This window comes from Buchnera aphidicola (Floraphis choui) (assembly GCA_039830045.1).
GTDB lineage: Bacteria > Pseudomonadota > Gammaproteobacteria > Enterobacterales > Enterobacteriaceae > Buchnera_B > Buchnera_B aphidicola_AX.
In genome coordinates, this window is the sequence record CP140044.1 from 1 (window position 1) to 57,671 (window position 57,671).

Here is a 57,671-nt window from a genome sequence, read left to right on the forward strand (position 1 = left end):
ATGCTATCCAAAAAAAACTTTAACGTTATAGTAGTCGGCGGAGGTCACGCAGGAACTGAAGCAGCACTAGCTGCTTCTAGAATGGGAAGTCTAACTTTATTAATTACTCAAAAAATAAATACTATTGGAACTCTATCCTGTAATCCTGCTATCGGAGGTATTGGAAAAAGTCAATTAGTAAAAGAAATTGATGCTTTAGGTGGAATTATGGCAAAAGTTACTGATCAATCAGGTATTCAATTTAGAATTTTAAATTCTAAAAAAGGCCCTGCTGTTCGTTCTACTAGAGCACAAGCTGATAGAAAAATTTATAGCAAAAATATTAAAAAATTTCTTCAGTCTCAAAAGAAACTGTTAATATTAGAAGGAGAAGTAAAAGATCTTATTATTGACCAATATAAAATAAAAGGAATTTTAATGCATGATGAAACACAATTTTTTTCTCAATCAGTTGTTTTAACTCTCGGAACATTTTTAGGAGGAAAAATTTACATCGGTTTAAATAGTTTTAGTGGAGGAAGAATAGGAGACAATGCTTCTATTAACTTGGCAAATCGATTACGAGAGTTGCCTATAAATGTATCAAGACTAAAAACAGGAACACCTCCTAGATTAGATTGTAGAACCATCAATTTTAAAATTTTAAAACCACAATATAGCGATAATCCTTTACCAAAATTTTCGTTTATGAAAGATATGTTACAACATCCTAAACAAGTTCCTTGTCACATTACATATACAAATGAAATTACCCATTCAATTATAAAAGAAAATCTTCAAAATAGTTCAATATATTCAGGAATTTTACAAGGAATAGGTCCACGTTACTGCCCTTCTATTGAAGATAAAATTGTTCGATTTTCCGATAAATCAAAACATCAAATTTTTTTAGAACCAGGAAGTTTATCTGATATTGAAATATATCCTAACGGTATTTCAACAAGTTTACCTGAAAATATTCAAAAAAAAATTATAAAATCAATAAAAGGATTAGAAAATTCTAAAATTATTCGTCCTGGATATGCTATTGAATACGATTATTTTGATCCTAGACATTTAAAATTAACTTTAGAAAGTAAATTTATTTCAGGCTTATTTCTAGCTGGTCAAATTAACGGTACTACAGGTTATGAAGAAGCTGCTTCACAAGGGTTATTAGCTGGATTAAATGCATCTTTATATGCATCAAATAAAGAACCATGGTTTCCTAAACGCAATGAAGCTTATTTAGGAGTGCTAATAGATGATTTATGTACTAAAGGAACAAAAGAACCCTATCGTATGTTCACTGCTAGAGCTGAATATCGATTAACACTTAGAGAAGATAATGCAGATTTACGTTTAACAGAAATAGGGAGAAAATTAGGATTAATAAGTGAAAAAAGATGGAAACGCTATAACCAAAAATTAGAAAATATTGAAAATGAATCAAAACGTTTAGATGACTTAGTAATCAATCCTGTTTCAAAAAATACTCATCAATTAAATAAATTTCTAAAAATAAAATTAAATGTACAATTAAGTGCAAAAGAACTATTAAAACGTCCAGAAATAACTTATAAATATTTAATGTCTTTAGAACAATTTGGTCCAGGAATAAAAGATATAGAAGCTTCTCAACAAATAGAAATCCAAGCAAAATATCAAGGATATATAGATCGACAAAAAAAAGAAATTATACAATTCATAAATAAAGAAAATATCAAATTAATTGCAATAAAAGATTATTGTGAAATAAAAGGATTATCAAATGAAGTAACTTCAAAATTAAATTATTATCGACCTCATTCCATTGGACAAGCTTCTAGAATTTCTGGGATTACACCAGCTGCTATTTCAATTTTATTAATTTATTTAAAAAAACAAAATGTATAATAATTTTAAAAATCTTCTTTAAAATTTTTATTACTAGTAATAAATTAATTAAGTTTAATAAATTTATATCTTCAATTTAATAGTATTTATATATCTAATTTCTATTAACTTAATATCGATGTTTCAGTTATAATTAATATATATCTCTAAATGCAAATTACTAAGAATTAGGCATTTTATCACTTTAGATATTAATTCAATTGTATTATAAAATATTTAATGTCTATATAATTTATAAAGGTAATCTTCAAAATGGTTGTAGAAAAAGAACTTAATTTATCACAATATATTAATCATCATTTACACCATTTACAATTAAATTTATGTACTTTAAAAATATCTAACGTTAACGAACATTTTACTAATTTTTGGACTATTAACATTGATTCAATGTTTTTTTCTACCATTTTAGGGCTAATGTTTTTATTTTTTTTCTTCAAAGTCGCACAAAAATGTACTAGTGGCATTCCCAATAAATCACAAGCTACAATCGAAATAATTGTCAATTTTGTAAATAAAAGTGTAAACGACGTTTGTAATAATACTAATCCATTACTTGCTCCATTATCATTAACTATTTTCTCTTGGATTTTTTTAATGAACTTGATGGATCTTTTACCTATTGATTATATACCTTTCATTTTCAAATTTTTATTCGGGTTTTCCACCATGAGAACCGTTCCAACTGCTGATATTAATATTACTATTTCAATGGCATTAACTATTTTTGTTTTAATGATATATTATAGTATTAAAATTAAAGGTATAAAAAATTTTTTAAAAAGCTTTTTTATTCAACCGTTCCAACATCCAACCTTTTTCATTTTTAATGTCCTATTGGAAATTATAGGATTATTGTCCAAACCTATTTCTTTAGGACTACGTTTATTTGGCAATATGTATGCTGGAGAAATGATTTTTATTTTAATTTCAGGTTTATTACCATGGTGGATGCAATGGTTTTTAAGCCTTCCTTGGGCTATTTTCCACATTTTAATTATTTTACTACAATCTTTTATATTTATGACATTAACAATAGTATATGTATCTATGGCTACCCAAGATCACTAAAATAATACTCAAAATATTCATAAAGGAAAATTAATATGCAAAATATAAACCCAGATATGTTGTATATATCAGTAGCTATCATGATAGGACTAGCAGCAATAGGTGCTGCCATTGGAATTGGTATACTCGGTAGTAAATTTTTAGAGGGAGCTGCGAGACAACCAGATTTAATACCTTTATTGCGTACTCAATTTTTTGTAATTATGGGGTTAGTCGATGCTATTCCTATGATCGCTGTAGGATTAGGTTTATATATGTTATTTGCAATTACATAGTTTTTAGAACATTCATATTAACTAATCTATTTTAAAATTTATATATAGATCTTTACGTTATTTACTGAAGTGACGTAAAGATATAACTCTTTTTAAAGGTAAAATACTATGAATCTCAATGCAACTATTATAGGTCAGGCTATCTCGTTTTTTTTATTTACTTTTTTTTGTATGAAATATATTTGGCCTCCTATTATGTTTGCTATAAAAAATAGACAAAAAGAAATATCAGATTCTTTATTATATATTAAAAACAGTAAAAAAAAATTAGATTCCTACCGAAATAAAATAGATGATGAAATAAATATTATAAGAAATAAAACTAAAACAATGATTGATCAAGCAAAAAAAAAGAAAATTATAATTTTAAATGAAGCACACGTTCAAGCACAAAAGGAAAGGGAAAAAATTCTAGAAAAAACCCAATTTGATGTAAAAATTGCATATCAACAATTACGACATAAATTAATTAAAGAAATTAGTCAAATAGCTATTAATATTTCTGAAAAAATAATAGAACACAAAATCAATAATGAAAAAACACAAAATATTATTGATAGCTTAATTAAAAAACTATAAGGAAATGTAATTTATGATAAAATTTAGAAGTATAGCTCATCCATATGCTCAAGCAATTTATGATTTTTCTATATCTCGCCATTCGTTTGATTCTTGGAAAAATATGTTAGAATATATGGTAAAAATTTCTAATCACGAAGAAGTTAGAAAAATAATCTCAAGTATGTCTTTTTTTCAACAATTAGCTAACTTTTTTATTTCTATTTGTAAAGATGAAATAGATGAATATGGAAAAAATTTTATTAAAATTTTAGTACAAAATAAACGTTTAATTTTATTAGAAAGCATATATTTGGAATTTATAGAAATATGTAATACTAATAATAATATTAAAAACGTTACAATTATTTCTGCTCATAATTTACACTCAAAACAACTAAACTATATCAATATAATATTAAAAAAACGTTTATCTAAAAAAATAAACATAAAATGTAAAATTGACAAAAATTTAATTGATGGATTTATTATTAAATTTGACGATACAGTTATTGATTTATCTATTCAATTTCAACTAAAAAATTTATTATATTTTTTACAAAATTAAGAAGAAAATATGCAATTAAATTCTAATGAAATAAGTGAATTAATAAAAAAAAGAATTATTCAATATAATATTACTAGTAATACTTATAATGAAGGAACAATTACTTCAGTTAGTGATGGAATTATACGTATTTATGGTTTATCAAACGTCATGCAAGGAGAAATGATTTTATTACCCAATGATCGATACGCTATAGCATTGAATTTAGAAAAAGATTCCGTGGGTGGAGTAGTGATGGGTGAATATAGACATATCTCTGAAGGATCTAAAGTTCAATGTACTGGACGTGTATTTGAAGTCCCAGTAGGTCTTAACTTTTTAGGACGTGTAGTAAATGCTTTAGGAGTGCCTATTGATGGTAAAGGATCAATTAAAGAAACAAAATTTTTACCTATAGAATCTTCTGCTCCAGATGTTATTAGTAGAGAAAAAATAAATCAACCATTACAAACAGGTTATAAATCAATTGATTCAATGATTCCTATAGGACGCGGTCAACGCGAACTAATTATTGGAGATCGTCAAACTGGAAAAACAGCTTTAGCTATCGATACAATAATTAATCAAAAATCATTTAATGTAAAGTGTATTTATGTTGCTATTGGACAAAAATTTTCAACAATTTCTTATGTTGTTAAAAAATTAGAAGAAAATAATGCGCTAAAATATACAATTGTCGTTGTTGCATCTGCTTCTGAAGTTGCTTCTTTACAATATTTAGTACCATATTCTGGATGTGCTATGGGAGAATATTTTAGAGACTGTGGAGAAGATGCTTTAATTGTTTATGATGATTTATCTAAACACGCAGTAGCATATAGACAAATTTCTTTATTATTAAGACGCCCTCCGGGAAGAGAAGCATTTCCTGGTGATATATTTTATCTTCATTCTCGATTATTAGAAAGATCATGCAAAGTGAATGCTGATTATCTCAATGAAATTATGAAAAAAAAAATTGATAATAGAACAGGTTCACTAACAGCATTACCTATTATTGAAACTCAAGGTGGAGATGTATCTTCTTTTATACCTACTAATGTCATTTCTATTACTGATGGACAAATATTTTTGGAATCAAATTTATTTAATTCTGGAATTCGTCCAGCTATTAATCCTGGAATTTCAGTATCTCGAGTAGGTAGTTCTGCTCAAAATAAAATTATTCAATACGTTTCTTCTGGAATTCGTACAACATTAGCTCAATATCAAGAATTAGCTGCTTTTTCACAATTTTCATCTGATTTAGATGAAAATACTCGAAATCAACTGATTCACGGAAAAAAATTAATTGAAATTTTGAAACAAAAACAATATCAACCTATGTCAATTGCAGAACAAGCATTAATTCTCTTTTCAGTTAATCAAGGTTTTATAAATGATATTACTATAGAAAAAATAATAAATTTTGAAGAATCATTAATTTCTTTTGCTAATGAACAATTTTCTAAATTTATGAAAGAAATTAACATTCACGGAAATTTTAATAAAGAAATTAAAAATCAATTAATTACTATAATCAATACTTTTAAATCAACTCAATATTGGTAATTTACAAAAAATTTTATAAGTTTAAGAGAAAAGTTTATGTCTAAAATTAAAAATATTCAAGACAAAATTAATTGCATAAAAAATACACAAAAAATTACTAAAGCAATGGAGATGGTTTCCATTTCAAAAATGAAAAAGGCAGAAGTTAAAATGAATTCTGGACGTCCATATTTAGAAGTTATTAAAAAAATTATAAATAATATTACATGCAATAATACTAAATACCAGCATTCATATTTAGAAAAGAGATCAGAGAAAGCTATTGGAATTATTATTATTTCAACAGATCAAGGATTATGTGGACATTTAAATACAATATTATTTAAAAAAATTATAAAATTTATTAAAAATTATAAAACAAAAAATATTATAAATAATTTATATATTATTGGATCAAAAGGATTTTCATTTTTCCAACCTTATTCTAAAAATATAGTATATCATAAAAAAGATACAAAGAATAACTATGAATTTTTTAATTATTTAAAATTTATTAATATATTATTAAATGATTATAATACAAAAAAAATTGATACATTGTTTCTTTTTTATAATCAATTTAAGAATACTTTTATTCAAACTCCACTAACTGTAAAATTATTGCCATTATCATATAAAAAAATATACCAAAATCATAATCATTGGGATTATATTTATGAAGCTAGTTCACAACTTTTATTAAATGAATTATTGAATAAATATATAGGATTTCAAATATATCAAGCTATTTTAGAAAATTATACATGTGAGCAAACTGCTCGGATGATGGCAATGAAGCAAGCTACAGATAATAGTAGAGATTTAATTAAAGATTTACAAATTATTTATAATAAAGCACGTCAAGATAATATTACACAAGAATTAACTGAAATTATTTCAGGCGCTGCTGCAGTCTCATTAAATTAATTAGATAATCAGGGGTATATCTTCATATGGCCATTGGAAATATCGTCCAAATTATTGGTGCAGTTATTGACGTTGAATTTCCTTATAATGCAATACCAAAAATATATAATGCACTATCTGTTCAGAATAAAAATAAAACTTTAATTTTAGAAGTACAACAACAATTAGGATCAGGAATAGTTAGAACGATTGCAATGGGATCATCCGATGGATTAAAAAGACATTTACCAGTATTAGACTTACAACATGGCATAAAAGTTCCTGTAGGAGCATCTACATTAGGTCGTATTATAAATGTATTAGGTGAACCTATAGATATGAAAGGTCCTTTAAGAAGCATAGACGAAAACGACATAGAACATTGGGAAATTCATCGAATAGCTCCTGGATATGAAGAACAATCAAATTCTTATACAATTTTAGAAACAGGAATTAAAGTAATTGATTTAATTTGTCCTTTTTCAAAGGGAGGAAAAGTTGGTTTATTTGGAGGAGCTGGAGTTGGTAAAACAGTAAATATGATGGAGTTAATTAGAAATATTGCTATAAAACATAAAGGTTATTCAGTTTTTACTGGTGTAGGAGAAAGAATAAGAGAAGGAAATGATTTCTATCGTGAAATGAAAGATTCCAATGTATTAGAAAAAGTTTCTTTAGTTTATGGTCAAATGAATGAACCTCCTGGAAATAGGTTACGTGTAGCTTTTACTGGATTAACTATAGCAGAAAAATTCAGAGATGAAGGAAAAGATGTTTTATTGTTTATTGATAATATATATCGTTATACTTTAGCTGGAACAGAAGTATCAGCACTATTAGGACGTATTCCATCTGCGGTAGGATACCAACCTACATTATCTGAAGAAATGGGATTACTTCAAGAAAGAATAACTTCGACGAAATTAGGATCCATTACTTCTATACAAGCTGTATATGTTCCTGCTGATGATCTAACGGATCCTTCTCCAGCCACTACTTTTGCGCATTTAGATTCAACTATAACACTTAGTCGCCAAATAGCATCATTAGGAATATACCCCTCTATTGATCCTCTCAATTCTACTAGTCGGCAATTAGACCCCCAAGTTGTAGGTCAAGAACATTATGATGTTGCTGTTAATGTTCAATCAGTTTTGCAAAAATACCAAGAACTAAAAGATATTATTACTATATTAGGTATGGATGAATTATCTGAAACTGATAAGTTATTAGTATCACGAGCTAGAAAAATTCAAAAATTTTTATCTCAGCCTTTTTTTGTTGCAGAAATTTTTACAGGTTTTCCAGGAAAATATGTAACTTTAAAAGATACAATTTGTGGATTTAAAGATATTCTTAGTGGTAAATTAGATGATTACCCAGAACAAGCATTTTATATGATAGGTTCCATTGACGAAGTTGTAAAAAAATCGAAAAAATTATAAAATTGGATTGTATGAATTATGATTTGTCACTTAAATATAGTTAGTCCTAAAAATTTTATTTATTTTAAATCAATTAAAAAAATTCGAGTATCAGGAAGTAAAGGAGAACTAGGAATTTATCCAGGTCATTTACAATTATTATCATTTATTAAATCAGGAATTTTATATTGTTTAGATAAGAATAACAAAAAAAATTATATTTATTTATCAGAAGGAATTATAGAAATACAACCTATGACAATCAATATTTTAACTGACATTTTTTTAAAAATTGAAAATTTAAATGAACAATTCATTACACAAATTATAAATGATATAACAGAAGAAATAAAAAAAAGTTTTATAACAGAAAAAGAAAAATTACTAAAAAAATTGTCTTATGAATTAAAAAAATATATTTAAATTAAATAAAATTTTAAAATAAATTTATTTAATAATGTATATATTTATATAGTTTCGCGGCAGAGAATACAAATAATATAATTGTTCCTGTCGCATACGTTATATTATAAAAATAAAATTTAAATTTAAATATCAATATTTTTTGCTTTCAATGCGTGAAATTCTATAAATGATTTTCTAGGCTCAACAGCATCCCCCATAAGAGTATTAAATAATTTATCAGTAACATTTGCATCATGAATAATAACATTAAGCATTCTTCTCGTATCAGGATTCATTGTTGTTTTCCATAATTGTTCTGGATTCATTTCTCCTAATCCTTTATATCTTTGAATGAATACATTTTTTAAGGAATCATTAATTAATAATTTTAAGGTTTTTCCAAAATTTTTAATAGAATAAAATTTATTATTTCGTTCTATAAATGTATTATTACTTATTAAGTTTTGTAATTTTTTTCCTAAATAACAAATTTTTTGATATTCATAACTATTTAAAAATTCTTTGGTAAAAATATAATTTTTGTTTTCTCTATTTTTAGAATGAATAATAAACAATTCAAAATTTTTTGTAGCTGAATTATAAATAACATCAAAAGAATAGTTAGAATCATTATTGACTTTATAATTCAAATTCTCTACAAAAGTTTTACCCCAGACTTTCAAATAATTTTCATCATTTAATTGATCTAATTTAGGATGATAAAGTAATTCATCAAGAATAATTAATGAAAAATTATACTTTGTTTGATAAAAAATGTCTTGAATATTTCTATATTGTAATATTATTTTTTTTAGTTCTTTAGGAGAATTAGTGATAACATTAATATTATTATTATTTTTTAACATTATACCTTCTAATGCTAATTTGATTTTGTATTTTTCCATGGCCTTATTATCTTTAATATATTTTTCTTTTTTTCCTTTTGTAATTTTATATAATGGAGGTTGAGCAATATATAAATGTCCACGTTTAATAATTTCAGGCATATATCTATAAAAAAATGTTAGTAATAAAGTTCTAATATGGGATCCATCAATATCAGCATCTGTCATAATAATAATTCGATGATATCGCAATTTTTCTGGATTATATTCGTTTTCTCCTATTCCACAACCTAATGCTGTTATAAGTGCAGTCACTTCTTGAGAAGACAACATTTTTTCAAATTTTGCTTTTTCTACATTAAGAATTTTCCCTTTAAGAGGGAGTATTGCTTGATTTTTTCGATTTCTTGCTTGTTTTGCAGATCCCCCTGCAGAATCTCCCTCTACTAAATAAATTTCTGAAAATATAGGATCTTTTTCTTGGCAATCAGATAGTTTTCCAGGCAACATTGACAAATCTGAAAATCCTTTTTTTCTAGTAATTTCTCTTGCACGTTTTGCTGCATGCCTTATTCGAGAAGACTCTAGAATTTTTGCAATAATATTTTTAGCATCATAAGGATTCTCTAAAAGAAAATTTATTAAATATTCATTAACTAACGATTCTATTGCTGATTTTGCTTCTGATGAAACTAATTTGTTTTTAGTTTGAGAGGAAAATTTTGGATCACTAATTTTAATTGATATAATAGCTATTAATCCTTCTCTTGAATCTTCTCCTATAACATTTATTTTGTTTTTCTTTATATATTTTTCTTTATCTATATAGTTATTTATTGTTCTAGTTAATGCAGATCGAAATCCTGCTAAATGTGTACCTCCATCTTGTTGAGGAATATTATTAGTAAAACAATGTATATTTTCTTTAAATCCTTCATTCCATTGCATAGCAATTTCTACTCCAATATTATCTCTTTTAGAAGAAAAATGAAATATTTTAGAATGAATTGATTTATTTTTCCCACTTAAAAATTTAATAAATTCTTGCAATCCTCCTTGATGATGATAATTTTCACTAACATTCTTAGTAGTATCATATAAATATATTGATACTTGAGGATTTAAAAAAGAAAGTTCTTGCAATCTTTTAGATAAAATGTCAAAATTAAATTTAATAATGTTAGTAAAAATATTTAAATTTGGCCAAAATCGTACTTTTGTACCTTGTAATTTTGTTTTTCCTATGATAGATAATGGATTTTCAGGATTTCCATTATGATATATTTGTTGATATATATTTTTATTTCGATAAATATTTAATTCTAATTTTTTTGATAACGCATTAACTACTGATATACCAACTCCATGTAACCCTCCGGAAATTTCATATGAATCGTTATCAAATTTTCCTCCAGCGTGTAGGACAGTCATAATTACTTCTGCTGCAGAAACACCTTCTTCATTATGAATGTCTGTAGGAATTCCTCTTCCATCATCTTGAATAGAAACAGAATTATCAGTATGTATAGTAACTATGATTTTTTTACAAAATCCAGCCAGTGCTTCATCTATAGAATTATCTACTACTTCAAAAACCATATGATGTAATCCTGTTCCATCATTCGTGTTTCCTATATACATTCCTGGACGTTTTCGAACAGCATCTAAACCCTTTAAAATTTTAATATTTAATGAACTATAAGAATTTGACATCATCGTTCCTAATAACTTTTAAATCATATATATTTTAAAATAACATATATTAAATTCAATTATTTTATTACAAAAATATTTGTTATAGATAATATATATTTACGTAAACTTCATATTTATTAACAATAATTATCTGATTTTCGAATTATATTTTATATAATATTACAGAGAATAAGGCAATAATTTAAATATAAAACATTTAGTTTTACATTTTTAGTGGCATTAGTATATATATTAATTTATAATTTTGATGATTGTATTGAATTTGTATACTAGAATGAGAATCATTTAACGACAAACATACCTCGTTATTTTCTAAAACGTTTAAAATATCTAACATATAATATGCATTAATAGATACTTCGATATTAGTATTAATATAAATTACTTCTAATAATTCACAAGCTTTTTCATCATGTTGATTACTAGTTGTCATTTTTAATTGATTTTTATTATTTTTTATCAATACTCCTCGAAATGCTTCATTAGATAAAATTACTATTCGTGATAATGCTTCTTTGAAAAGAAATGTATTAATAATAATTTTTCTATTAGAATTTTTTAATATAATAGATGAATATTGTGGAAAATCTTCCTCGATTATTTTACTAGTAAAAACAGTATTATTTATATGTACTTGAAAATGATTATTATTCATTTTTATAAAAATTAATGTTAATGAATCATTTAGCAATCGTAATAATTCAATTACTCCTTTTCTTGGTATTATTATGGAATAATATTTACATGAATGTTTTAGTGGTGTTTTACATATTGCTATGCGATAACCATCAGTAGCTACTATATATAAATGTTGATTTCTTATTTCTAACAGTAACCCATTAAAACAATTACGCAAATCCTGGACAGCCATGGAAAATTGAGTAGAAAAAATTATTACTTTAAATATATTTTGTAAAATAGAAAAACTGATTTGATGTGTCATTGTTTGAAATCTAGGAAAGTTAAATGCAGGTAACGTTGCTAATGAATAAAAACTATTTTCCGAAAAGATTTTCAATTTATTTTGTTTCAACAATATAGTTATATCAGAATTATTAGGTAATTTTCGACATATAGCTAATATTTTTTTTCCTGATACTGTTATATTTCCTGGTATACAAGAAAAAATTTTAGATGTTTTTGTTTGAATTTCTAATTCCAAATTAGTAGAAGTTAGAAATAGAACATTATCTTTAACTTCTATCAAAATGTTTTCAAGTATAGGATATAAAGTATTTTTTGTAATTAAACTATTTACTTTTTGCAAAGAATATAATAGCTTTTTTTTTGTTATTTTAAATTTCATTGATTTATAAAAATAATGTTGTAGTAGGTTTAATAAATGTAATTTTGTAGTACGGCTTCGCTGAAATTACATTACTTTTAAATATATTTAATTTTAAATATTAAATTGGTAATTAAATACATTTTATCTTAATTTAGAAATATGTTTAGAATGAATATTAGAATAATAAATAGCATTAAATGTTATTTTAGAATCTTTTAAAAATATTATATTTAAGATAACTTGTTAAAATTTTTTTAAAATAACGAATATATGATCTTTTATTAAATTTATTTTTAAATATATTTCAAAAAAATGTATATACGTTAAATGTTTTTTATATTAAAGTGATATTTATAAATATAACTAAATAAAAAAATTTCAATATCAATTAAATGAGAATTTTATAAAATGAAACGTACTTTTCAACCTTCTATATTAAAAAGAAATAGGTTACATGGTTTTAGAAATCGAATGAGTACAAAAAATGGCCGTCATATTTTATCACGTAGACGAGCTAAACTTAGAACATACCTAACAATATCTTCTATTAAATGATTATGATAACAATGACAAAATTTTTTTTAAAAAAAAAATGAAGTTATTAACTTCTACAGATTTTGAAAATGTTTTTAACAATTCTAATAAAGTAAAATATAGAGGATTAATAATTTTAAAATGTGTAAATACATTAGCATTTCCGAGATTAGGAATTAGTATATCACAAAAATACGTTCAAAATTCATATAAAAGAAATCGAATTAAACGAATTATTAGAGAAAAATTTAGATTAATTCAATATAAATTAATAAATGCAGATTTTATAGTTATTATAAATTCACGTTTTATAAATATAAATTATACATTACTAAAAAAGAATTTGGATAACTTATGGGCTGTTTATTATCAATGATTTCTCAATTTTTTATTATAATAATCCTATTTTATCAACGTTTTATTAGTATTCTATTCATTCCAAGCTGTCGTTTTCAGCCTACTTGTTCGCATTACGCTTTACTTGTATTGCGTCATTATTGTTTAGTAAAGGGATGTTATTTAATAATAAGGAGAATATTAAAATGTCATCCTTTTCATCCTGGTGGTTGTGATAATATACCTAAAAAAATTCAAAATAGAAGAGAATATTAATATGGATTTACAGCGTAGTATTTTAATGTTTGGATTTTTTTTTATTTTATTTTTGATTTGGGAAATTTGGAAATTTAGTTTTTATCCTCAAAGTAATCAATTTTCTCAATATCATAGTAATAGTTTAATAAATAATTATGATACAAATAATATTATAGTTAAAACTAACGTTTTAAATGTGAAAATTAATTTAAATGGTGGAGATATAGAACAAGTACAACTATTAAAATTTAAAAATAAACTAAATTCTTCTGAACCATTAGTATTATTAGATACTAAAAACGATTTTTTATATCAGACAAGAAGTGGATTATTAAGAACAAATAACATCAATGATTTTAATTCTCAAGAAAAGTTAATTTATACAGTCCAAAAAACATATTTTAAGTTTAAAGAAAACCAACAGGAACTAAAAGTTCCTTTAACTTGGATATCGAATAATAGAATAAAATATATTAAAACGTTTATTTTTAAACCCAATACATACGATATTAAAGTCGAACATCAAATATTTAATGAAACTAATAAAAATTTAGAAATTTCTGTATTTGGTGGATTAAGACAAACTGTTTTAATTCCTTATAAAACTAATACTAGCAATAATTTTTCTTTACAAACTTTTCGAGGTGCAGCATATTCTACGGATGAAAGCAAGTATGAAAAATATCAATTTGATTCTATTCTTCAGCAAAAAAATTTAAATATTACTACTCATAGTGGATGGATAGCAATGTTGCAGCAATATTTTGTAACAGCGTGGATCCCTAATAGTACTAAATTATATACATTATATACTACTAAAATTAATAATAATACAGTTGAGGTTGGGTTCTATTCAAATGAAATGCATGTGAAACCATATAGTAAAGTTACATATAACTCAACATTATGGATAGGGCCAGAAATTCAAGAAGAAATGGCTAAATTAGCACCTAATCTTGATTTAACTGTTGATTATGGATGGTTATGGTTTTTATCTCAACCATTATTTAAATTATTGAAGTATTTACACAATATTGTTGGTAATTGGGGTTTATCAATTATTTTGATTACCTTTATTATAAGAGGATTGATGTATCCTTTAACTAAGTCTCAATATAACACAATGGTTAAAATAAAAAAATTGCAACCAAAAATTAATGCAATAAAAGAAAATTATGAGAATAACAAACAAAAGATGAGTGAAGAAATATTAAATTTGTATAAACATGAAAAAGTAAATCCTTTAGGTGGATGTTTTCCTTTATTAATACAAATGCCTATTTTCCTAGCACTATATTATATGTTAGTTAACGCAGTGGAACTGCGGCATGCGCCATTTATTTGGTGGATAAAAGATTTATCAGATCAAGATCCATACTATATATTGCCTATTTTAATGGGTATTACGATGTTTCTTATCCAACAGATTACGCCTAATGATATAACAGATCCTATTCAGAAAAAAATTATGAATGTCGTTCCAATAATATTTACATTATTTTTTTTATGGTTCCCTTCTGGATTAGTGTTATATTATATTGTTAGTAATTTAGTAACAATCATGCAACAAAAAAGTTTTTTTAATTATTCTAAAAATATTGAAAGTTAATATGAAATAATTAGAATAATAAATAAAAACTAAAAATTAATAAATTTACATATAAAAATTGTATTGGTTATGTAAAAACTTTATAAGGAATATTTATAAAATATGACCTATAAGAATGATACGATTGTTTCAAGAGTAACGCCTGAAGTGCGATGTAATATTGGAATAATTAGAATTTCTGGACCTTTAGCTTTTCAGGTTTCTATACAAGTATTAGGAAAAATTCCTTTATCCAGATATGCTAGTTATTTACCTTTCTTAGATTCTTCAGGAAAAATTTTAGATTATGGTATTGCGTTATGGTTTCCTAAACCACATTCTTTTACTGGTGAAGATAGTTTAGAGTTACAAGGTCACGGTAATCCAATAATAATAGATTTATTAATTGCTAGTATACTAACTATTTCTAATGTTCGGTTAGCTAAACCAGGAGAATTCTCCGAACGGGCTTTTTTAAATGGGAAGATAGATTTAGTACAAGCAGAATCTATAGTTGACTTAATCAATGCTACTTCTGAGCAGTCTGCACGTGCTGCTTTACGATCTTTACAAGGTTTATTTTCTTTTCATGTTAATAATTTAATTAAAAAATTCATTAAATTTAGAGTAATGATAGAAACATTAATTAATTTTTCTGAAGACGAAATAGAGTTAGATTATAAATATAATATTAAAAACGAAATTAATAAATTAATAAATTTGTTAAATAATATCTATAATATATCCACTCAAGGAGCTGTTTTACGTGAAGGAGTAAAAATAGTTATATGTGGTCATCCTAATTCAGGAAAATCAAGTCTATTAAATTCTTTATCTTGTACTAATCGAGCAATAGTTACTGACATTCCAGGTACTACTCGTGATGTTATTTATGAATGTATAAATATTCGTGGAGTATTGTTTCATCTAGTAGATACGGCAGGTTTACGTTTAACTAAAGATTTAGTAGAACGTATAGGTATAGAGTTTGCTTGGAAAGAAATTAATTTAGCTGATCATATATTATTTATTATTGATGGTTCTTCTAGTAAAAATGATCAAACAAAAAATTATACTGAATTCTTGAGCATGCTATCAAAGAATATAAATATTACCGTTGTTTTTAATAAATTGGACCTTAAAAATTTTAAGGTTTATATTAATGATTTTAAAAAACATAATTATATTTTAGTTTCAGCAAAAACTGGACGAGGAATTGAAAAATTACGAAAACATTTATATGATATTTATAAAACTAATAAAATTTTTGATGATAATGAGAGTATTTTTTTAGCTAGACGTCGTCATATTGATATTTTATTAAAAATTTTAAATTGTATAAAAGAAAGCAAAAAAAATTGGAAAAAATATCATAATATTGAATTATTAGCAGAAGATATACGTATTTGTCAAGACTTGTTAAATAGTATCACAGGATCATTTACTTCGGATCAACTATTATCTGATATTTTTTCTAATTTTTGTATTGGAAAATAAATTTTTTGATATATTCTTAGTAAATTTTATACGTGAAACGATGACATATTTTAAAAAATGTAATCGGTTAATATTTAAAAATTATTCGAAATAATATAAGAACTAGTTTATTGTAGATTACAATTTTTATCGTCTAATTTTAAAAATAAAATTTATTAAAAATTTTTAAAATATTTATTTTATTAATTTATAAATTATAATTTAGCTAATTTCAGTTTTTGTATTATAAGTATAATTAAAGTTATATTAATTTTAAAAAAAGACGTTTATATAAGAGTATTTATAATATATTTTAACTCATTGTGTAAATTTCATAGAAAATTTATAGTATTTAAAGAAACGTTATAAATTTTTGGAACAATTATTTTTCTATTTTATTTTTTATTAAATATTCGAAACATCTTTATATGAAAATTTAAGTAAGTATAGAAAGGCTCTTCAAAATACAAATAAAAAATAATAGTAATAATATTTAAGTTTTTACCTTTAGACATAAACCTTATTTTAAATTTAGTATAAATATCTTATAAATATATTTTATTTGCCTTTATTTATTTGCCTGGAGGCGGAATTGAACCACCGACACGAGGATTTTCAGTCCTCTGCTCTACCAACTGAGCTATCCAGGCAAATGAAATACTTTTATTTAAACATCAATAATTTAATAGTGTCAATAACTATTTATATAAGTTTAATACTTATATGAAATATATATAAATTTATGATATCATAAATAAAATATTCAATACATCTTAAATTTAAAATTTACGAATATTTTATTAACTTTATCAATAAATTTTTAATTTAAATTAGCTTAGAATAATAAAAATTTTTATTATTGATACTTGAAAGTTTGAATTAAGATCCCTATATTCTATAGTAGGAAATGTTGAAAATTAGGTGTGATTTTAAATTTTATTTGTTAAAAGGAGAAAATATTGAATGAAAATTCGTCCACTACACGATCGTGTTATTGTTAAGCGTCAGGAAACAGAATCTAAATCGGCAGGTGGCATCGTACTTACAGGATCAGCTGCAGCGAAGTCTACTCGCGGTACAGTTATGTCTGTAGGAAAAGGTCGAATTTTAGATAATGGAAATATAAAACCCCTAGATGTAAAAGTGGGTGATGTAGTTATCTTTAATGAAGGTTATGGTGCAAAAATAGAAAAGATTGATAATGAAGAATTATTAATTTTAACTGAAAGTGATATATTAGCAATTGTTGAAGATTAATTTTTAATGTTTGCCAAACAAAACCATATTTTAAGTTTAAGGAAAAAATGCAATGGCCGCTAAAGACGTAAAATTTGGAAATGAAGCTCGTGTTAAAATGCTTCGAGGTGTTAATGTATTAGCCGATGCAGTAAAAGTAACTTTGGGTCCGAAAGGTAGAAATGTTGTTCTAGATAAGTCTTTTGGAGCACCTAGTATTACAAAAGATGGTGTATCTGTCGCTCGTGAAATAGAACTAGAAGACAAATTTGAAAACATGGGCGCTCAAATGGTGAAAGAAGTAGCTTCTAAAGCCAATGATGCAGCTGGTGATGGTACTACTACAGCAACGTTATTAGCGCAAGCAATTGTAAATGAAGGTTTGAAAGCTGTAGCTGCTGGTATGAACCCGATGGATCTAAAAAGAGGTATTGATAAGGCAGTTATCGCAGCAGTAGAAGAATTAAGATGTTTATCAGTTCCATGTTCAGATTCTAAGGCTATTACTCAAGTTGGTACTATTTCCGCTAATGCTGATGAAAAAGTAGGTATGTTAATTGCAGATGCAATGGAAAAAGTAGGAAAAGATGGAGTTATTACTGTCGAAGAAGGTACTGGTTTACAAGATGAATTAGAAGTAGTAAAAGGTATGCAATTTGATCGAGGTTATTTATCTCCGTACTTTATAAATAAGGCAGAAACAGGCATTGTAGAACTAGATAATCCTTATATTCTAATGGCAGATAAAAAGATATCTAATGTTCGAGAATTACTTCCATTGTTAGAAGCAGTAGCAAAATCAGGTAAACCTTTATTAATTATTTCAGAAGATTTAGAAGGTGAAGCATTAGCTACTTTAGTTGTGAATTCTATAAGAGGAATTGTAAAAGTAGCAGCAGTAAAAGCTCCTGGATTTGGTGATCGTCGTAAAGCGATGTTACAAGATATTTCTATATTAACATCTGGATCTGTAATATCCGAAGAATTAGCTATGGAATTAGAAAAAGCTACTTTAGAAGATTTAGGTCAAGCAAAACGTGTAGTAATTAGTAAAGATACAACTACTATTATAGGTGGAATAGGCGAAAAATTTAATATTCAGAATAGAATTAGCCAAATTCGTCAACAAATTCAAGAAGCAACTTCTGATTACGATAAAGAAAAACTAAACGAACGTTTAGCAAAACTATCTGGTGGAGTAGCTGTATTAAAAGTAGGTGCTGCTACAGAAGTAGAAATGAAAGAGAAAAAAGCACGTGTAGAAGATGCCTTACATGCAACTCGTGCTGCTGTAGAAGAAGGTGTCGTTCCAGGTGGTGGAGTAGCTTTAGTAAGAGTAGCTGCTAAAATTTCTAATTTGTTAGGTCAAAATGAAGATCAAAATGTAGGAATACGAGTAGCTCTTCGAGCTATGGAAGCTCCATTACGTCAAATTGTATCTAATTCTGGTGAAGAACCTTCTGTTGTAACTAATAATGTTAAAGATGGCAAAGGCAATTACGGGTACAATGCTGCTACAGATGAATATGGAGATATGATACATTTTGGTATTTTAGATCCTACAAAAGTAACTCGTTCAGCATTACAGTATGCTTCTTCCGTTGCTGGGTTAATGATAACAACAGAATGCATGGTTACAGATTTACCAAAAGAAGATAAACCTGATTTAGGTGGTGCTCCGTCTACTCCTGGAATGGGTGGAATGGGTGGAATGATGTAATTTTTTAAAAATTTTAGTGTATTACTCTAAAATTTCTCTTCTTTAAATTTATAATTTAAGAAGAGAAATTTTAGATTTTTAAAATTCATATTTATAGTGCAATTTTAAAATTGCATTTAAATAGAAGTTTGAATAAAAACATATAAATCATAAATGTAACATATTTAATAATCATATTAAAGTTACATGAAATAATATTGTTTTAATTAGTTAGTGGTTAAATAAAAGTATTTTTATTTTATTAAATAAAATTGAAGATTTAACTTTAAAAGTTTAAAATATAGTTAATAAAAAATTATTAAAAAGATTTTTTAGTAATTTTGTATTTTTAATATTAAAAAAAATATAGTTTCTGTTATGAAGTTATATTGAGTGTTTGATAATATCATGAAATTACAAGATTAAATAATGGATATTATAAAAATTTATATTTAAATATAATAAACTATAGAAATTAATTTTTAAAATTTAAAAATATTGGTGTTTACCACCTTTGTATGTGTCTTCTATAACTATCCCATTCAAAAGTTAACCATAAACTATTTCCTAATCGCATGCGATCAATAACACGTTCGCCTAAAAGTATTTTTAATCCTCTATAATCTAAATTCGATAGCATTCCAGTTGAACGTTTGGAAGACGATCTTCTATCTACAATTTGATTAATAATAATTTTTTCATATCTTGATTCTATTTGCATTCCTATTTCATCAATCATTAGTAAATCTACATTGCTTAAATTATTTAGCAAATCTTCTTCAGTTGTATTATTATTATTATTAAAAGTACTTTTTATATTAGACATTAAATCTGCAACTGTTATAATTAATACACTTTTTCCATTTAAAATTAAATGATTCCCTATTGCAGAAGCGAGATGATTTTTACCTGTTCCTGGTTTTCCAGAAAAAATAAAACTTGCTATATTTTTATTAAATTCTTCAGCATATTTTTTTGCTGCTTTAGCTACTTTTTTATGTCCTTCATGTTCTATATGATAATTTTCAAAAGAACAGTTCACATATAATTCTCGAATTCCTGATCTACCCAAAACACGTTGTATTTTCGTTTCTTTATTTTTTTTTAAAATAGCTTCAGATGATAATCTTCCTTGTTCTTGATTCCATGCTAAAAGATCTTCGTCATTATTAAATTTAGGTTTAATATGTCTAGGTATTAAATATTGTAAACGTTTTAAAAAACTTTTATTTTTAACCATCATTTTAAATTTTACTTTAGATAATAAATATAATTAGTTTTATGAAATATGTTTAGCTAAATAATATAATTTAATATTAGTTATAATTGTTTATGGGTATGTTTTAAAAATATTTTTTGTTAAAATATATAAGACATTATTAAATAGTATTTGGAATTCATATTACTAATACAATTATATACAAATATAATATTTTTGAAATAATTCAAATATAATATTTACATTTGAATTTTAAAACAATTTTATTAAAATAAATCATTTTATATGTTTCGTATTAATGGGGTTTATGGTTAAATATTTTTTTGACATATATAAAGTTGATAATGAACTTTTAATGTTATTTTTTCTTTATATAATTTCCAGTAATGTGGTATAATTAATTGATTTGGTGTTTTTTCTTTTTCTATATATATTAATGAATGCATTTTTATATATTTATATTTTTCTAAGTAAATAATTGCTTTTTGTAATAATGTAGTATTAAATGGAGGATCTAAAAATATAATATCATAAGGCGTTCTAATTTTTTTTAGCCATTTGATTGTATTAACGCGTATAGTTTTAACATTTGATATTTTTAGTCTTATAAAAGTTTTCTGTAATTCGTATATTATGTTTTTATGATATTCTATAAAAGTTACAAATAAAGCATTTCGAGAGATAGCTTCTATTCCTAACGCTCCACTTCCAGAAAAACAATCTAGACAATTAGCATTAATAACATTTTTGTTTATCCAGCCAAATAACATTTCACGCATACGATTAGTGGTAGGACGTATATTATAATTTTTTTTTATTGGAATTTTGCATCCTTTAAATTTTCCACTAATGATTTTAATTTCATTTTTTTTTATTTTTTTCATTTTGATGTTTTATATTTTATAAATATATAACTATATATTACAGTTATATAAAAAAATCAAATTTTAATTTTGGTTTTTATGTCTCTATATAAATTAACATAAATAGTTTTGTGAATAATATTTATTTTATATATAATTAATTATATATATTTAAATTAGGAACAACAATTTAATGATAAAAAACGATTCAAGTAAATTTAAAAAATTTTTTTCCTGGTTTAACATAAAGAAGAAAGATAAGACTAATCGTTGTCCTTTAGAAAATAATAAAATTATTAATAAAAATTCGTCATTTCATATTTCTCAACATAAGCATGAAAACATTACATTAAATGAAAGAACTGATAATATTAAAGATTCTGAATATATTAATATAAATAGTAAAAATAAAATAACATCTTCTTTAGATTTTAAAAAAAAAGGAATTTTTTTAACGTTAGTAAATAAGTTGTCAAAAACTAAGAAACGGTTTGGATTAAGAATACGAAGTTTATTTTTAAATTCAAAAATAGATGATACTTTTTTTGAAAATATTTCTGAACAACTTCTAATATCTGATGTGGGTTTGAAAACTACAGATATGTTGATTAAAAATTTAAAAAAAGAAGTATATTTAAAAAGTTTGACAGATAATGATAAAATTTTGTATGTACTTAAAGAAAATATGATAAATATTTTAAAAAAAGTAGAACAACCATTAAGTATAATACCAAAAAAACCATTTTCAATATTAATAGTTGGTGTCAATGGTGTAGGAAAAACTTCGGTTATAGGAAAACTTACTCATATCTTTAAAAATCAAGGAAAATCAGTAATGTTAGCTGCTGGAGATACATTTAGAGCTGCTGCTATTGATCAGTTGAAAATATTGGGGGAAAAAACTTCGGTTCCAGTAATTTCTCAGAAGTGTGGAGTAGATCCTGCTTCAGTGATTTATGATGCTTTTCAAGCAGCAAAATCAAAAAATGTTGATGTTTTAATAGCTGATACTGCTGGTAGACTGCATAATAAAGTAAATTTAATGCGAGAGCTAAAAAAAATTAAAAGAGTTATGAAGAAATTAGATTCTTCAGCACCTAATGAAGTTATGTTAGTTTTAGATTCTTGTATAGGTCAAAATTCAATAAATCAAGTTAATGTTTTTAATGAAGAATTAGGTATAACTGGTTTAATAATAACAAAACTAGATGGTACTTCAAAAGGAGGAGTTATTTTTCCTATAGCCGATCAATTATCTATTCCAATTAGATACATAAGTTTTGGAGAAAAAATATCGGATATGCATTATTTCAATAGTGAAAATTTCGTAAGAGCTATTTTTTAAAATAATATTTATATAAATCTATATTTAACAATTAAACATCTTAAGATCTTATAAATAAATAATATTATAAAACATAAATTTAATTTATATAATTTTTAACTTATTATATAAATATATTATATAATAAGTTATATTTTTTAGAATTTGGATTATAAATAATTACAATATGAATATATCGTCAATAGTTTCATTAGGTAATTTAGAGGCATATATTAGAGTAGTTAATTCTTGGCCGATGTTGTCTTCTAAAGAAGAACAATTACTTTCTCGAAGGTTATATTATCGCAGTGATTTAAAAGCAGCTAAAACGTTAATTTTATCTCATTTAAGATTTGTAATTCATATTTCTAGAAGTTATTCAGGTTATGGATTATTGCAGTCTGATTTGATACAAGAAGGTAATATTGGATTAATGAAAGCTGTTCGTCGTTTTAATCCTGAAATAGGCGTACGATTAGTATCTTTTGCTGTTCATTGGATTAAATCTGAAATTCATGAGTATGTATTAAAGAATTGGAGAATCGTAAAAGTAGCTACTACTAAATCACAAAGAAAATTATTTTTTAATCTTCGTAAAACGAAAAAAAAATTAGGATGGTTTAATGATAATGAATTAGAACTTGTTGCACGTGAATTAGGAGTAAAAAGTGAAGATGTTAGAGAAATGGAATCTCGTATGTCAGCACAAGATATAGCTTTACATCCTATTGAAAGAGAAGATTTAGTAGAAGGAAAATTTCTAAATGTTACACCTTATTTAAAAGATAATTTATCAAATTTTGCTAATGATGTAGAAGAAAATAATTGGGAAACATATGCTTCTAACAAATTAAATAGTGCTCTTTCAAGATTGGATGAAAGGAGTCGTTATATTATTAATGCAAGATGGTTAGATGACAACAATAAAATTACTTTAAAAGAAATTGCTAATAATTATGGAATATCTGCAGAAAGAGTACGACAGTTAGAAAAAAATGCTATGAAAAAACTTCGAATTGCTATAGAAGCATGAGTATATATTTTTATTATATTAATTTTATATCTACTTAAACTATTAATATATTTTTACTATTTTGGTTTTATTCTACTGTAACTGATTTCGCTAAATTTCTAGGTTGATCTATATTTTTCCCTTTTATTAAAGCTGTGTAGTATGCTAAAAGTTGTAATGGGATTGAATAAAAAATAGGTGAAATTAAATTTTCTATATAAGGCAATCTTATAACGTTATGATTATTTTTAAATTGAGTAAATGGATCAGATAAAATATAAATTAAACCTTCTCTGGCATAAATTTCTTCTATATTTAGTTTTATTTTTTCTAATAAGTAATTATTAGGAGCAATTACAATAATTGGTATTTTTGAATCTATTAAAGCTAAAGGACCATGTTTCAGTTCTCCTATTGGATATCCTTCTGCATGGATATATGAAATTTCTTTTATTTTTAGAGCTCCTTCCATTGCAATTGGATATTGTTCTCCTTTTCCTAAAAGTATGATGTTTTTTTTATTAAATATTTTTTTGGCTAAAGAATAAATAATATTATTATATTTTAAAACTTCTTCAATTTTATTAGGAAGTATGCGCAATATATTAACTATTTTTTTTTCTAACTTTAAATTATTATTTTTCAAATGAATAAATTTAGCTACTAACATAAGTAATACAGTTAATTGTGTAGTAAATGCTTTAGTTGACGCTACACCTATTTCTATCCCTGCATAAGTCAGTAGTGAGATGTCAGATTCATATACTAAAGACGAATTTTTCGAATTACATATTGTTAATGATCCTAAATATCCAAATTTTTTTGAAATTTTTAAAGCGGTTAAATTATCAGCAGTTTCTCCGGATTGCGAAAGTATTAATAGTAAACTATTTTTTCTAACTACGAATTTTCTATAACAAAACTCAGAAGCAATTTCTACATCACATGATATCATTGCTAATGATTCAAACCAATATTTTGAGACTAATCCTGCATGATAAGACGTTCCACATCCTATTATATGAATATGTTCTGTTTTAAATAATATTTTGTTAGCTTTAGTATTTAATTCAGAAAAGTGTATTGTTTTGTTTGATGTTAATCGATTCAAAAGGGTATTTCGAATTGAATCAGGTTGTTCAAATATTTCTTTTTCCATGTAATGTTGAAATAATCCTTTACTTATGCTATTTTCATTAGTATGAGAATATATTTCTTTTCTTTTTCTTAATATTCCATTTTTGTCAAAAATATTAATATTACGATTTGTTAATATAGTAATATCACCTTCTTGTAAGTATATAAAACGTTGTGTAACATTTAATAAAGCTAATTGATCAGATGCAATATAATTTTCTTGTTTCCCTATCCCTATTAATAATGGACTACCTGATCGTACTGCTAATAATATATTAGGATTATTAGAATCCATAACAACTATACTGTAATTTCCTCTTAATGTTGTAGTAACATATTGAATAGTTTTAAGAAGGTTATTTTTTTGATTATTTTTAATTTGGGTAAAATGAATTAAATGAGCGATTGCTTCTGTATCAGTATCAGAAGAAAATTGGTATCCTTGTTTTTTCAAGTATTTTTTTATTTCTTTATAATTTTCAATTACTCCATTGTGTACAATGGAAATATTATTGGATATGTGAGGATGTGCGTTTTTTATTGATGCTTTTCCATGTGTAGCCCATCTAGTGTGTGCTATACCAATATTTCCAGATAAATGTTTTTTTTCAATAATTTTTATTAAATTTTTCACTTTTCCTTCTTTTCGAAAACGTAGAATTTCATTTTTGTCATTTATAATAGCTAATCCTGAAGAATCATATCCTCTATATTCTAATTGTATTATCCCTTTTTTCAAAATCTCTATTACATTTTTTTGCGCAATTGCAGCGATAATTCCACACATTTTATATCCTATAATAGCAAGTTTATATTTTAATTTAATAGATATTTCATATGTTTTATTTTAAAACTTTATTTTTTTTTGTATTTCTTTTTTTTTATTATAAACTAAACTAGGTTCATTAACACTTTTCATAACTGTTGTACCTGCTGCAATAATACTATTACTTGTAATAGTAATAGGTGCAATTAATTGACAATGAGATCCAACAAAAACACTATTTCCTATAACAGTATTAAATTTGTTTTTTCCATTATAGTTGCAGGAAATAGTTCCTGCTCCAATATTAACTTTTTTTCCGATCTTAGAATTTCCTAAGTAACTTAAATGTTTAATTTTAGATTCGGAATCTACAGTAGTTTCTTTAATTTCTACAAAGTTCCCTATTTGAGTATTGTTATTTAATATAGTTCCATTTCTTAAATGAGAAAAAGGTCCAATAATACAATTATTAGAAATATTTGTTCCTTCAATAATTGTATATGCTTTAATAGAACAATTATTTCCAATTATACTATTTTTTATAATGCACCCAGGTCCAATTTTAACGGAGTTACCTAGTGTAATATTTCCTTCTAAAATGACTCCATTATCAATTTCTACGTTTTTTCCATGATTTAATGTACCACGAATATTAAAATTTGATTTGTTATAAATTGTAACACCAGATAGTAATAAATTATTAATTTTTTTTTGTTGATACAATGTTTCTACTATTGACAATTGAAGTTTATTATTTATACCTTTTACTTCATTTTTGTCTATAGGGTTAATAGTATGTATTATATGTTTTTCTTTATAAGCTAAATAAATTATATCAGTAATATAATATTCTTTTTTTTTGTTTTGTTTTTTTATTTTTTTAGTCCAGTTTTTTAAATTTTGTCCAGTAGTAATAAAAATTCCAGAGTTAACTTCACAAATTTTTAATTGTTTTTGAGTGGCATTTATGCTTTCTATTATTTTTATTATTTTTCCTTTATTTCTAATAATCCTCCCATAACCTTCTGGATTTTTTAGTTTTGTTGTTAGTAAACTAATAGATGATTTTTTTTTAGAAGATATCAATTGCTTTATAGATAAATTAGATATTAATGGCATATCTCCATATAAAACAAGGTAATCTTCATCATTTTTTAAAATTTTTATCATTTGATATATTGCATTTCCAGTTCCTAATGTTTTTTCTTGTTTTATCCAAGTTAAATTAGTATCAGTAATAATAGATTTGAACAATTTATAGTTATGATTGTAAATTAAATAAATATTTTTTGGATAAATGGATTTTGCTAAATCTATAACATGTTGTAGAATAGGTTTTTCTCCTAATAAATGAAGTACTTTAGGATAATCAGAATGCATTCTTGTGCCTTTTCCGGCAGCAAGAATAATAACATTTAAGTTTTCATTTAGCATGTTTTATTTCCTAGTTTTAATTTATTTTTATGTTAATAATTGTAATTTTATGTTGAGTATACGATGAAATTTTTAAAAAATTATTAAATGATTTTAAATATTATATTTACTGTTAAGCTACATGCATAATTAATTATTTTAATTAAACAATGCCACTGTATTAGTAATTAGTATACATTAAGGATACTATGTATTATCATATTATTTCGTCTGATCTTGATGGAACTTTATTGTCCCCAAAATATCATTTATCTGAATACACGAAAAACATTGTTCAAAAGTTAGTTAAAAGCGGAATACATTTTGTAATAGCTACAGGTAGACATTATACTGAAGTAATGAAAGTTAAGAGTAATTTAGGTATTTCAGATTTCATTATTACATCTAATGGAGCTAGGATTTATGATCCATATAATCAATTAGTATATAATTGTGATCTCAATAAAAATATTGTAATACAATTAATAAACAGATTTTTATTAGAGAAAGATATATCAATTCAATTATATTCTCATAATAATTGGTACGTCAGTGGTAATTTATATAATGATTTTAATTCCTATTCATCACTTGGATTCAGATATAAGTTACTTAATTCCGAAGTATTGAAGAATAAAAATATTAGCAAAATATTTTTTACTAGTATAAATATTAATAAATTATTGTTTTTGAAAAAATATATTGTAAATAAGTATAAAAATATCGTAAATGCTAGTTTTTCTTGTTCTAATTGTTTAGAAATAGTATCTTCTAAAGTTTCTAAAGGAAATGCTTTGAAATTAGTATCTAATTTTCTAGGGTTATCGTTAAAAAATTGTTTGTCTTTTGGTGATGGAATGAATGATAAAGAAATGTTAGAAATGTCTGGAAAAGGATGTATTATGAAAAATGGAGATCCTGATTTAAAAAAGTGTCTTCCTCATATTGAAATTATTGGTAGTAATATGGAAGATGGAGTAGCACGTTATTTAAATAAATTTTTTAAATTGATTTTAGATATATAATGAAAGCGTATTTTTATATTTATAAATTATTGTATTTAATATATTAGTATAATTTATTTATAAATTGTAAATTTGGTATTTAAATATATGGTATTTAATTAAATTTATTTTATAGTAGTATTATATTTAATGTTTTCACATGGAGTTTTATATGAAAGTTGTTAGTCATACGTTAGGTTTTCCTAGAATTGGTATAAAACGTGAATTAAAAATTGCACAAGAAAGTTATTGGTCCGGAAATATTTCTAAAGACGAATTATTATCAGTTGGAAAGATGTTAAGAAGACGTCATTGGGAAAAACAAAAGAAAGAAGGTATTGATGTTATTCCTGTTGGTGATTTTGCTTGGTATGATCATGTTTTAGGAATGACTATGTTATTAGGAAATATACCTGAAAGACATGAAAATAAAGATAGAACTATTACTTTAGATACATTATTTCGTATTGCTCGTGGGTATTCTGTTAATTCGAAGTCAGTATTGGCATCAGATATGACAAAGTGGTTTGATACTAATTATCATTATATTGTTCCTGAATTTACAGTTAATTCAAAATTTAATTTGTCTTGGTTACAATTATTAGAAGAAGTTGATGAAGCTAAATTGTTTTATAGTAAAGTTAAACCTATTATTTTAGGTCCATTAACTTATTTATGGTTAGGAAAAGTAAGAGGACCTTATTTTGATAAGCTAAGTTTATTAAAAAAAATTATTCCAGTATATCAAGATATTTTATCACAATTAAAGGATAGAAATATTGAATGGATTCAAGTTGATGAACCTATTTTAGCGTTAGAATTACCTAAAAAATGGAAGGAATCTTTTTATTTTGCTTATAACAGTTTGTTAGGATATAGTAAAATATTATTAACAACTTATTTTGGAAGTATTAACCATAATTTAGATGTTATTTGTAAGCTTCCTGTACAAGGTTTACATGTGGATTTAATTTCTGGAAAATGTAATTTATCTTTGTTAAATTCTCAAATTCCTGAAGATTGGTTAGTATCTTTAGGTGTTATTAATGGAAGAAATATTTGGCGTTCAGATTTAACTCAATGGATTTCAAAATTGAGATCATTTTTGATGTTTAGAAAACAAGTTTGGATCGCTCCTTCTTGTTCATTATTACATTCTCCTATAGATCTCAAATATGAACACTCTTTAAATAAAGAAGAAAAAGATTGGTTTTCTTTTTCTATACAAAAATGTCAAGAATTATCTTTATTAAAGAATGCACTAAACAATAATATATTAGATGAAATAGAAGCTTGGAGTCAACCAATACGATCTCGATGTAACTCAAGTATAGTTAATAATGTTTTAGTAAAAAATAGAATTGATGCGATATCATTAAGTGATAGTAAAAGAAAAAATATATATTCTATTAGATCAAAAAAGCAAGAAAAGAAATTCAATTTACCGGTTCTTCCTGTTACCACTATAGGCTCTTTCCCGCAAACTAACGAAGTAAGAAAATTACGTTTTGATTTTAAAAAAGGAAAAATAAGTTATAGAGAGTATAAGGATGAAATTCGTAAGCATATAGCTTTAGCTATTAATCTTCAAGAAAATTTAGATATTGATGTTTTAGTGCATGGTGAATTTGAACGTAATGATATGGTAGAGTATTTTGGAGAAAATTTAAATGGTTTTATTTTTACTGAAAATGGATGGGTTCAAAGTTATGGATCAAGATGTGTAAAACCGCCTATTATTTTTGGAGATGTTAGTCGTTCTCAATCTATTACTATAGATTGGATTATGTATGCGCAGTCTTTAACAAAACGACCAGTAAAAGGTATGTTAACAGGACCTATAACTATTTTATGTTGGTCTTTTTTAAGAGAAGATTTATCTAAAGAAAATATAGCAAAGCAAATAGCATTATCTTTACGCGATGAAGTATTAGAATTGGAAAGTAAAGGAATAGGAATTATTCAAATTGATGAACCAGCTTTAAGAGAAGGATTACCATTACGACATAGTTTATGGAATCAGTATTTATCTTGGGCAATTGAAGCTTTTCGAATAACTTATTCTGGTGTTCGAGATGATACACAAATTCATACACATATGTGTTATTGTGAATTTAATGATATTATGAACGCTATTGTTTTATTGGATGTGGACGTTATTACTATTGAAACATCACGATCTAATATGGAATTATTAGAATTTTTTAAAAATTTTAAGTATCCAAATGAAATTGGTCCAGGTGTATATGATGTTCATTCACCTAATATACCTGATGTAGAATGGATAATTTCTCTATTAAGAAAGGCTATTAATTATATTCCTATAAAACGATTATGGGTAAATCCTGATTGTGGATTAAAAACAAGAGATTGGAAAGTTACTAGATTAGCGTTAAAAAATATGGTTAAAGCTGCAAAAATTATTAGAAAAGATTATAATTAACGATATGATTAAAAAAACGATGTTTGTTATAAAAGCAACATCGTTTTTTTAATCATATCGTTAATTATAATCTTTTCTAATAATTTTTGCAGCTTTAACCATATTTTTTAAATGTAATGGAATGAATTTGAATATTATTTTTGATATTTAATACCAATATTATTAAATAAATATAAATATATTTTATTGATATTTTAAAGTTAATATTTAAATTTAGTTTTAATTATTTAAAAATATATTTTAAAATTTATAAAATCTTATTTTAGTAAAAATTTTTGAATATTTTATTAAAATAATATCCAATTTGGATGTCATTATGAGTATTATAATATCATATGATTATTGTTATATCGATTACTGGTGTAAGTATTGTATAAAACTTAAGTAATTTTAAATTATTATTAATATTATAATTAAAACTAAAAAAATGTCATTTCAAGATTAATTTTGGATATTTTACAGAATAGTTAACAATAATAGAAGTAAACTATATTATAATATATTAAAATAATATTAAATTTTATATTAAAATTATATTTAAATTTTATTCGACATTTTGACTTTGCTCTCTAATTTGTTCAATTAATACTTTTATTTCTATTACGGATGAGTGAATATCAAAATTTGAAGATTTTGAAGATAATGTATTAACTTCTCGATTAAGTTCTTGCATAATAAAATCTAATTTTCGTCCAATAGGTTTTTTGTTTTCTAGTGTAGATAAGGCTTTTAAAATATGTATATCAATTCTATCCAGTTCTTCTGAAATATCAGTTTTTTGTATTATAAAAAATAATTCTTGATTTAATCTACTTTGATCAATATTTATTTTAAGCTCTTTAACTTTTTCTAAAATTCGTTTTTTTTGATAAGTTATTACTTTAGTGATATTATTTCTTATAATTTTAATATTGTATTGTATAAAAAATAATTTATTTTCTATTACTTTTTTAAGATTAGTTCCTTCGATTTTTCTAAACTTTAGTAATTGTTTTATAGTTTTTTGAAATAATTCTGATAATTCAGAAGAAATTTTGTTTATATTATTATTTTCTTTATTTATTACTCCTGGCCAATTTAATAAGTCAATAATGTTTATGACTCCATCTGGAATATTTAACTTAATATATTTAATATATTTTATTAGTTTTTTAATTAAATTAATATTAATAGATTTAGATGATGTTATATATTTATTAGATTTAAATTGCAAATAACATTCTACTTTTCCTCGATTTAAATTAGATCTAATATATTGATAAAATAGTGGTTCTAGTTCTCTAAATTCTTCTGATAATCTAAAACTAATTTCTAAGTAACGATGATTAAATGAACGAATTTCAAAAATAGCACTACCCCATATCTTATTAATTTTTTCTTTTGCATATCCTGTCATGCTATATATCATAATCTAATCTCATTAAATTAATATTTATATATTTGATTTGATAATTTTTAATGTTTAAAATATCTCTTATTTGTAAAAATCATAGAAATATTATATTGATTAACAGATGAAATTATTTCTTGATCTCTAATCGACCCACCAGGCTGAATGATACAAGACGTTCCTTGATTAGCAATAGTTTCAATACTATCTCTAAATGGGAAAAAAGCATCAGATGCTATAATAGTTTTCTTTAAGCTTATTTTCTTTTCGTTAGCTTTTGTTATTGCAATTTTAATAGCATCAATACGACTAGTTTGTCCTGCTCCAATACTAATCGTCGTTAAATCTCTAACATATACTACGGCATTAGATTTAAGGTATTTAACAATTTTTAAAGCAAATAAAGCATCGCATATTTCTTTTTTAGTTGGTTTCTTTTCACTAACTATTTTCCAATCTATATTTTCTATATGATTAAAACAATTAGTTTGTATTAAAAAAGCTCCATTAATAGATTTTATATTTAATTCGTCTTTTTTAATTGATTCATTATGGTATTTTAATACTCGTAAGTTTTGTTTTTGTGAAAATATTTCTAAAGCTTCATTAGTAATATTTGGAGCTATAATTAACTCTACAAATTGTTGATTTATTATAGTTTTCGCTGCTCTTTTTTTTAACGTTCTATTAAAAGCAATTATTCCACCAAAAGCAGAAGTAGAGTCAGAATTATAAGCAGATAAATAAGCAGAATAATGATCTTTTGAAATTGCTGCACCACAAGGGTTTCCGTGTTTAACAATTACACAAGCTGGTTCATTAAATTCTCGTATACAAGATATAGCTATATCAGAATCAGATACATTATTATAAGATAAAGTTTTTCCTTGTATTTGAGTGACGTTATAATTTTGAGATAAATTTATATATAATCCTGCTTTTTGATGTTTGTTTTCTCCATAAATTAAATTATTTTTCTTTTTAAATATATAATTTAAGTATTTTGGTAAAATATTAGAATTATTATTAATATCATTATTTATTAAATCTGAAAAATGTTTTACGATGTTAAAATCGTAATTAAAAACATATTGTAATGCAATATAAGCTAATTTTAATCGTGTTTTTTGAGAAATTTTATTATTATTATTATCCATTTCTTTGATAATGTTATTGTAATCATTAGGTGTAGTTACAACTGTAATATATTCATAATTTTTTGCAGCAGCTCGAACTATAGTTGGCCCGCCAATGTCAATTGCTTCAATTATGTCATTAGAATTTAATTTTTTTTTATTGACTGTTTCAAGAAATGGATAAAAATTTATTATAACTAAATCCATTTGAGTTATATTGTAATTATCAATTACATCTTGATCTTTTTCTGAACGCGCTAATATTCCAGCATATATTTTATGATGAAGTGTTTTAACTCTTCCATTTAGTATTTCGGGAATATTGGTATATTCAGAGATGTTTTTAGATTTAATTCCTGAACTTTTTAATATTTTTTGTGTTCCTGAAGTAGAAAACAAATTAATTTTTTTTTGGACAAGACTTTTGGAAAATTCTATAATTCCAGTTTTATCAAAGACACTAATCAATGCATTTTTTATTATTATATTTTTTTTCATGTTTTTAGTCTTAAATGTGAACGTTATTAGAATGATAAGATATTAAAATTTTATTTTTTAAAAATTATATATTTATGTTTCTAATCTGTATATTTTATATAATATAAGCTTATTAATAATTTTTTATAGATTTCTCATTATTAAAAAATTAAACTAAAATAAATAATAATATTTATTTTAGTTTAAAACTATTTTTATAGTATAGAAAACATTAAAAATAAACATTCACATAAATAGTAAATGTTTATTTTCTATTTTAATTTATAAAGTAGAATTTAATAATTCCGATAAATTAGCTGACGCTTCTTCTGCACTAATAGAAGGTACTAAGTTAGTATTTATGTTTTCTTTCTGACGGCGATTTAATCGTTTTTTGTGGTAAGCATACCCTGTTCCTGCAGGAATTAAACGCCCTACAATAACATTTTCTTTTAATCCTCTTAGTTCATCTTTTTTTCCTGCTACTGCTGATTCAGTAAGTACTCTAGTTGTTTCTTGAAAAGAAGCTGCAGATATAAATGATTCTGTAGCAAGCGATGCTTTAGTAATACCTAATAAATCTCTAGAAAATGTTGCTAATACTTCTTTTTTGCAACTAAGGATATGATTTGATATTTTTACTCGAGAATATTCTACTTGTTCTCCAGTTAAAAATTTTGAGCTTCCAGATTGAATTATTGTTGCTTTACGTAACATTTGCCTTATTATAACTTCGATATGTTTGTCATTAATTTTAACTCCTTGAAGGCGATATACTTCTTGAACTTCATTAACAATATATTTTGTTACAGCTTGAATTCCTCTTAATCGCAAAATATCATGAGGAGATTCTGGCCCGTCTGATATAATATCTCCTTTTTCTACTCTTTCTCCTTCAAATACGTTTAATTGTCTCCATTTCGGAATCATTTCTTCATAAGGATCGCTTCCATCATATGGTGTAATAATTAAACGACGTTTTCCTTTTGTATCTTTTCCAAAAGAAATAAAACCACTAATTTCAGCTAAGATTGCTAGTTCTTTTGGACGACGTGCTTCAAAAAGATCAGCTACTCTTGGAAGTCCACCAGTAATATCTTTAGTTCCTCCTGATTCTTGAGGAATTCTAGCTAAAGTATCTCCTGACCTAATTTTGATATTGTTGTCAATTTGTACTATAGCTTTTCCTGGTAGGAAATATTGTGCAGGCATATCGGTACCAGTAATTAAAACATCATCATTATTATCATCTATTACTTTTAATGATGGTCGTAGATCTTTTCCTATTGCTGTTCTTTCTGATATATCTAGTATGACTATAGATGTTAAACCTGTAAGTTCATCGGTTTGTCTGGTAATACTTTGTCCATCAACCATATCAATAAATTTAATATATCCACTAACTTCAGAAATTACCGGAATAGTATGAGGATCCCATTTTGCTACTATTTCACCTGGTTTTACTTTTTCTTTGTTTTGTTTAGCCATAATAGCTCCATATGGAACTTTATAACTTTCTTTTGTTCTTTTAACTTCATCAATAATTTTAAGCTCAACGTTACGTGAGGTAATAATAATTTTTCCTTCAGAATTAATTACAGATTTAGCATTATTTAATTCTATAATTCCATAATTTTTTACTTGTATATTAGATTCTGTTGCTGTTCTTGATGCAGCCCCTCCAATATGAAAAGTACGCATTGTAAGTTGTGTACCTGGTTCTCCAATAGATTGTGCGGCAATAACTCCAATTGCTTCACCTTTTACAACTATATTTCCTCTAGCTAAATCTCTTCCATAACAATGAGCACAAACACCAAAATTGGTTTCACAGTTTACTACCGATCTTACTTTTATACTATCTATAGAATTTGCTTCTAAGATATCACACCATTTTTCATTTAATAATGTATTTCTAGGAACTAATATATCAGCTGAATAAGATTTTAGAATGTTTTCTACCGTGACACGACCTAAAACTTTTTCTCTTAATGGCTCTTTTACGTCACCTCCTTCTATGACTGCAGTCATAACGATTCCTTCTCGAGTATCACAGTCATCTTCAGTAACTACTAAATCTTGAGCAACGTCAACTAAACGACGAGTCAAATAACCTGAATTAGCAGTTTTTAAAGCGGTATCTGCTAATCCCTTTCGTGCACCATGAGTAGAAATAAAATATTGCAGTACATTTAATCCTTCTCTGAAATTTGCTGTAATGGGTGTTTCGATAATAGAACCGTCTGGTTTAGCCATTAGTCCTCTCATTCCAGCTAATTGCCGAATTTGAGCTGCTGATCCTCTAGCACCTGAATCAGCCATCATAAAAATACTATTAAAAGATATTTGTTGTACTATTTTCCCTTTGTTATTGATCACAAGTTCTGTAGATAAGTTTTTCATCATAGCTTTTGCAACACGCTCATTAGCTGCGGCCCAGATATCAATAACTTTATTATATCTTTCACCCGAAGTGACGAGTCCAGATTGAAATTGATCTTGTATTTCTGCTACTTCAATTTCAGCTTCTGCAATAATGTTGGCTTTTTTTTCTGGAATTACCATGTCGTCTATTCCTACAGATGCGCCAGATCGTGCAGCATAAGCAAACCCCGTATACATAATTTGATCAGCAAAATCTACAGTAGGCTTTAATCCTAAAATTCGGTAGCAAACATTTAGCATGGTAGAAATAGATCTTTTTCCTAATATTTGATTAACTATAGAAAAAGGTAATCCTTTAGGAACAATCATCCATAAAATTGCTCTTCCTATAGTAGTATTCATTATTTTTTGTGTTTTTAAAAATTTTTTGTTTTTTATGAGAGTATATTCTGAAATTTTTACTTTTACTTTAGCATGTAATTTAGCTAATCCCATGCGATATACTCTTTCGGCTTCTTTAGGATTACTTAATATCATACCTTCTCCTTTTATATTAATTTTTTCTCGAGTCATATAATATAGTCCTAATACAACATCTTGAGAAGGTACAATAATTGGTTCTCCATTAGCAGGTGATAAAATATTATTAGTAGACATCATTAATGAACGTGCTTCTAATTGGGCTTCTAATGTTAATGGAACATGTACAGCCATTTGGTCTCCATCAAAATCTGCATTATATGCTGCACATACTAATGGATGTAATTGTATAGCCTTACCTTCTACTAATACTGGTTCAAAAGCCTGAATACCTAGTCTATGTAAAGTAGGTGCTCGATTTAATAATACTGGATGTTCACGAATAACTTCGTCTAAAACATCCCATACAACAGATTCTTCGCGTTCTACCATTTTTTTAGCTGCTTTGATTGTAGTAGCTAATCCTTTTATCTCTAATTTTCCATAAATAAATGGCTTGAATAATTCTAAAGCCATTTTTTTTGGTAGACCACATTGATGTAAACGTAAGTAAGGTCCGACTGTAATTACTGATCTTCCTGAATAATCTACTCTTTTCCCTAATAAATTTTGTCTGAATCTTCCTTGCTTTCCTTTAATCATATCAGAAAGTGATTTAAGCGGACGTTTATTAGACCCTGTTATAGCTCGACCTCTTCTTCCATTGTCTAATAGTGCGTCTACTGCTTCTTGCAGCATTCTTTTTTCATTTCTTACAATAATGTCAGGCGCTGATAATTCTAATAGTCGTTTTAACCGATTATTTCGGTTAATGACTCGACGATATAAGTCGTTTAAATCTGATGTAGCAAACCGTCCCCCGTCTAATGGAACTAACGGTCTAAGATCAGGAGGTAAAATAGGTAATACAGTTAAAATCATCCATTCAGGTTTATTATGTGATTGTATAAATGATTCTAGTAATTTAATACGTTTTGTTAATTTTTTTCGTTTAGTTTCAGAATGGCTATTGCACAATTCTTGTCTTAAGGTATCACATTCTTGCTCTAAATTTATATTAGTTAATAATGATTGTATTGCTTCCGCACCCATTTGTGCATTAAATTCGTCTCCAAATTCTTCTAATGCATGTAAATATTGTTCTTCAGTTAAAATTTGACGTTTTTCAAGATTAGTTAGTCCTTCTTCAATTATTACGTAAGATTCAAAGTAAAGTACTCTTTCAATATCTCGTAATGGCATGTCTAACAATAATCCAATTCTTGACGGTAGTGACTTTAAAAACCAAATATGTGCAATAGGTGAAGCTAATTCAATATGTCCCATACGTTCTCTACGAACTTTACTTTGAGTAACTTCTACGCCACATTTTTCACAAATTACTCCACGATGTTTTAATCGTTTATATTTTCCACATAAACATTCGTAATCTTTTACTGGTCCAAAAATACGTGCGCAGAATAATCCATTTCTTTCTGGTTTAAATGTTCGATAATTAATAGTTTCTGGTTTTTTAACTTCTCCAAATGACCAAGAACGAATCATATCTGGAGAAGCAAGAGCAATTTTTATTGCATCAAATTCATCAGTTTTAATTTGTGATTTTAAAAATTTTAATAAATCTTTCACGAATTAGTTCCCGTCGAAGTGAAATAATTGAAGATAACTAAACTAGTTAATAAGAAATTTTAAGAAAATAAATATTGTTATGTTATTAATCGTTTTCTAATTCAATATTGATACCTAACGATCTAATTTCTTTTAATAAAACATTAAAGGATTCAGGCATACCTGGTTCCATTTTATAATTTCCATCTACTATATTCTTATACATTTTAGTTCTTCCATTGACGTCATCAGATTTTACTGTTAACATTTCTTGTAAAGTATAAGCAGCGCCATAAGCTTCTAATGCCCATACTTCCATTTCTCCAAACCGTTGACCTCCAAATTGAGCTTTTCCTCCTAAAGGTTGCTGAGTTACTAAACTGTAAGATCCAGTAGATCTTGCATGCATTTTATCATCTACTAAATGATTGAGTTTTAGCATATACATATATCCTACAGTGACAGGTCTTTCAAATTTTTCTCCAGTTCGTCCATCAAAAAGAGTAATTTGCCCAGAAGTTGGTAAATTTGCTAGTTTTAGTAGATCTTTTATTTCGTTTTCTCTTGCCCCGTCGAAGACAGGTGTTGCAATAGGTATTCCATTTTTAAAATTTTTTGCTAAGCATAATATTTCGTCATCAGAAAAAGCGCTTAGATTCACTTTTTGTCTAATTTGTTCACCTAAATCAAAAGCTTTTTGAATAAAATTTCGAATATTATTAATAGAATCATTATTTTTTAGCATTTTGTCAATTTTAATTCCAATTCCTTTAGATGCTAATCCTAAATGAGTTTCTAAAATTTGACCAATATTCATTCTAGATGGTACTCCTAATGGATTTAGTACAATATCTACAGGAATTCCGTTTTGATCATATGGCATATCTTCTATAGGATTAATTTTTGAAATTACTCCTTTGTTTCCATGACGTCCAGCCATTTTATCACCTGGTTGAATTTGTCTTTTTACTGCTAAGTAAACTTTAATAATTTTTAATACTCCAGGGGTTAAATCATCTCCTTGAGTAATTTTTTTATGTTTAATTTCTAATTTTTTTTCAAATTCTTTTTTAAGATCGCTATATTTTAAGGTCAATTGTGTTAATTGATTTTGATTTTTTTTATCGTTTACAGAAATTTTTAACCATTCTTTTTTGGAAAGTTGATTTAAATTGTTTATACTAATTCCTGATGACAATAACACTGATTGAATTTGATTAAATAAACTTAATTCAAATATTTTGAATTCTTCTGTAAGATCTTTTTTAGCTTGTTGAAGTTGCATGTTTTCAATTTTTAATGCTCTATTATCTTTTTCAACTCCATCCCTAGTAAATACTTGTACATCAATAACTGTTCCGGATACTCCATTAGGAACTCTTAAAGATGAATCTTTAACGTCTGAAGCTTTTTCTCCAAAAATAGCTCTTAGTAATTTTTCTTCTGGTGTTAATTGTGTTTCACCTTTTGGAGTAACTTTTCCAACTAAAATATCACCTCCATTTACTTCAGCTCCGATATAGACAATTCCTGATTCGTCTAATTTAGATAATGCAGATTCTCCTACGTTAGGTATGTCCGATGTAATTTCTTCTGATCCTAGTTTCGTATCTCTAGAAATGCAAGTTAATTCTTGAATGTGAATTGTAGTGAATCTATCTTCTTGTACTACTTTTTCTGATACTAAAATAGAATCTTCAAAGTTATATCCGTTCCAAGGCATAAAAGCTACACGCATATTTTGCCCTAATGCTAGTTCTCCTAAATCAGTAGATGGTCCATCTGCTAATACATTTCCTTTTTCTATTTTTTCTCCTAAAGAAATACAAGGTATTTGATTAATACATGTATTTTGATTAGATCTAGTATATTTTGTAAGATTATAGATATCAATACCTGCTTCTCCAGGATTCATTTCTTCTTGATTAACTTTTATAATGATTCTAGATGCATCTATATATTGAACAATTCCTCCCCTTCTAGCTATTTCCGTTACACCTGAATCAACAGCTACAGTACGTTCCATTCCCGTTCCGATTAGAGGTTTTTCTGATATAAGTGTAGGAACAGCTTGTCTTTGCATATTTGCTCCCATTAAAGCTCGATTAGCATCATCGTGTTCTAAGAATGGAATTAATGAAGCGCCTACAGAAACTATTTGTTGAGTAGAAATATCCATATAATTAACTTGATGCGAATGAAATAAACTAGATTCACCTTTGTGCCTGCATGTGACTAAATCGTCAATTATATTCCCGTGTTTATCTAAATTAGTATTAGCTTGTGCAATAACAAAATTTCCTTCTTCTATAGCAGAAAGATATTCTATTATGCTGGTAATAGTTCCTTTTTTAACTTTTTGATAAGGCGTTTCTAAAAAGCCATAGGTGTTAGTTCTCGCATATACAGATAAAGAATTAATTAAACCAATATTAGGTCCTTCTGGAGTTTCTATTGGACAAACTCTACCGTAATGTGTTGGATGTACATCTCTTACTTCAAATCCTGCTCGTTCTCTAGTTAATCCCCCTAATCCTAATGCAGAAATTCGACGCTTGTGTGTTATTTCTGATAATGGATTATTTTGATCCATAAATTGTGATAATTGACTAGATCCAAAAAATTCTTTTATAGCAGCTGAAATAGGTTTAGCATTAATCATATCTTGAGGCATAATTGTATCTAAATCACCTAATGATAATCTTTCTTTTACAGCTCTTTCGACTCGTATTAATCCTATTCTAAATTGATTTTCAGCCATTTCTCCTACTGATCTTATTCGTCTATTTCCTAAATGATCAATATCATCAATATCACCCTTTCCATTTCTAATATCAATTAGTTTTTTTATTACATCAATTATATCTAATTTACTTAAAATACCTGTTCCTTCTATATTTGTTCTCAATAAGGAACGATTAAATTTCATACGACCAACAGACGAAAGATCGTATCTTTCTTCAGAAAAAAACAAATTCTCAAATAATGCTTCTGTAGCATCTCGTGTTGGAGGTTCTCCAGGTCGCATCATTCGATAAATTTCAATTAATGCACTAGGTCGATCATAAGTAGAATCTATTTTCAATGTTTCAGAAATATATGGACCGTGATCTAAATCATTAGTGAATATTGTTTTAATTTCAGAATAATTATTTAGCCTTAATTTTTTTATTATTTCAACGTTTAATTCAGTATTAGCTTTTAATATGATATCTTTAGTTTTACTATCATAATAGTTTTTTGCTGATATTTTTCCGATTAAATATTCTATTGGAACTTCTATGCGTTTAACGTTATCTATAGTTAAAAAATGAATATGCCGAGCGGTAATGCGTTGACCTTTTTTTATATAAACTTTATTATTATAGATCACGTCAAAAGTAGCAGTTTCACCGCGCAATCTTATCGGAATTAATTCCATTAATATCTTATTAGAAGATATATTAAAAGTATTGTTTTTAAAAAATATGTCAAGAATTTCTTCTGTAGTAAAATTCAGAGCTCTTAATATGATGCTTACAGGTAATTTTCGTCGTCTATCAATACGTATAAATAAATTGTCTTTTGGATCAAATTCAAAATCTAACCATGATCCTCGATATGGAATAATACGAGCATTATATAACACCTTTCCTGATGAATGTGTTTTACCTTTATCACTATCAAAAAATACTCCTGGACTACGATGTAATTGGGATACTACTACTCTTTCAGTTCCATTAATTATAAATGTTCCATTTTTTGTCATTAATGGGATTTCACCCATGTATACTTCTTGTTCTCTAATACTTTTAATTGTTTTTTCTAGCGTTTCGCGTTCGTAAATGATTAGACGTAGTTTAACTCGTAATGGTGCTGAATAAGTAGTGCCTCGAATTTGACATTCTTTTACATCAAAACTAGCATTACCTAAATAATATTCTATATATTGTAGTTCAGAACTACCATTATAGCTAGAAATAGGAAAAATTGATCGAAAGGCTGCTTCTAATCCATGTAAACCATTTGAATCTTGCTTTATAAACTTTTGGAATGAATCAAGTTGAATGGAAAGAAGATATGGTACATTGAGTACTTGAGGACGTTTTCCAAAATCTTTTCGGATACGTTTTTTTTCAGTGTAAGAGTAATAAACCATAGAGTTCCTTGATTAGTCATTTTATCCGATTATTATATTTTTAAAAACAATTTTAGTTATTTTTAAAATTTTTTTGAATTTTATATCTATTAGAATGAAAATAATAAAGTAATTGCAATGACTACAGAATGCTTGAAACATTAAAGATAATTTAATGTAAAATATTTGAACGGAAAAAAACTGGTGATTTAGAATCACCAGTGACTAACGCATAAATACTAAATTAATAGTCTAAAATTTTTATTTAATTTCTGTTTCAGCACCAGTTTCGTCTAACATCTTTTTTAAGGATTCTGCTTCTATTTTAGTAATACGTTCTTTTATTATAGTTGGAGCTGATTCTACTAGATCCTTTGCTTGTTTTAATCCTAAACCAGTAGAACTTCTTACAATTTTGATTACTGATACTTTATTTCCGCCAATAGATTTCAAAATAACATCAAATTCTATTTTTTCTTCAATTGGTTCTGTAGCAGAAGAAGATATAGAATTTACAGATGTTGCAGCTGAAACGCCAAACTTTTTTTCCATATCAGAAACTAATTCCATTATATTTGTTACCGACATTTTTGATATAGCTTCTAAGATCTGTTCTTTAGTGATAGACATAACATTTATTCCTAATAAATACTTAAAAAATAATATTAAATATTTTTTTTTAAAAACGTAGGTTATATTCTATGTTTTATTTTTTAGTTCTCGTATAGATATAAGAACGCGCATTAATTTTCCTAACGTTGTTTCTTTTATAATAATCATTAAACGATTTAGTGCTTCGTCATATGTAGGTATATCTGCTAATATATTAATATTTTCTGAAGACAGTATTTTCTCTTCGAAAACAGCTCCAATAATTTTAAAATTAATATTACTTTTAGAAAATTCTTTAAATAATTTTGCAGCACTTCTTGGATGATCTATAGAATATCCTATTAATACTGGACCTAGTAATAGTTCTTTTAAACATTCAAATTTAGTATTTTTAATACCTAAAATTATTAAATTATTTTTAAAAACACCTAATTTTACACCTATTTTTTGTGCTGACATTCGCAATTTAGTTAGTTCATTTGCTTTAATATTTTTTAAATTAGCAACTACTATTGATAGCGTGTTTTTAGTTGTATTATTAATTTTAGAAACAATCTCTTTTTTTTTTTGAGGTTTAATGCCATTAATTTATGTACTCCTAAACTTAACTGAAATTATCACAATTGTTTTGTTTTAAAATATTAAAGATGAAAAGTTAATAGTTGTATCTATATATATATTTTCAAATATTTTAATTTTTGTTGATTAGAATAGTAATAAGGTAATTATAATTGTATATTTTAAGATTTAGATGGTATAAAGAAAGTATCGTTTAAATTTATTTTAAAGTACAATTATCAATTTTATATGTTAATTTTAGAAATGGTTTTTTATTATAAAGAATTTTTGTTTCAGCGTAAAGTAAAATAGTTTTATAATTTAGTTTAAATTAGTACAATTAATTTTTATACCTAAGCTCATTGTTGTAGAAAGGGTTATCTTTTTTATATACAATCCTTTGAAATTTATAGGTTTTAATTTTTTTAATGATTCTAATAAAGCGTTTAAATTATCTTTTATTTTGGAATTTATAAAGTTAATTTTCCCTATTGAAGTATGTATTATCCCATTTTTATCATTTTTATAGTTTATTTGACCACGTTTAATGTTTTTTATTGTATTTTCAACGTCACTAGTAACTGTTCCTAATTTTGGATTAGGCATTAAACCTCTAGGTCCTAATATTGGTCCTAATTTGTTTACATCATTCATAACATCAGAAGAAGCAATAGCAATATCAAAATTAATATTTTTATTTTGTATTTGTTCTATTAGATCATAAAGACCTACATGTTCAGCACCACAGTTTTTCGCAATATTGATGTTATCTCCTTGGGTAAAAACAGCTATTGTAATAGATTTTCCTATACCATGAGGTAATATAATACTACTTCGGATATTTTGATCAGTTTTTTTAGGATTAATACCTAAATTAATAGATGCATCTATACTTTCATTAAATTTAGAAATTGCTATTTTTTTTAGTAATATAATTCCTTCTTCAATATTATAGATTTTTTTATGATTAACTAAATTTTGCATAAATTGCATTTTTTTAGTAAGTTTTTTCATTTATTTACCTTTTCACAGTTAAACCTATAGAATAAGCTGTTCCTATAATAGATTTACTCATATTTTCGATATTAGATCCTGTCATATCAACTTCTTTTATTTTAGCAATATCTATTATTTGTTGATAAGTTATTTCTCCTACTTTTTCTGTATTTGGTTTAGAAGATCCTGATTTGATTCCAGCTGCTTTTTTTAATAAAATAGAAGCAGGTGGTGTTTTAATAATAAAAGAAAATGATCGATCTGAATATACAGTAATTATAGTTGGAATAGGCAATCCTTTTTCCAAATGATTGGTTTTTGAATTAAATAATTTACAAAATTCTATAATATTTAAACCTTTTTGTCCTAGAGCTGGCCCTACTGGAGGACTCGGATTAGCCATTCCTGCTGAGACTTGTAATTTAATATAAGATTGTATTTTTTTTACCATAATAATTGATCCTTATAATTAGCTATATAAATTCAAAATTTTTTAAATATATAAAAATACATTATTAGTATAATATAAATTAGAAAAATTATATATGATTAAATATTACTTTGGAACTTATATATTATATTTTTAAATTTATAAGTTTAAAATAGTGTTTAATACGATTATTATACGTAATGTTAATTTTTTTTAACTTGACTAAAATCTAGTTCTACAGGAGTAGATCTTCCAAATATAGATACTGATACTTTTAATCTATTTTTCTCATAATCTACTTGTTCTACAATTCCATTAAAATCTGAAAATGGACCATCATCAACTCTAACCATTTCTCCGGGTTCAAATAGTATTTTAGGTCGTGGTTTATCTCCAATTTGTTTAAGCCGATTAATGATTATGTTGACTTCTTTATTACTAATTGGAGATGGTTTATCTGAAGTTCCTCCTATAAATCCTAATACGCGAGGTATGCTTCGAATTAAATGCCAACTTGAATCGTTCATGATCATTTGAACTAATACATATCCAGGAAAAAATTTATATTCACTTTTCTTTCTTTGTCCTGACTTAATTTCTATAACTTCTTCAGTTGGAACCATTACATCTCCAAATAGATTTTCCATATTATTTAATTTAATATGTTCACGTATTGATTGCGCTACGCGTCTTTCAAAACCAGAAAATGCTTGCAGCACATACCAGCATTTTTTTTGGTTCTTATACATATTATATCCTTAAACTAATTACAAATGACACGAATCGGATTAAAATATTATCTAATCCCCATAAAGTTAAAGACATGATAAAAGTTGCAATTATAACAATAATAGTTGTATGAAATGTTTCTTTCATACTTGGCCAGGTAATTTTCTTTATTTCTTTTTTTGCTTCATGAATTAATGAAATAATTTTTTTTCCTTTTTTTGTTAAAGCAGTAATTGTTATAATTAAAGTCATGAGAGATATTGTTATTATTATATGTAGTATAAATGATAAATGTATATAGTAATAATGTATTAATGCTGACATTACTAGTATTCCTATACTAAACCATTTTATTATGTCTATAGTACGAGGATTATTCCAAAATTTAATAATATTAGCCATGTATTATCCTGAAATATTAACTACATGAAATTAAATCGTAAAATTTATGTAATCGTTTATTTATTATAAAATAAATACAAAGTAGATTATAATGTTTATATTTTATTATGTTTATATTAAAAAGTGATGAATCGTAACTGTTATAAAGTTGTTATTACATGATAATACAAGTTTGATGTGTAATAATTATGATTTAATAATAATATTTTATATATTATAACTTTTTTATAATTTTTAATTTCAATGAATTTAGATAGTGTTTATATAAAATATATGTGAATTTTATTATGATAAACTAAATTTTTTAAATGAACGGTATTTTATAGATAGAAAATAATAAAAAAAACTATAAATATAAATTTCAGATATTTATTTTTTATTTTTGTTGTAAAATAAAGGTTAAAGTGGTGTTTTGCTGATACCCAGAGTTAAACTGGGGACCTCACCCTTACCAAGGATGCGCTCTCATCAACTGAGCTATACCAGCTTTTATACGGTTTTTAGCGAGCAGCGGGAATCGAACCCGCATCATCAGCTTGGAAGGCTGAGGTAATATCCGTTATACGATGTTCGCAATATAAAATTTTTACTTTATGGTGGGAGAAGGATTCGAACCTTCGAAGTCTATGACGGCAGATTTACAGTCTGCTCCCTTTAACCACTCGGGAATCCCACCTTATTTATTAATATTTTGCCGGCTACCGGAATCGAACTGGTGACCTACTGATTACAAGTCAGTTGCTCTGCCTATTGAGCTAAGCCGGCTTGAACGATTAATATATTACGTATAGATTGAATTTTATGCAATAAAAATTTTTAAATAATATAATATTATTTTGATTTATTTTGGTTTTTATATTTTTATAACGATTAGAAATTAATATAAAATTCTTAGATACTATAATTTAGGATATAATTAATTACATAAAATAATGTTTATTTAAAATAAGTATTATATACGTAATTTAATATATTACTTTAGATATTTAGTTTATAAAACATTGTTGTTTATAGTTAAAAGTAGTATTTTAAAATTTTAATTAAAATATAAAATTTAAATTTTTTATGAAAATACTTAACTCATATTTACATTTTAAGTACATTATTCGTCATTTAGTAACAGATATTTTATATAATGATATAATATATAGAAAAAATTTTGAACATAACAATAAAACTCCTTATATTATAGGAATTTCTGGGAGTGTAGCAGTTGGAAAAAGTACTATTTCTAAGTGGTTTAAAGATGTATTAAAAACTTTTTTTGTTACTAAGAATATCTCTATTATTACTACTGACAACTTTTTATATTCTAATAAAATTTTATATGAATTAGGATTAATAGAAAAAAAAGGATTTCCTCAAACGTATAACATGAAACAATTGATAAAATTTTTTTTGGATATTAGATTAGGAGTTAACAATATAGCTATCCCCGTATATTCACATTTTTTTTATGATATTATTCCAAATTTTAAGAAAATTGTATATAAATCGGATATTTTTATTGTAGAAGGTCTACATATTCTAAATCCTCTTTTATATAGAATAAAAAAAAATAATCGTTATATTTCGTTAAATTTTTTGAATTTTTCAATTTATATTGATGCAGATTATTTATTTTTAAAGGAGTGGTATCTTACTCGATTTTTAAAATTAAGATATATATCAAAATTTTACTCTAATTCTTTTTTAAATTATTATTCTAAAATGTCTTGTAAAGATGCAATGAACATGGCTACCAAAATTTGGTACAATACTAACTATAGAAATCTAAAAGAAAATATTTTACCAACTAGAAAATATGCTGATTATATTATAACTAAAAATTATAATCATGAGATTAATAACATTCAATATATGAACAAAAATAATATTTAGTTTTTGGATATTATTTTATGTTCTTTAAATTTATATAATTATTAACAATAATATTGACATTTTATAGTTTTAATATTTGTGTGATAATAATATTAATTTATATTATTATTTTCAATAATTTTAATTTCTAATTCAAGAAAAATATTAAATTTTTGTTTTACTTTATTTTGTACTATGTTTGCGAGAGTTAGTACATCTTTTGCTGTAGCTTTATATTTATTGATTAGTACTAACGCTTGATTTTGACACACTTGAGCCCCACCAATAGAATATCCTTTGAGTTGACATTGTTCAATTAACCATCCTGCTGAGATTTTTATGTTATTATTACTTTCGGGATAGTTAGGTAAATTCTTATATTTAAATAATAACTTTTTAGCACAATTTTTATTAATTATAGGATTTTTAAAAAAACTTCCAGCATGACCTATTATATTTAAATTAGGAAATTTTTCATTTCTAATACGTTTAATATGATTGAAAATTGTATAGGCAGTTAAATTGTTACGATCTAAATTTTGTAATGATAAATAAGAAACGTTTGGTATCCATTTTTTTGGTAATTTAATTCCAACAGCTAAAATTATATAATTGTAATAATTTGCATTTTTGAAAATACTATCTCGATATTTAAACATACAATATTTGTTTTTTATTTTGATTACATTACGATATGTTAAAGAAAATATTTCAATATAGTCACAGATATCTTTAAATTCTAATCCATATGCTCCTATATTTTGAATTGGTGCTGCTCCTACTGTTCCAGGAATAAAAGCTAAATTTTCTAAGCCATAAATTCCTACATTAAGTGTATGTGTAACTAAATTGTGCCATTTTACTCCTCCTTTTGCATATATTAACCAATTTTTTCTAGTTTCTGTAATTTTTATTCCTTTTATTTTATTAATAGCTACAATTCCATTATAATATTTAGAAAATAGCGTATTACTACCTTCTCCTAAAATTAAAAAAGATATTTCTTTTTTTTTGCATGTTTTCCATATTTTAATAAGAGTATTTATATTTCTGATTATGATAATTTTTTTGGCATATTCGTTAATTTTAAATGTATGGAATCTTTTTAATGATTGTTCTTTGCGTGTCATATTATATTGTATTTAATATTATTATTAAAATTAATAAATTAAACTGAGATAGTGTATGAAAACTTGTTTTAAATCAATTATAAAATTATATTGATATTTATCTTAATAATATAGTTTTAAATATAGTACATTATTTTCTTCTATAAATTATTAAGAGATATTCTAATTTTTATTATATATTATATATTATAATATTATTAAAGAAATAATTTTTAAAAGTTTGTTATTATTTTTATATTATTTTAAAAATTTAAATGATGTAAAATTGTTAATTTTAATTATTTTTGTTCTAAAAGGAATTATAACGTGACTTTATTAAATAAATGCTATCATGAAATTCTTAATGAATATTTGGTAAATTTTCATGAAAAGGTTGATATTTCATTTGAATTATTTCCTCCCAAAAATCAAATTATACAAAGTAATTTTTGGAATACAGTTAATCAGTTGAAATTATTAAATCCTATTTTTTTTTCAGTGACATGTGGTGCTTTTTCAGGAGAAAAAAATCGTACATATGATGTTGTTCGAGAAGTTCAAAATAACACAAAGATTGAAACAGCTCCTCATCTTACTTGTATTGATTTTACTAAAGAAGAATTAAAACAAATTGCAAAAACATATTGGAACAATGGTATTCGTCATATTGTAGCTTTAAGAGGAGATATTAAAAGTAGTAAAGACAAACCTAAAATGTATGCTTCTGATTTAGTAAAATTATTAAAAGATGTCGCTAACTTTGATATATCTGTTGCTGCTTATCCAGAAGTACATCCTGAGTCTCGTAGTGCGAATGATGATTTAATTAGTTTGAAGACTAAAATTGATTGTGGTGCAAATCGTGCAATTACTCAATTTTTTTTCAGTGTTAATCATTTTTTAAAATTTAGAGATTTGTGTGTAAGTAATGGTATTACTATAGATATTGTTCCGGGTATTTTCCCTATTATTAATTTTAAGCAGTTATGCCATTTTTCTAAAATGAGTAATGTAGTTATTCCAAATTGGATTTATCATATGTTTGATGGATTAGAAGATGATTATGAAACTATAAAAATTATAGGAGCAAGTATAGCAATGGACATTGTTAAAGTACTTTACAAAGAAGGAGTAAGAAAATTTCATTTTTATACTTTAAACAAATCAGAGTTAGTAATTCCTATTTGTCGTGTATTAGGAATAAGAGTTAACGCTTTTAATAATGATAAAAAGTAAATATTTCCAGATCAATATTTATATTTTATTTAGTGAATATGAAAGTTAATAATATTTTCTAAAATATTAAGTTTGATGAAAAATTTAGTTTAGAAATGTATTTGTAAAGTTTTTGTTAATGAATTATTATTGACAAAACGTTTTATTTTTTAGATTTAAAATTGTTATTTTGGCATGATAAGTAAAGTTTATACTTTAATGTATTTTTATAATATATTTTTAATAATTTAGTTTATATTAATAACATATTAATATTAAGGTTTATAATGTTTAGTAATAAAGGTATTAATAAAGTAATATTAGCTTATTCAGGCGGATTAGATACATCAGCTATTATTCCTTGGATTAAAGAAAATTATAGCTCTGATGTAGTCGCATTTGTTGCTGATGTAGGACAGTCGCGTAATGATTTAGACAATATTGAAGAAAAAGCGCTGCAATCTGGAGCGTCTCAGTGCATTATTGTTGATTTGAAAGAAGAATTTATACAACATTATGTTTATCCAACATTGCAGACTGGAGCGTTGTATGAAGGAAGTTATTTATTAGGTACAGCATTAGCTCGACCAATTATAGCCAAAGCTCAAGTAGAAATTGCACTAAAGTTAGGAGCCGATGGTTTATGTCATGGAGCTACTGGAAAAGGAAATGATCAAGTTAGGTTTGAAACTACGTATGCTGCATTAGCACCTCAATTAAAAGTTATTGCTCCTTGGAGGGAGTGGAATTTACGTTCACGTGAAGAATTATTATTATATTTAAAAAAAAGAAATATAAAAACAACAGCTACTATCGAAAAAATTTATAGTAGGGATGAAAATGCTTGGCATATTTCAACGGAAGGCGGAATTCTCGAAAGTCCATGGAATCGATCTAAAAAAGATTGCTGGGTATGGACTGTAGACCCTAAAAATGCGCCTGATGAATCAGATATTGTTTCTTTAAAAATAAAAAATGGATGTGTAATAGCAGTAAATAGCGTTCGTTTAACTCCGTTTCAATGTTTAAGTGAATTAAATTTAATAGGATCAAAACATGGAATTGGTCGTGTTGATATTATTGAAAATCGTTTGGTAGGAATGAAATCTAGAGGATGTTATGAAACTCCAGGAGGGACAATAATATTTAATGCATTACGTGCTATTGAACAATTAGTATTAGATAGAGAGAGTTTTAAATGGAGACAAACACTTGGATTAGAAATGTCATATGTAATTTATAATGGAAATTGGTTTAGTCCTATTCGAAAATCTATTCAAGCATCAGCAACTGAATTATCTTCAGAGTTAAATGGAGAAGTCGTATTAGAACTATATAAAGGAGTAGTTAATCCTATTCAAAAATATTCGCCTAATTCTTTATATTCTAAAGAATTTGTTACATTTGGTTCGGATAATGTATACCATCAATCTGATGCACATGGATTTATAAAATTGTTTTCTTTGCCTTCTAAAATACGAGCAATGAATAATAACCCTCGTTGAGAAATATATCGAAAATAAAATCATAGTTGTTAATATAATTAGTGGAGTAGATATAAAATGTTGTGGGGAGGAAGATTTGTACATAAACTTAATTCATTTTTTAAGAATTTTAATTCTTCTTTGAATGTGGATTATAAATTAGCAGAACAAGATATTTTTTCCTCTATAGCTTGGTCAAAATCACTCTTAGATGCTGATGTATTAACGGTAGATGAACAAAAAAAAATTGAATCATCTTTAAATATTTTATTAAAAAACATTATTAAAAATCCTAATTTATTATTGAATAATGATTCAGAGGATGTTCATAGCTGGATAGAAAAAGAATTAATTAAAATTGTAGGAGTAACTGGAAAAAAATTACATACTGGACGAAGTAGAAATGATCAAGTAACTACTGATTTAAGATTATGGTGTAAACATAAGATTAAGATTTTATTAAAACGAATACGAGAGTTTAAAATAGTTCTTATAGAAATTGCTGAAAAAAATCAAAAATCTATTATGCCGGGATATACACATTTACAAAGAGCACAACCTATTACTTTTGCTTTTTGGTGCTTAGCTTATGTGGCAATGTTAAATCGAGATACCGATCGCGTAAAAGATGCATTAAAAAGATTAAACGTTAGTCCATTAGGTTCTGGAGCTCTTTCTGGTACTTCTTGGAATATTGATCGTGAAAAGTTAGCTGAAGAAATGGGATTTTTATCAGCAACGGATAACAGTTTAGATAGTGTATCAGATCGTGATTATGTTATTGAGTTAGCTTCAGTAGCATCTATTGGAATGGTTCATTTATCTAGATTTTCAGAAGATTTAATTTTTTTTAATTCTTCTGAATCAAATTTTATAGTGTTATCTGATTCAATTACTTCAGGTTCTTCTCTTATGCCTCAAAAGAAAAATCCAGATTCTTTAGAACTTATTAGGTCTAAATCGGGAAGAGTATTTGGTTTTTTAGTTAGCATCTTAGTGATTCTTAAAGGATTACCTTTGTCTTATAATAAAGATATGCAAGAGGATAAAGAAGGCTTATTTGATTCTCTAGATACTTGGGAAAATTGTTTGTTAATGTCTACTTTGATTTTAAAAAATTTAGAGATTAATCATACTGTGTGTTTAGAAGCAGCGAAAAAAAGTTACGCTAATTCTACTGAATTAGCCGATTATTTAGTTAAGAAAGGTGTAGCATTTCGTGATGCTCATTGTATTACTGGGAAAATAGTATTAGAAGCAGTAAAACAAAATGTATCATTAGAAAAATTACATTTAGATGTGCTAAAAAAATATTGTAATTATATTGATAGTGATATATATGGACATTTGAAGTTAGAATCGATTTTCGAAAAAAGAAATGTAAAAGGAGGAGTTTCATTTTATCAAGTTCAAGAAGCTATTAATAAATTTAAAAAAGAATTAGATGAAAACGAAATATATTAGGATAACATATTGAATATAAATAATTTTATAACATATTTTATATTTTTTTATAATATTTCATTTTAATATGTAGCTAATTTTAATAATTTAATGAAAATATTATAGATTTTATTATTATTTTCATTAAAATATATAATTATTAACTATATAGGTATTTATAAAGTAAATAGTAGCTTAGATAAATACATATAATAAGAATTATAAAACTTTTATAGTAAAATAATAAAAAATTATTGATTATTACATATATTTAAATAAGTTTATTGATAATGAATGTGTTATTTAAAATTATATAGATAATAATTAAAAACTTTTTGTAAATAGTTAAATTTAAAAATTATTTTTATTTTACAATACAATATTTTCTGTATTAGGAGAAAAAATGTTTTCTGAGGAAGTAAAATTAATATGGAATCAAATTTTATCCGAAGCACAAATATTAATTAATCAAGAACCGGTATTGGTTAGTTTTTATTATTCTTATATATTAAATCATAGAGATTTTACTTCAGCATTGAGTTATATTTTATCAAGCAAGTTAGGAAATAATGTTGTTTCTTCTATTTTTATTAGAGATATTATAAATAATGTATATATTTCTAATAATGCAATTGTACTATCAGCAATTAAAGATGTTCAATCAATATATCATAATTATCCTGAAATAAAATGTTATTCAATTCCATTTTTATATTTTAAAGGTTTTCATGCATTACAAGCGTATCGAGTATGTCATCATTTATGGAATAATCAGAGACAAGAATTAGCTATATATTTTCAAAGTTGTATTTCAGCTATTTTTTCAGTAGACATTCATCCTGCTGTTCAAATAGAAAATAAAGTTATATTAGATAACGCTACAGGGATTTCTATTTCGAACGCAACTATTATAAGAAGTAATATGTCTAATTTTAGGTCAACTAAATTAAATAATATTAAGAAAGATAATTTTATTAATTATCCAATAATTAGAAAAGAGGTATTTATAGGATCAGGAGTTAAAATATTAGGAGATATTGAAATAGGATCTAGATCAATAATTAGTTCAGGTTCTATTGTATTAATTTCTGTACCTCCTAATAGTATTGTTAATTAAATTTCTACTAAAATAGCAAACGTTTCTAGTAAATAATAAATAATTATTTTACTGTATAAAAAGTTATTTCTAATCTTATTTGATAATTATATTATGATTTATTATAAAGTATTTTATACGAACATATGCTATTACAAAAAATATAATGTTTTTAAAAATTATTAAGTTAAATAATTAATATTATTTTAGTTTTTATATCTAGTATATTATATATAAATTAAGTTAACAATATTTTAAAATATGTTTTACCTAGATTTAGATATTAAAGCTTCCTTTTTAATAGGAAGCTTTCTTAAGTTTTATAATGACGTTTAAGTTTTATTCATCTAAAAAACTACGTAGTATTTCTGATCGACTAGGATGTCGTAATTTTCGTAGTGCTTTAGCTTCTATTTGACGTATTCTTTCTCGAGTAACGTCGAATTGTTTTCCTACTTCTTCCAAAGTATGATCTGTATTCATATCAATTCCAAATCTCATACGGAGTACTTTAGCTTCTCGTGCTGTTAGTCCAGACAAAACATCATGTGTAGCTGACCGTAAGCTTTCTGCAGTAGCCGAATCTAATGGTAGTTCTAATGAAGTATCTTCTATAAAATCTCCTAAATGAGAATCGTCATCTTCTCCAATAGGTGTTTCCATAGATATAGGTTCTTTTGCTATTTTTAATATTTTTCGTATTTTTTCTTCTGGGATTGACATACGTTCTGATAATTCTTCAGGTGTAGGTTCCCGACCAACTGTTTGTAATATTTGTCTGGAAATTCTATTTAATTTATTAATAGTTTCAATCATATGCACTGGTATTCTAATAGTTCTCGCTTGGTCTGCAATGGATCGTGTAATTGCTTGTCGTATCCACCAAGTTGCGTATGTTGAAAATTTATATCCTCTTCGATATTCAAATTTATCTACAGCTTTCATAAGTCCTATATTGCCTTCTTGGATTAAATCCAAAAATTGTAACCCTCTATTTGTATATTTCTTCGCAATTGAAATGACTAATCTTAAATTAGCTTCCACCATTTCTTTTTTTGCTTTTTTAGCTTTTGCTTCTCCGATAGACATTCTTTTATTTATATCTTTTACTTGTTCAATAGTTAATCCTGTTTTTTGTTCAACATTATTGAGTTTGTTTAAAACAACATTAAGCTCTTCTTTTATTTCATTTAATTTTTCAAACCATGGTTGCTTTTTATGCTTGGATAGCTGAATCCATATGTTTTTAATTTTTTTTCCTATAAAAAATTTTAAAAAAATTTTTTTTGGAATGTTACAATGTTCCAAGCATAGTTTCATTATGAGTTTTTCTTGTATTCGCACTTGTTTCATCATATGTTGCATATTTTTAACTAAATAATCAAATTGCTTTGGAACTAATTTAAATTGTCTAAATATTTCTGATAAATTATGAATTTCAATTAAGGAATCATGATGATTTCTATTTTTACGTTTTATTGTATTATTTGTTATGACATATTGATTTTTTAATTCAATAAATTTTTCTCGAGCTAGTTCTGGATCGACTTGGTGATCACTTTCATTATTTTCATCTAAATGTTCGTCATCGTTATTATGAATATTTCCTTCTTCTATAAATTCAGATCCTATATTATGAGAAATAGGTGAGAATACTTCTTCTAAATTAGGATCTATAAATCCATTAATTAAGTCGGTTAATTTTAATTCTCCTAGTTCTACTCGAGTATATTGTGAAAGTAAATAAGTAATAGTTTCAGGATATTCGGCTACAGAACATTGAACTTGATTAATTCCATCTTCTATTCTTTTAGCTATGTCGATTTCACCTTCTCGAGTTAATAATTCAACTGTACCCATTTCACGCATATACATTCGAACAGGATCAGTAGTGCGTCCTAATTCGGACTCTACGTTAGACAATACTTGTGCCGCTGCTTCTACTGCATCTTCGTCTGCATCTGTATTTCGTATTTCTTGAAGTATAAGATCATCGGCGTCCGGTGCTTCTTCTACTACTTGAATACCCATATCATTAATCATTTGTATAATATCTTCTATTTGATCTGAATTAATAATATCATTTGGAAGATGGTCATGAACTTCAGTATAGGTTAAATATCCTTGTTCTTTTCCATGGGTAACTAGTAATTTAAGTTGTGATTGTGGATTCTGCTCCATAAGACGATATCCATATTTTATTAATTTTAGTATGCGTTAATTATATCGAAAATAGTATGTAATATAAATATATTCAAATTTGTTTAAAAAACGTTTCGTTTAATATTTAATAATAAATATTTATGATATTAAACATATACGAAATTTTTAAAAAAGCAGTTTTATTTTTTATAAGTATAATATTTTTATGTTTTTAAATGGCAATTATTTATTTTTAATGATTTATTACGGATGCAATTATAATTTTGCTAATTTTTTATTAATTAACCATAGCTTGTTTTTTTCGTCTTTTTTAAGTCCTATTTTTCTTTCTTTTGTTATAAGTTTATTTTGTTGATCTTCTAATGTTTTGTAATAAAGGTTAGTTAATGAATCCAAAAAAACTTGTTCTATTTTATTATCGATAATCATATGGTTCCATTTTGCTAATTGATTTAATTTCTCAAAAATTTTTGTATTTCTATACATTTCTAATATTTGTCCAGTATTACAATTTTTAAATTCAATGCATTTTTTTATCAAATCTAAGAAAACAAATACTCCTGGTGAATGAAAATGATGTAAATATTTTAGTGATGGAATAATAAGTGCTAATCTTGGGTTTTGTATCAATAGTCCAATTAAAGTGCGTATTGTAATATGTGATATTGTTGTATGTGTACTATGTAGTTTAAAGCTTTTATATATATGTGTAGAGTCTATTTTTTCTAAAATATTTTGATCTGGAATTCCAATTTTATTGCCTAATTTTTGAAGTAAATATGTACGCATGACTTTTCCAGGAATCAAATTAATCAAAGGAACAGCCGTAGAAATTAAAGAAAATCGTTCATTAATTGAACTTAAATCTATATTTTCAAATAATGTATTAAATAAAAAATTTGATAAGTTTACTGCATTATTGATGCGCTTTTTGAATTCTTTCGTACCTTCTTTTCTAATTATTGTGTCGGGATCTTCATTATTAGGTAAGAATATAAATTTTATGTGTTTTCCATCATATATATGAGGTAAGGCTATCTTTAAAGTTCTCCATGCAGCTTTTTTCCCTGCAAGATCTCCATCGTAACAGCAGATAACAGTATCTGTAATTTGAAATAATAGTCGTATTTGATTATTTGTTATAGATGTTCCTAGTGCAGCAAGTGAATAATTAATATTAAATTGGAAAAGTGTTATTACATCAATATATCC

General features: G+C 25.4%; 44 protein-coding genes and 5 tRNA genes (1 of these 49 running past the window's edge). 25 read left to right on the forward strand and 24 right to left on the reverse strand.

Annotated features, from left to right (window positions below):
* The 9 genes from mnmG (at position 1) to atpC (ending at position 8,630) form a co-directional block, all read left to right on the forward strand.
* Positions 1-1,875: a tRNA uridine-5-carboxymethylaminomethyl(34) synthesis enzyme MnmG gene (mnmG, locus tag UAT33_00005; protein ID XBC43855.1), complete on the forward strand. Its 1,875-nt coding sequence runs from the start codon at positions 1-3 to the stop codon at positions 1,873-1,875.
* Between the two features lie 252 nt (positions 1,876-2,127).
* Positions 2,128-2,946, forward strand: coding sequence for a F0F1 ATP synthase subunit A (gene atpB / locus UAT33_00010; GenBank protein ID XBC43856.1), 819 nt, complete (start codon positions 2,128-2,130; stop codon positions 2,944-2,946).
* 35 nt (positions 2,947-2,981) lie between these two features.
* Positions 2,982-3,221 carry a F0F1 ATP synthase subunit C gene (gene atpE, locus UAT33_00015; GenBank protein XBC43857.1) on the forward strand — a complete coding sequence of 80 codons (240 nt, stop codon included), beginning with the start codon at positions 2,982-2,984 and terminating at the stop codon, positions 3,219-3,221.
* A 108-nt stretch (positions 3,222-3,329) separates the two neighbouring features.
* Entirely contained in the window at positions 3,330-3,800 is a 471-nt protein-coding gene (locus UAT33_00020; GenBank protein ID XBC43858.1) for a F0F1 ATP synthase subunit B, read from the forward strand.
* A gap of 13 nt (positions 3,801-3,813) precedes the next feature.
* Complete coding sequence (atpH, locus tag UAT33_00025) at positions 3,814-4,347, forward strand: ATP synthase F1 subunit delta (protein XBC43859.1); 534 nt, start codon at positions 3,814-3,816, stop codon at positions 4,345-4,347.
* A 9-nt stretch (positions 4,348-4,356) separates the two neighbouring features.
* Positions 4,357-5,898, forward strand: coding sequence for a F0F1 ATP synthase subunit alpha (gene atpA, locus UAT33_00030; GenBank protein ID XBC43860.1), 1,542 nt, complete (start codon positions 4,357-4,359; stop codon positions 5,896-5,898).
* Between the two features lie 36 nt (positions 5,899-5,934).
* A complete protein-coding gene (gene atpG, locus UAT33_00035; protein ID XBC43861.1) occupies positions 5,935-6,804 on the forward strand; it encodes an ATP synthase F1 subunit gamma in 870 nt (289 codons plus the stop codon).
* A gap of 26 nt (positions 6,805-6,830) precedes the next feature.
* The gene (gene atpD / locus UAT33_00040; protein XBC43862.1) at positions 6,831-8,228 is read left to right on the forward strand and encodes a F0F1 ATP synthase subunit beta; all 1,398 of its coding nucleotides are present in this window, start codon (positions 6,831-6,833) and stop codon (positions 8,226-8,228) included.
* Between the two features lie 18 nt (positions 8,229-8,246).
* Positions 8,247-8,630, forward strand: coding sequence for an ATP synthase F1 subunit epsilon (gene atpC / locus UAT33_00045; GenBank protein XBC43863.1), 384 nt, complete (start codon positions 8,247-8,249; stop codon positions 8,628-8,630).
* Between the two features lie 125 nt (positions 8,631-8,755).
* On the opposite strand, the gene gyrB is transcribed toward atpC, so the two are convergent.
* Entirely contained in the window at positions 8,756-11,170 is a 2,415-nt protein-coding gene (gyrB, locus tag UAT33_00050) for a DNA topoisomerase (ATP-hydrolyzing) subunit B (GenBank protein ID XBC43864.1), read from the reverse strand.
* A 205-nt stretch (positions 11,171-11,375) separates the two neighbouring features.
* Positions 11,376-12,479: a DNA polymerase III subunit beta gene (gene dnaN, locus UAT33_00055; GenBank protein XBC43865.1), complete on the reverse strand. Its 1,104-nt coding sequence runs from the start codon at positions 12,477-12,479 to the stop codon at positions 11,376-11,378.
* A gap of 390 nt (positions 12,480-12,869) precedes the next feature.
* Here dnaN and rpmH point away from each other — a divergent pair, with 390 nt between their 5' ends.
* The 5 genes from rpmH (at position 12,870) to mnmE (ending at position 16,674) form a co-directional block, all read left to right on the forward strand.
* Entirely contained in the window at positions 12,870-13,016 is a 147-nt protein-coding gene (gene rpmH / locus UAT33_00060; GenBank protein XBC43866.1) for a 50S ribosomal protein L34, read from the forward strand.
* Between the two features lie 37 nt (positions 13,017-13,053).
* Positions 13,054-13,371 (forward strand): ribonuclease P protein component, encoded by a 318-nt coding sequence (rnpA, locus tag UAT33_00065; GenBank protein XBC43867.1) that lies wholly within the window; start codon positions 13,054-13,056, stop codon positions 13,369-13,371.
* Complete coding sequence (gene yidD / locus UAT33_00070; GenBank protein XBC43868.1) at positions 13,350-13,607, forward strand: membrane protein insertion efficiency factor YidD; 258 nt, start codon at positions 13,350-13,352, stop codon at positions 13,605-13,607. Before rnpA ends, yidD begins: the two co-directional genes overlap by 22 nt.
* A 1-nt stretch (position 13,608) precedes the next feature.
* Positions 13,609-15,198: a membrane protein insertase YidC gene (gene yidC, locus UAT33_00075; GenBank protein ID XBC43869.1), complete on the forward strand. Its 1,590-nt coding sequence runs from the start codon at positions 13,609-13,611 to the stop codon at positions 15,196-15,198.
* Between the two features lie 102 nt (positions 15,199-15,300).
* Positions 15,301-16,674: a tRNA uridine-5-carboxymethylaminomethyl(34) synthesis GTPase MnmE gene (gene mnmE / locus UAT33_00080; GenBank protein ID XBC43870.1), complete on the forward strand. Its 1,374-nt coding sequence runs from the start codon at positions 15,301-15,303 to the stop codon at positions 16,672-16,674.
* Between the two features lie 556 nt (positions 16,675-17,230).
* On the opposite strand, the gene UAT33_00085 is transcribed toward mnmE, so the two are convergent.
* A tRNA-Phe gene (locus tag UAT33_00085) sits at positions 17,231-17,303 on the reverse strand.
* Positions 17,304-17,616: 313 nt separating this feature from the next.
* Between UAT33_00085 and UAT33_00090 the strand changes: the two genes are divergently transcribed.
* Together UAT33_00090 and groL are read left to right on the forward strand one after the other, a co-directional pair.
* On the forward strand, positions 17,617-17,910 hold the full coding sequence (locus UAT33_00090; GenBank protein ID XBC43871.1) for a co-chaperone GroES: 294 nt from the start codon (positions 17,617-17,619) through the stop codon (positions 17,908-17,910).
* A gap of 52 nt (positions 17,911-17,962) precedes the next feature.
* Positions 17,963-19,609: a chaperonin GroEL gene (groL, locus tag UAT33_00095; GenBank protein XBC43872.1), complete on the forward strand. Its 1,647-nt coding sequence runs from the start codon at positions 17,963-17,965 to the stop codon at positions 19,607-19,609.
* Between the two features lie 484 nt (positions 19,610-20,093).
* Here the strand turns inward: groL and dnaC are convergent, their stop codons facing one another.
* On the reverse strand, positions 20,094-20,828 hold the full coding sequence (gene dnaC / locus UAT33_00100; GenBank protein XBC44124.1) for a DNA replication protein DnaC: 735 nt from the start codon (positions 20,826-20,828) through the stop codon (positions 20,094-20,096).
* 290 nt (positions 20,829-21,118) lie between these two features.
* Complete coding sequence (rsmD, locus tag UAT33_00105) at positions 21,119-21,691, reverse strand: 16S rRNA (guanine(966)-N(2))-methyltransferase RsmD (GenBank protein XBC43873.1); 573 nt, start codon at positions 21,689-21,691, stop codon at positions 21,119-21,121.
* Between the two features lie 172 nt (positions 21,692-21,863).
* Here rsmD and ftsY point away from each other — a divergent pair, with 172 nt between their 5' ends.
* Both ftsY and rpoH read left to right on the forward strand, forming a co-directional pair.
* Positions 21,864-23,015, forward strand: coding sequence for a signal recognition particle-docking protein FtsY (ftsY, locus tag UAT33_00110; GenBank protein ID XBC43874.1), 1,152 nt, complete (start codon positions 21,864-21,866; stop codon positions 23,013-23,015).
* Positions 23,016-23,181: 166 nt separating this feature from the next.
* On the forward strand, positions 23,182-24,027 hold the full coding sequence (rpoH, locus tag UAT33_00115) for an RNA polymerase sigma factor RpoH (protein XBC43875.1): 846 nt from the start codon (positions 23,182-23,184) through the stop codon (positions 24,025-24,027).
* Between the two features lie 67 nt (positions 24,028-24,094).
* Here rpoH and glmS read toward each other — a convergent pair whose 3' ends face one another.
* Together glmS and glmU are read right to left on the reverse strand one after the other, a co-directional pair.
* Positions 24,095-25,930, reverse strand: coding sequence for a glutamine--fructose-6-phosphate transaminase (isomerizing) (gene glmS / locus UAT33_00120; protein ID XBC43876.1), 1,836 nt, complete (start codon positions 25,928-25,930; stop codon positions 24,095-24,097).
* 60 nt (positions 25,931-25,990) lie between these two features.
* Positions 25,991-27,343 carry a bifunctional UDP-N-acetylglucosamine diphosphorylase/glucosamine-1-phosphate N-acetyltransferase GlmU gene (gene glmU, locus UAT33_00125; protein ID XBC43877.1) on the reverse strand — a complete coding sequence of 451 codons (1,353 nt, stop codon included), beginning with the start codon at positions 27,341-27,343 and terminating at the stop codon, positions 25,991-25,993.
* 188 nt (positions 27,344-27,531) lie between these two features.
* Between glmU and UAT33_00130 the strand changes: the two genes are divergently transcribed.
* Together UAT33_00130 and metE are read left to right on the forward strand one after the other, a co-directional pair.
* Positions 27,532-28,347 carry a Cof-type HAD-IIB family hydrolase gene (locus UAT33_00130; protein XBC43878.1) on the forward strand — a complete coding sequence of 272 codons (816 nt, stop codon included), beginning with the start codon at positions 27,532-27,534 and terminating at the stop codon, positions 28,345-28,347.
* Positions 28,348-28,498: 151 nt separating this feature from the next.
* Positions 28,499-30,769 carry a 5-methyltetrahydropteroyltriglutamate--homocysteine S-methyltransferase gene (gene metE / locus UAT33_00135; GenBank protein ID XBC43879.1) on the forward strand — a complete coding sequence of 757 codons (2,271 nt, stop codon included), beginning with the start codon at positions 28,499-28,501 and terminating at the stop codon, positions 30,767-30,769.
* 544 nt (positions 30,770-31,313) lie between these two features.
* On the opposite strand, the gene UAT33_00140 is transcribed toward metE, so the two are convergent.
* From UAT33_00140 to UAT33_00205, 14 genes are all read right to left on the reverse strand, one after another.
* Entirely contained in the window at positions 31,314-32,177 is an 864-nt protein-coding gene (locus UAT33_00140; GenBank protein ID XBC43880.1) for a YicC/YloC family endoribonuclease, read from the reverse strand.
* Between the two features lie 47 nt (positions 32,178-32,224).
* A complete protein-coding gene (gene purH, locus UAT33_00145) occupies positions 32,225-33,793 on the reverse strand; it encodes a bifunctional phosphoribosylaminoimidazolecarboxamide formyltransferase/IMP cyclohydrolase (protein XBC43881.1) in 1,569 nt (522 codons plus the stop codon).
* A 261-nt stretch (positions 33,794-34,054) separates the two neighbouring features.
* Positions 34,055-38,266 (reverse strand): DNA-directed RNA polymerase subunit beta', encoded by a 4,212-nt coding sequence (rpoC, locus tag UAT33_00150; GenBank protein XBC43882.1) that lies wholly within the window; start codon positions 38,264-38,266, stop codon positions 34,055-34,057.
* Positions 38,267-38,351: 85 nt separating this feature from the next.
* The gene (gene rpoB / locus UAT33_00155; protein XBC43883.1) at positions 38,352-42,383 is read right to left on the reverse strand and encodes a DNA-directed RNA polymerase subunit beta; all 4,032 of its coding nucleotides are present in this window, start codon (positions 42,381-42,383) and stop codon (positions 38,352-38,354) included.
* A gap of 240 nt (positions 42,384-42,623) precedes the next feature.
* Positions 42,624-42,992 (reverse strand): 50S ribosomal protein L7/L12, encoded by a 369-nt coding sequence (gene rplL / locus UAT33_00160; protein ID XBC43884.1) that lies wholly within the window; start codon positions 42,990-42,992, stop codon positions 42,624-42,626.
* A 69-nt stretch (positions 42,993-43,061) separates the two neighbouring features.
* Positions 43,062-43,562, reverse strand: coding sequence for a 50S ribosomal protein L10 (gene rplJ, locus UAT33_00165; GenBank protein ID XBC44125.1), 501 nt, complete (start codon positions 43,560-43,562; stop codon positions 43,062-43,064).
* Positions 43,563-43,853: 291 nt separating this feature from the next.
* Positions 43,854-44,546, reverse strand: coding sequence for a 50S ribosomal protein L1 (gene rplA, locus UAT33_00170; protein ID XBC43885.1), 693 nt, complete (start codon positions 44,544-44,546; stop codon positions 43,854-43,856).
* Between the two features lie 4 nt (positions 44,547-44,550).
* Complete coding sequence (rplK, locus tag UAT33_00175) at positions 44,551-44,979, reverse strand: 50S ribosomal protein L11 (GenBank protein ID XBC43886.1); 429 nt, start codon at positions 44,977-44,979, stop codon at positions 44,551-44,553.
* Positions 44,980-45,161: 182 nt separating this feature from the next.
* The gene (gene nusG, locus UAT33_00180) at positions 45,162-45,707 is read right to left on the reverse strand and encodes a transcription termination/antitermination protein NusG (protein XBC43887.1); all 546 of its coding nucleotides are present in this window, start codon (positions 45,705-45,707) and stop codon (positions 45,162-45,164) included.
* 1 nt (position 45,708) lies between these two features.
* The gene (secE, locus tag UAT33_00185; protein ID XBC43888.1) at positions 45,709-46,089 is read right to left on the reverse strand and encodes a preprotein translocase subunit SecE; all 381 of its coding nucleotides are present in this window, start codon (positions 46,087-46,089) and stop codon (positions 45,709-45,711) included.
* 413 nt (positions 46,090-46,502) lie between these two features.
* Positions 46,503-46,576 (reverse strand) — tRNA-Thr (locus UAT33_00190).
* Positions 46,577-46,591: 15 nt separating this feature from the next.
* Positions 46,592-46,663, reverse strand: a tRNA-Gly gene (locus UAT33_00195).
* 20 nt (positions 46,664-46,683) lie between these two features.
* A tRNA-Tyr gene (locus UAT33_00200) sits at positions 46,684-46,765 on the reverse strand.
* A gap of 16 nt (positions 46,766-46,781) precedes the next feature.
* Positions 46,782-46,854 (reverse strand) — tRNA-Thr (locus tag UAT33_00205).
* 300 nt (positions 46,855-47,154) lie between these two features.
* Here UAT33_00205 and coaA point away from each other — a divergent pair.
* Complete coding sequence (gene coaA / locus UAT33_00210) at positions 47,155-47,970, forward strand: type I pantothenate kinase (protein XBC43889.1); 816 nt, start codon at positions 47,155-47,157, stop codon at positions 47,968-47,970.
* Positions 47,971-48,062: 92 nt separating this feature from the next.
* Here the strand turns inward: coaA and murB are convergent, their stop codons facing one another.
* A complete protein-coding gene (gene murB, locus UAT33_00215; GenBank protein ID XBC43890.1) occupies positions 48,063-49,079 on the reverse strand; it encodes a UDP-N-acetylmuramate dehydrogenase in 1,017 nt (338 codons plus the stop codon).
* Positions 49,080-49,385: 306 nt separating this feature from the next.
* Here murB and metF point away from each other — a divergent pair, with 306 nt between their 5' ends.
* From metF to UAT33_00235, 4 genes are all read left to right on the forward strand, one after another.
* Positions 49,386-50,294 carry a methylenetetrahydrofolate reductase gene (gene metF / locus UAT33_00220; protein ID XBC43891.1) on the forward strand — a complete coding sequence of 303 codons (909 nt, stop codon included), beginning with the start codon at positions 49,386-49,388 and terminating at the stop codon, positions 50,292-50,294.
* 266 nt (positions 50,295-50,560) lie between these two features.
* Complete coding sequence (locus tag UAT33_00225) at positions 50,561-51,778, forward strand: argininosuccinate synthase (protein ID XBC43892.1); 1,218 nt, start codon at positions 50,561-50,563, stop codon at positions 51,776-51,778.
* A 57-nt stretch (positions 51,779-51,835) separates the two neighbouring features.
* Positions 51,836-53,221: an argininosuccinate lyase gene (argH, locus tag UAT33_00230; GenBank protein ID XBC43893.1), complete on the forward strand. Its 1,386-nt coding sequence runs from the start codon at positions 51,836-51,838 to the stop codon at positions 53,219-53,221.
* 382 nt (positions 53,222-53,603) lie between these two features.
* Positions 53,604-54,317 (forward strand): serine acetyltransferase, encoded by a 714-nt coding sequence (locus UAT33_00235; protein XBC43894.1) that lies wholly within the window; start codon positions 53,604-53,606, stop codon positions 54,315-54,317.
* A gap of 318 nt (positions 54,318-54,635) precedes the next feature.
* On the opposite strand, the gene rpoD is transcribed toward UAT33_00235, so the two are convergent.
* A complete protein-coding gene (gene rpoD, locus UAT33_00240) occupies positions 54,636-56,477 on the reverse strand; it encodes an RNA polymerase sigma factor RpoD (GenBank protein ID XBC43895.1) in 1,842 nt (613 codons plus the stop codon).
* 237 nt (positions 56,478-56,714) lie between these two features.
* On the reverse strand, positions 56,715-57,671 hold the 3' portion of the coding sequence (gene dnaG, locus UAT33_00245; protein ID XBC43896.1) for a DNA primase. Its footprint extends 783 nt past the window's final position; the window shows 957 of its 1,740 coding nt (coding positions 784-1,740); its start codon lies off the right edge, out of view; it ends in the stop codon at positions 56,715-56,717.

Bases quoted from the DNA above. Each gene is read 5' to 3' on its own strand.
- groL (XBC43872.1), top strand. From the start codon at position 17,963: ATGGCCGCTAAAGACGTAAAATTTGGAAATGAAGCTCGTGTTAAAATG.
- UAT33_00130 (XBC43878.1), top strand. From the start codon at position 27,532: ATGTATTATCATATTATTTCGTCTGATCTTGATGGAACTTTATTGTCC.
- UAT33_00225 (XBC43892.1), top strand. From the start codon at position 50,561: ATGTTTAGTAATAAAGGTATTAATAAAGTAATATTAGCTTATTCAGGC.
- purH (XBC43881.1), bottom strand. From the start codon at position 33,793: ATGAAAAAAAATATAATAATAAAAAATGCATTGATTAGTGTCTTTGAT.
- rplK (XBC43886.1), bottom strand. From the start codon at position 44,979: ATGGTAAAAAAAATACAATCTTATATTAAATTACAAGTCTCAGCAGGA.
- rplL (XBC43884.1), bottom strand. From the start codon at position 42,992: ATGTCTATCACTAAAGAACAGATCTTAGAAGCTATATCAAAAATGTCG.
- coaA (XBC43889.1), top strand. From the start codon at position 47,155: ATGAAAATACTTAACTCATATTTACATTTTAAGTACATTATTCGTCAT.
- nusG (XBC43887.1), bottom strand. From the start codon at position 45,707: ATGTATAAGAACCAAAAAAAATGCTGGTATGTGCTGCAAGCATTTTCT.
- yidC (XBC43869.1), top strand. From the start codon at position 13,609: ATGGATTTACAGCGTAGTATTTTAATGTTTGGATTTTTTTTTATTTTA.
- atpA (XBC43860.1), top strand. From the start codon at position 4,357: ATGCAATTAAATTCTAATGAAATAAGTGAATTAATAAAAAAAAGAATT.
- mnmG (XBC43855.1), top strand. From the start codon at position 1: ATGCTATCCAAAAAAAACTTTAACGTTATAGTAGTCGGCGGAGGTCAC.
- glmU (XBC43877.1), bottom strand. From the start codon at position 27,343: ATGCTAAATGAAAACTTAAATGTTATTATTCTTGCTGCCGGAAAAGGC.
- UAT33_00235 (XBC43894.1), top strand. From the start codon at position 53,604: ATGTTTTCTGAGGAAGTAAAATTAATATGGAATCAAATTTTATCCGAA.
- UAT33_00090 (XBC43871.1), top strand. From the start codon at position 17,617: ATGAAAATTCGTCCACTACACGATCGTGTTATTGTTAAGCGTCAGGAA.
- atpG (XBC43861.1), top strand. From the start codon at position 5,935: ATGTCTAAAATTAAAAATATTCAAGACAAAATTAATTGCATAAAAAAT.
- glmS (XBC43876.1), bottom strand. From the start codon at position 25,930: ATGTGTGGAATTATCGCTGCAATTGCGCAAAAAAATGTAATAGAGATT.
- atpC (XBC43863.1), top strand. From the start codon at position 8,247: ATGATTTGTCACTTAAATATAGTTAGTCCTAAAAATTTTATTTATTTT.
- rsmD (XBC43873.1), bottom strand. From the start codon at position 21,691: ATGAAAAAAATAAAAAAAAATGAAATTAAAATCATTAGTGGAAAATTT.
- metE (XBC43879.1), top strand. From the start codon at position 28,499: ATGAAAGTTGTTAGTCATACGTTAGGTTTTCCTAGAATTGGTATAAAA.
- murB (XBC43890.1), bottom strand. From the start codon at position 49,079: ATGACACGCAAAGAACAATCATTAAAAAGATTCCATACATTTAAAATT.
- rpoH (XBC43875.1), top strand. From the start codon at position 23,182: ATGAATATATCGTCAATAGTTTCATTAGGTAATTTAGAGGCATATATT.
- mnmE (XBC43870.1), top strand. From the start codon at position 15,301: ATGACCTATAAGAATGATACGATTGTTTCAAGAGTAACGCCTGAAGTG.
- rpmH (XBC43866.1), top strand. From the start codon at position 12,870: ATGAAACGTACTTTTCAACCTTCTATATTAAAAAGAAATAGGTTACAT.
- atpD (XBC43862.1), top strand. From the start codon at position 6,831: ATGGCCATTGGAAATATCGTCCAAATTATTGGTGCAGTTATTGACGTT.
- yidD (XBC43868.1), top strand. From the start codon at position 13,350: ATGGGCTGTTTATTATCAATGATTTCTCAATTTTTTATTATAATAATC.
- rpoB (XBC43883.1), bottom strand. From the start codon at position 42,383: ATGGTTTATTACTCTTACACTGAAAAAAAACGTATCCGAAAAGATTTT.
- secE (XBC43888.1), bottom strand. From the start codon at position 46,089: ATGGCTAATATTATTAAATTTTGGAATAATCCTCGTACTATAGACATA.
- ftsY (XBC43874.1), top strand. From the start codon at position 21,864: ATGATAAAAAACGATTCAAGTAAATTTAAAAAATTTTTTTCCTGGTTT.
- atpB (XBC43856.1), top strand. From the start codon at position 2,128: ATGGTTGTAGAAAAAGAACTTAATTTATCACAATATATTAATCATCAT.
- rpoD (XBC43895.1), bottom strand. From the start codon at position 56,477: ATGGAGCAGAATCCACAATCACAACTTAAATTACTAGTTACCCATGGA.
- UAT33_00140 (XBC43880.1), bottom strand. From the start codon at position 32,177: ATGATATATAGCATGACAGGATATGCAAAAGAAAAAATTAATAAGATA.
- atpE (XBC43857.1), top strand. From the start codon at position 2,982: ATGCAAAATATAAACCCAGATATGTTGTATATATCAGTAGCTATCATG.
- gyrB (XBC43864.1), bottom strand. From the start codon at position 11,170: ATGTCAAATTCTTATAGTTCATTAAATATTAAAATTTTAAAGGGTTTA.
- argH (XBC43893.1), top strand. From the start codon at position 51,836: ATGTTGTGGGGAGGAAGATTTGTACATAAACTTAATTCATTTTTTAAG.
- dnaC (XBC44124.1), bottom strand. From the start codon at position 20,828: ATGGTTAAAAATAAAAGTTTTTTAAAACGTTTACAATATTTAATACCT.
- rplA (XBC43885.1), bottom strand. From the start codon at position 44,546: ATGAAAAAACTTACTAAAAAAATGCAATTTATGCAAAATTTAGTTAAT.
- atpH (XBC43859.1), top strand. From the start codon at position 3,814: ATGATAAAATTTAGAAGTATAGCTCATCCATATGCTCAAGCAATTTAT.
- UAT33_00020 (XBC43858.1), top strand. From the start codon at position 3,330: ATGAATCTCAATGCAACTATTATAGGTCAGGCTATCTCGTTTTTTTTA.
- dnaN (XBC43865.1), bottom strand. From the start codon at position 12,479: ATGAAATTTAAAATAACAAAAAAAAAGCTATTATATTCTTTGCAAAAA.
- rnpA (XBC43867.1), top strand. From the start codon at position 13,054: ATGAAGTTATTAACTTCTACAGATTTTGAAAATGTTTTTAACAATTCT.